The organism is Alistipes sp., from assembly GCF_048465635.1.
In the GTDB taxonomy this organism is placed as follows: domain Bacteria; phylum Bacteroidota; class Bacteroidia; order Bacteroidales; family Rikenellaceae; genus Alistipes.
The window spans coordinates 1-41,153 of the sequence record NZ_DBFWLF010000027.1 but is presented as its reverse complement, the minus strand read 5'-3'; the positions used below and the strand labels follow the sequence as shown (position 1 = coordinate 41,153).

Genomic DNA, 41,153 nt, shown 5'->3' with positions numbered 1-41,153 from the left:
ACGCTGTCGACGAAGCTGATGCTGGCTTTCGACGACACCCACATCGAAAACATCTTCACGCTGCCGCGGCTGAAGAGTTTTCTGCAAAAGTCACCGTACGGCATCCGGTTCGACATCGCGCCGCAGGAGTTGGAGATACACATGGAGCGCGTGCGCAAAGCGGGCGAGATCATTGAAAACTACTGCGGACTGCGGCTGGAACTCTACAAGGAGTTGAGCGAACGGTAGACCCCCGACGAATGCGAAGCGGGCTTGGGATCGATTCCGGTCCGAAGCCCGCTTACCTATTAACTGCCGGGCAACCTGTTTGCCGGAAACAGTGTCGAGCACCCTGCCTAAAAGCGAAAAACAAGGGATTCGAAGTGCGAAGCACTCGCGGGGCGACCGCTGAAATCAATATCTTCCCGCCCCGCAACCCCTGTTTGCGAGAATGGCTCACGACCGACGAAAGGAACGGCAAAGCGTAGCTTTTTTGTGCACAGGCTGCGCCGGAAAACTCGTTTGCCGGAAGCAGCGGGCACAAAAAACGACAAAACGAAACCGTTTTGTCGCCGCTCCTTTGAACGCTTGCGGAAAGTGAGGGATTCGAACCCCCGGAACCTTGCGGTTCAACGGTTTTCAAGACCGCCGCGATCGACCACTCCGCCAACTTTCCGGGAACAAAAGTAGCACGGATTTTCCATTCCGCCAAATCTTCGTTCCGATTTATCCCGGCAGGCGGAATCGCCGTCCGAAACAGTCCGCGAATTTTTGACTTTCCCGAAAAAAGGCTAACTTTGTCCGTAAGTTAGGTATCAAGGGGACCTCTTCACACCCCACGTAAGGCGATGAACAAAGCACAGTTGGTCGAGGCGATCGCCCTCGACGCGAACATGACGAAGGTCGAGGCCCGCAAGGCGGTCGACGCGATGATCCGTACGACCGTGCAGGCGCTCCGCCAGGGCGACCGGCTGACGCTCACGGGGCTGGGCACGTTCTGCGTCCAGCAGAAAGCCGCGCGCACGGGCCGCAACCCGCGCACGGGCGCCGCCGTGAAGATTCCTCCCCGCAAAACAGTCAAATTCCGCCCGGCGGTCGAGATCGAATGACCGCGGGCCATAACGCACCGCCATGCCCGAAATCTCCCTGCGCGCCGAGCAGATGCCGGCGTCTCCGATACGCAAACTCGTACCCCTGGCCGAAGCGGCCCGTGCGCGCGGCACGAAGATCTACCACCTGAACATCGGCCAGCCCGACCTGCCCTCGCCGCAGGTGGGGCTCGACGCGCTGAAAAAGATCGACCGCAAGGTGCTCGAATACAGCCCCAGCGACGGTTACCGCTCGCTGCGCGAGAAGCTGGTGGAGTACTACGCCCAGTACCAGATCAAACTCACCCCCGAGGAGATCATCATCACCACGGGCGGCTCGGAGGCCGTGTTGTTCGCCTTCATGTCGTGCCTCAATCCGGGCGACGAGATCATCGTGCCCGAGCCGGCCTACGCCAATTACATGGCTTTCGCCATCTCGGCCGGGGCGGTCATCCGACCCGTGGTCTCCTCCATCGAGCAGGGGTTCGCGCTGCCCGACGTGGCGGAGTTCGAAAAGCTGATCAACGAGCGCACGCGCGGCATCCTGATCTGCAACCCCAACAACCCGACCGGCTACCTCTACACGCGGCGCGAGATGGACCGCATCCGCGACCTGGTCCGCAAGTACGACCTTTTCCTCTTCTCCGACGAGGTCTACCGCGAATTCATCTACACCGGGTCGCCCTACATTTCGGCCTGCCACCTCGAGGGCATCGAACAGAACGTCGTGCTGATCGACTCGGTGTCGAAACGCTACTCCGAGTGCGGCATCCGCATCGGGGCTTTGATTACCAAGAACCGCCGCCTGCGCGACGCGGTGATGAAGTTCTGCCAGGCGCGGCTGTCGCCCCCGCTGCTCGGTCAGATCGTCGCCGAGGCGTCGATCGACGCACCGCGGTCGTACGGGGCGGAGGTCTACGAGGAGTATATCGAGCGGCGCAAATGCCTGATCGACGGGTTGAACCGCATTCCGGGCGTCTATTCGCCCATCCCGATGGGGGCATTCTACACCGTGGCGCGGCTGCCGGTCGACGACAGCGACGCATTCTGCGCATGGTGTCTCGAGGAGTTCAGCTACGAGGGCGAGACGGTGATGCTCGCTCCGGCGTCGGGCTTCTACTCCGATCCCGCGCGCGGCCGCAACGAAGTGCGCATCGCCTACGTCTTGAAAAAGGAGGATCTGGAGCGGGCGCTGGTCATTCTCTCCAAGGCGCTCGAAGCCTACAACGCCCGCAAATAGCGGTTGCTCCGAAGAGGCAGACCGTCGCTTTGTCGGTAAGACCGGAAGCGACGCGGACATCCTTTCCGCAGGCTTTCGCGGGACCGGATAATCCGGCCAAACTTATGCCATTCAGTACACTTTTCGGGAATTTTCGGCCAAAAAGTTTGGGCAGAGGGGATAGTTTTTCTAACTTTGCCCCGATTTTGCACACCCAACGGTGCGCGCAGTATTAACCAAACCAATCACTTATGAAAAAAATTCTCCTGTTGCTGGCTGCCGCAGCCGTCGCCACGGGCGCATTTGCCGAAGGCTACCAGGTAAACAATATGTCGGCCAAGCAGACCGGTATGGGACACGTCGGAACGGCCATGAAGCTCAACTCGGAGTCGATCTTCTTCAACCCCGCGGCCACGGCCTATCAGTCCTCGAAATTCGACATCTCGGCCGGGTTCACGGGCATCCTTTCGAACGTCCACTACCGCTCGCTGCCGACGATGGCCAACGGCTACGTCAGCGGTCCCGAGGAGAAGTCGGACAACAAGCTCTCGACCCCGATTCACGTCTATTTCAACTACAAACCCACCGAACGGCTGGCCGTCGGTCTGGGCTTCTACACCCCCTACGGCTCCGCGATGAACTGGGGCGACAACTGGTCGGGGTCGCACCTGGTGCAGCAGATCAACCTGAAAGCCTACACTTTCCAGCCTACCCTCTCATTCAAGATTTTCGACAACCTGTCGATCGGTGCGGGCCTGATGATCTCGTGGGGTAACTTCGACCTGTCGCGCTCGCTGCTTTCGGCCACGACGCGCCGCAATCTGATCGCCGACACGCTCGACCCCTCCATCGTCCAACTGACGGGAGCCATCAACAGCGGCATGCTCACGGGCGAGGCACTGGCGCAGGCGACCGCCAAACTCAAAACCCTCGAAGGCGCCAAAGGCTATCTCGAGGGCACGATGGACCGATCGTTGGTGTCGGCCAAGCTCGAAGGCGACGCCGATGTGGCCATCGGCGTGAACGCAGGGTTCCTGTGGGACATCACCGACAAATGGTCGTTCGCCATGACCTACCGTTCGCGGCTGAACATGAAGGTCGGCCGGGGCCACGCCACCATGAACATCGACCCCACGACCGCCGGCCTGATCGCCCAACTCGCCCAGCTCAAACCCGGTCTGGTCGACATCCCGGCACTCGATCAGGGTACGTTCAACGCTGAGCTGCCGCTTCCGACCGTCGTAACCTGGGGCGTGTCGTTCCGCCCGGTTCCCAAGTGGGAGCTTGCCGTCGACCTGCAATGGAGCGGCTGGTCGGCTTACAAGGCACTGAACGTCTCCTTCAACGAGGAGGACCTTCATATCAAGGATATCTATTCGGTAAAGAACTACTCCAACACGCTGGCGTTCCGCTTCGGCGCCCAGTACCGCGCCACCGACTTCCTGACGGCCCGCATGGGTATGTACGTCGACGAAAGCCCCGTGAGCAGCGACTACCTCAACCCCGAAACCCCGTCGATGACCAAGGTGGCCTACACGGCCGGTCTGAGCCTGCGCCCGACCAAGTGCCTGTCGATCGACCTGGCATACAGCTATATCTCGGCCGCCGATCCCGAGCGCACGGGTTCCTATCCGCTCTACAAATACACCACGGGCGAGTTGGAAGAGGTCTTCTCGGGCAACTACAAGCTGCACGCGAACGTATTTTCGATCGGTGTGGGTCTGAGCTTCTAAAATCGGAAAATTATTATTACTTTTGCGGTGCGCTTCCCCCGGGGGAAACGCACCGCAATCGTTTCGGCCTCATAGTTCAAGGGATAGAACGAGGGTTTCCTAAACCCTAAATTCGCGTTCGAGTCGCGGTGAGGCTACCAATCGGCCCGAGGTTCCGGCCGAAAAACTCCCCTCTTTCGGAACCGGGCGGACGCGCAGAAAGCCGTCTGTCGAAACGGCTCTAATTAACCGGATAGTCTTTCGGATAGATTACTCCCGTATGCGTACAGGTCATCCCGAATGCCGAGGCGACAGCGTTGAATGTCGAAAGGCGGTTCGGAGCGCCCGGTACTTTCTCGAAAAAGATGCCGCCGGCATCTCTGTTTACAGACATCGTGGTACGCGCTTTTACAACCCTCTCGCTAGGCGGCATGTCTAAATCTATCATGTAGGGACAATAACGTGTAAGAGGAATTTCAAAGCCGGGGGTTGTGCAGTAACCGTTTAACTGGGGGCAGCAACAACGTTCAATGTAGCTGGCGATTTCATTAGAGAAATAGCAGCTATACCCCCGATCGTACACACACAGCATCTTATCCGTTTTTCGGCGAAGCGCTACTACCAGATTGCTGTACGAGGTCGAATTGGCAGCGGGCCAGTTATTGATCCCGTAGGCGGCCCATTCGTCGTTGAGAAAGTAACCGTCCACCCGTGAGTCATAGGCCGTCAGGGCATCCGTGAACGTTTCGATTTGCGCAGCGGTCAGGTTGGAAAATCCCGCACCGGACTGATCCCCCTCGACCCAAAGCAGGACCTTGATGCCCTTCGCCTGCAACGGCTCGATGTATTGCTGCGGGTTGTCCAACACCTGTTTCAACTCTTTCGTAAACGAAAGGTACACCCGGTTCAAACGGTCGCCTCCGATGGTTGCGCCCCATAGCGCGATGTGGGTGAAGAACCGCGTACTGTCCGACAGCAGGTATTCGCCCGCATTGCGCGGATCGACGTTATTCGCCTCGACCGTCGCCATGCGGTAAAAATCGCCGAGAGAGGTGGCGCGCGTTTGCGGGACCGCCGCTCTTACGCCGCTCTGCGAAAACTCAGCCTTTTCGCAACCGGTCAGGCCGACAAGTGCGGCCAGCAGCAACCATAGGTAGATCTTTTTCATGGTAAAGTAATTTTAGGATCGGGTAAAGTTCGAGAAGTAAAACCCGCGCACCGCTTATGCGGTGCGCGGGGACACTCAAAGCGACGCTTTATACCTCACTTTTCAAAGGATTGGAAAGATTAATTTCCATAATCTTTCGAGTAGGTCTTGCCCGTGTGGGTGCAAGTCAGCCCGAATGCCTGCGCGGAACCGTTCAGTGCTGAAATCACGGAAGAGGGCGACATGGGCAGGTTGAAGAACGTAACACCGCCTGCATTCGCATTCTTCGCCAAATTCGTGCGAGCTTTCGCAACCGTTGCCGAAGGCGGGTAAGTCAGATCGCAGAAATAGGGGCAATACTTCGACACCGAAATCGGGAAACTCGGATTGGCGCTGTAGCCGTTCAGGCCGCTGTAGCTTGCAAAATCCACTACATTGGCAGCTGCCGAGCTGATATAGCTCGCATAGGAGTAATCGAATACCGAAATCTGTTTGCCGGCAGCAGCTTTTGCCCGCAAAGCGATGATCAGGTTGCTGAACGAGGTGGAGTTGACCCCAGGATACCCACGGGTTCCGTACTCGGCCCACTCGTCGTCAAAATCCCAACCGTCGAGCACGTTCTCGTAGGATACGAGATCGGCGACGTAGGTATTGATCTGAGCCGTGGTGAGGTTGGAGAAGCCGGCTCCCGTGTGGTCGCCCAGGTTGCCCATGATAACCCGGATGCCCTTGTCGCGCAGAGGCTGAATGTACTTGGCAGGATTACCGAGGATGGCGGCGTTGTTGGGGTTGTTGTAGTTGTGTACATTCCCGTTGGCGTCGCCGCGGATGTTGGACGCAAAGAGGATGACGTCCGTAAAGAAGGGGGTTCCGTCGGGGAGCAGGTACTCGCCGGCGTTCAGCGGATTCACGTCATTTACCTCGACGTAAACCACGCGGCGGAAGTTCGACCAGTCCGAAGCACGCGTTTCAGGCATAGTGCCCTGATCGGTCGGTTCGGTGATCATCGTTTCATCGGTGCGATCGCACGCGGTGAAAACAAATGCAGATGCAGCAATCAGCATGCAGGCTGCTTTGAAAAAATTCTTTTTCATTTTTTGTTTTGTTGGTTTAGGTTAATAAAAAAGTGAACTATAAAGGTGCTTGAGTGTTTTATTACTACCAATCCTTATCGAACGAATGATAAAATTGCATGTATTCACGGGTTATCTGTGTGTCGTAAAGCATACCGTCGTATTCCAGGTTTTCATCGGTCAACGCCTCGCATAGAATCTGGTTGAATGTGCCGCCCGGTCCTAATTCCGTGCCCTGCATGGTCGACGGAATGTCGTAGAAAGCAAAGATATTCGCTGCTTCCTGATGGTTCCTGTAAAGGTCGATGATGGCCGGCTTCAAAAACTCCTTGTTTTTATACATCTGCGTGTCGTTGTATATTTTCAGCAGCACGCTTCCCCACTTCGACGTTTCCAGGCCCGCAACAGGTTTCAGTTCGGCTCCCTCCTCGTACGGATTGACGACCTTGTCGAAAACTCCCGACCAGGCCATGTCGATATACTGTCCGACCTCGATTCCGTCCTGTGCCGCCGCCAGGAAATCGGTACTTTCCGCATCGCAGGCCACGGTCACGAGACGCTCGCTCCCCAAAGCCTCTTTGGTGGCTTTGATCAGCTTGACATAGGAGGCGGGGATTGCCTCGGGCATACCGTCCTTGCCGTACAAGGCGTCGATGTCGAAGAAGTTGACCCCGTCGAGTTGGTAGTTATCGCAAACATACTTGATCTGGTAAACGAAGTCGGTAATTTGCTCGTCGGAGAGGTTGCAGAATCCCAGACCCGTATTGCCGCCCTGGATGCACATCAGGACCTTGCGACTGCTTTTGCGAAGGGGCAGGAGGTAAGTGTCCCGGTTGTCGAGCACATACTGCAAATCCGCTCCCAGTTCGAGGATGGCACGGCCGTTGGTCTCGTGCTGCTTGATCGCCGCCTTTCGCAGGATTTCGACATCGATCCACGTCTTCGTCGCTTCAACATCGTTGAGCATGTCGTAGCACCATACCGAGAACTGCATTCCCACCAGCGGGTTCATCTCTTCGGTGTTGACATAGCAGATGATTTTGAACCCGAGATCGTCCAGCTCGCTCTCTTCGATATGCTCGGCGACGACCAACCGGTAGTAGAGAATCTGTTTTTCGGCAGCGGCGTCCACCCCCGCCCCGGCGACGCTTGCGCGCAGCGGCAACAGATACATGCCTTTCTCCACGCCGTCGCGGCTGAACGAAAGCGAGAGCTTGTCCGAAACCTTCGCGCCCTGGGCGATGGTGAAGGTCTTGCCGTCGGGGAAGGCAACCTTCTCCACCGGGAACAGCTTCAGTTTCGCCTCTTCCGTCTTACCCTTGTTGTATTCATCCACGAGGGACTCGTCCACATCGACCGCGACGGTGATCGGCTGAGCCGCGGGCTGCGACACCCGATAGAGGATCGCATCCACGGTAGGCTGGCCCTCGTCGATCTTCAGAAGAGAGGTTTGCTCGGGGGTTTTCTCCCGGCGCAGGACACCGCCGACGGCGGTAATGTCCTCCTTGTCCGGCATCTTCCCGGCCTTGCGGGTGAAGTCATCGGCTTCGCAGGCCGCCAATGCGGCGATCGTGAGGCAGAAGACCGCAAGCCGCATCAGCGCACAACTGTTTCTTTTATTTTTCATAATCCAGTTCGTTTACGTTATTCTTGCTTGTTGAGCTGCGGAATTTCGATCGAAGTGTCCCACTTGAGATCGGTGTGCGAGACGGCATCGTTGCCATACATGGACAGGTCCTTGATGACGTTGCCTTTGCCCTCGTTGAATTTCCAGTAGCCGCGCAGTTCGGGTTTCTCCGACGGATTTTCCACGTCGTACATGTCGCGCCAGATCTCCTCCCGCGTTCGGGCCACCGACCATACGCGCACCTCGGCGACATTGCCGCAGAGCTGACGGAAATTGTCGTAGCTGTATCCGATAAAGAACTGCCGGGCATCCGACTCCTCGGGGTTCTCGGCCAGCGCGCGAAGCCCGAGGTTGATCGCTTTCACGGTCGGGGCTACCGTCGTGCGGCTCTGAAGCTGCCCGTTGACGTAGATGTACGCTTCGCCCGTGGCGAGATCGTAGGTGAAAGCGATGTGATACCACTCTTCCAGCGAGAGGAGCTTCCCGCTGTTCTTCTCCGGGAACTTACCCAGGCTCACGCCCGAGCCGTCGACCTGAATTTGCTCGGCATTAAAATTCGTGTCGCCGATACGCAGCAGCAGATGCTGCTCGACGCCCATGATCGTAGAGAGTTTCTCTTCGATGTAGGTCGACGTGGGTCCGGCATAGTGGAAGTCGTGGACACGAACGATCGCCTCGTAGGTTACCGCCGTCAGTCCGTTCACGCAATCGGCGCTTCCGGGCTTGTCGTAGCCGGGAATTTCGATCCAGTTGTCGGTGAGGATCGCCGCGGTGGTGATTGCCGAAGAGCGGCGCACGAGGTAGTAAACCGTCTTGGAACCGTTCAGGAGCGACACCCCGTCCGCCGATACGATCGTCACGGGAAAGAGGTACGTCTGGTCGATTTCGAGCTGATCCAGCCCTTTGAAATGAATCGTCAGCGGCAGCGACACCGACTTCCCGGCCTCGATGAGGGCCGTACGCACGGGGAAATCGTAGTATTTCTCCTCGAGCATCGTATACCTGGTCTCGTGGCGGGCGTTGTACCCCTCGACGAGCGAAGCGTCGGGGGCGAACTCCACCTCTGTATCGACCGTTGCCGGACAAATCAGCACGGCCGACAATTCCCGGTCGAGTTCGCTGACGGTCTTCTTGAACGTTACATTGCTGTCGCTGGTCGTTTCGGCAACGTCGATGTAGGCCGCGTTATCGAAAGGATAGCTGTCTGCGTGGTCCGATTCGCAGCCGGAAAGCAAAAAGGCAAAGGCGGCTGCGGCGATAAATATCTTTCTCTGTTTCATGGGATATATTATTTAGCGGCGGGGTTCAACAGTCCGATTGCCTGCTTGGTTTGCCGGTAGTTGATATACGCATCGAAATAATCCTCACCGACGTGGTAGACGCCCAGTCCTGCCAGCGGTCCCATCGTGATGACGCTTTTGGCCGTCTCCAAGACCGAGGGCTGGAACTGAAGCGCATCGTCGGTAAGTCGTCCGGTAGGATCGGCCGAGACGATGAGTTTGGCCATCGGCACGCCGGCGAAGTTGACCGCATAGTCGATCTGACTCCGAAGGTTGAACGTGTTACCGATTTCGAGCGTGTTCAGGATGCAATAAGCGAACTTGTCGTGGTCCGCCTTGGGAATGAAGAGCGGATTCCCCTCCCAGACGAGCAGCAGCGACCGACCGGCGAATTTTCCGACCACGGCCGCGGCGGCGTCCTTCGCATCGGCGGTCATGGGACCGTCGTACGTTACGGTAATTCCGTCGAAACCGTAAGCGGCCACCTTCTCCGCCACCTGATCGAGGTATTTGCCGAACGCAGCGGCGTCCATCGTTGCGGAGCGGGCATTGTAGTCGATCGCATAGAGGATTTTGGTCCCTTTGCGCTGCGCCTGCGGAATGTCCTCGATGTCGTATGCAGAGAGGTTGTCGGCATTGGCCAGGGTCACGATGTCGAGCGAGTCGGGCAGCGAACGCAGGAAGACCTTTTCCGATCCCGGCACTTGCGGAGCGTTGTCGAGCGAGGCCAAAACGACGTAGTGCTCGCTCGATTTGTAATCCCTGAGCGCCTTGCAGTAGGCCTCGTACTGTTCCGGATCCTGCTCATCGGGGGTGAGAATAGCTTGGTCGATCGCCTCAATATCCGTGTCGCAGGCGGTGAAGCAGCATGCGACGGGGAGAAAGAGGGCGAGAATCAGGTATTTTAAACTGTATTTCATATCGTGCCTTAATTTAAGGGTTTGCAATCCCACCAGACGCGGGTTCCGCCTTCGTCGGGACCGCCGAGCATGGAGACGGCGGCCTGGACGTTGGTCCGGTTCTCGGAGTACTCTTCCGACGGATAGGGCAAGCGGCGCATGCCGTATTTCGAGTTGACCGTGCCGCCCGATTTATTGTCCACCACGGGCATCAGCTTCGGATAACCCGTGCGTCGGTATTCTGCCCACGCCTCGTTGCCGAGCGGGTAGATGGCGATCCACTTCTGGGTGATGATGCGTTCGAGGTTCGTTTCGAAATCCGCCTCTTCGTCCCACTTGATCGTGATGCGGCTCTGCGGCAATGCGGTGTTGTTTTCGGTCACGCCCAGCGGATCGGTGTACGCTTCCGGAATGTTGGCTTCGTCGGCTATGTACTCCGTCGGATCGCCTGCGCCCCACTGCTCGAACGAGAGGGTGATCCCCTGCTCGTAGTAGGTCTGTGCCGAAGCGGCGCTGCCGAAGCGGAATTCGTATTCGGCCCGCAGGAAAGCGGTCTCCGCCGCCGTGAACCAAAGGATCGGATCGGTCTGCTCGATCGCCATACGCGAGCAGGCTGCAACGGCCTTGTCCTTGTTCGAGGGCGTCGTGCCGATTCGCAGACCGTAGTAGCCTTTGACGGCCGCTTCGCCCTCTCCGACCGTACCCTGCGTGAACATCTTGGGCATCCGCGGGTCCTTGTATCCCCTCATGTAGCAAAGAATATCGGCCCCCACGGCGTGGTCCTTCCAGCTGTTCCACGGCAGCGTCATGTGGTTGAGTTCGGTCTGGAGCCTGGCATTGTCGTCGTTGGTTTCGATCAGCCCGCCGTTGATGGCCTCCAGCGCCAGGGTCTTGGCGGTCCCCTCATCGATGTACGCCAGGCGCATGGCCATACGCAACTTGAGCGAGTTGGTGTACTTGATCCATTTCTTCAGATCGCCGCCATATACCAGGTCGTATTCGCCGAACGCCTCCGTACTCAGCTCGCGGTTACGCTCCAACGATTCGAGCGCGAGGTCGAGTTCCTTGAACATCTGCTCGTAGACGGCCTGCTGCGAGTCGTAGGGAACCGTCAGCCGCTCCTTCTTGTCCTCGACGATTTTCGAGTAGGGAATCGGTCCGTACGCATCCGTCAGGCGGTGCATGATGGCGACGCGCAGGATGTCGGCCAACGCCAGGGCGACTTCATTGTCCGACTTGTTGATGATCCCGCGGTAGGACGGGTACGTTTGCGTGATGACGTCCACGAAAGGCGCTTTGAGCCAGTCGGCGGTAGGATTGAAGGTCGAGAATTTGGTCTCCCAACTGTCGACGGTCGCTTCGGCGTATCCGCCGTAGCTCTGGCCCGCAAGCAGTTCGGCGAATTGGTAAAGGTGTTCCTCGGTGGGGATAACCATGCTTTCCAACTTGGTTATCTTAGCTCCTACCAGATAGTTGTCCCCCTCCAACTCTTTGTCGGTCGCCTCGCTTTGATTGCGGTTGTAGTCCTCGAAGTTATCCAGACAACTTTGTAAGCAGCCTACGACCGCGACAAGAACAGCAACACGAAAAATCATAAGAATCTTGTTCATAGTCGTCAGAATTTAAGGTTTATATTGAAGCCCATATTGCGCGTGGAAGGCATCATGAAGTAGTCGATGCCCTGATAGAAGTTATTGGTCGACGCAACGGCTTCGGGATCGAACGGGGCCTTGCAGTACATCATCCACAGGTTGCGGCCCACGAATGAAACGGTCAGCGAGCAGACATTTCGGAACCATTTGCGCGGGAACGTATAGGCCAGCGAAAGTTCCGACAGACGGACGTTGGTAGCCGAGTAGGTATAGTACTGCGGAATGCCGCTCTGCGCGCCGATGGTCGTGTACCACGTCTCGGGATTGACCATCGAGCGGCCGTTGACCAGCACGCCTCCGGCATCCCGCGCCGCGGCCGATGCCTCCGAAACGCCGAAAAGGTCCATGTTGGCCTGCGTGGCCGAGTAGACGATACCGCCGATGCGGGCCGAGATCAGGAAACTCAGGTTGAGGTTCTTCCAGGAGACGTTGTTTCGCCATCCGAGGTTATAATCAGGGAATACCGAACCGAGCTTCATGTCGGGCAGGTTGTCTTCGATCACCACATTTCCGGCCTCGTCGATTTCGATGTTGCCCTTGTCGTCGCGCCGCAGGTCCGTTGTCGAGTAGAGGTCGCCCATCGAGCCGCCCTCCTTAAGGATGAACTTGGCACGTCCCATTTTGTTGATTTCAAGCCGATCGAGGCTGATCGTCTCGTCCGCAAGCGGGTTATACCACGCTTTACACAACTCGATGATTTTGTTCTTGTTCCACGAGAAGGTGAACTGCGAATTTAAAGCCCAATCTTTCCAGCTATGGTCATAGGCCAGGCTCGCCTCGACACCCGTGTTGCGCACATGACCGGTCTGGATGTAGATATCCTCATAGCCCGACGAGGCGGATAACTTGGGATTGAAAGTCTGGTTGTAGGTGTCGCCGCGATACCACGACGCCGTCAGGGTAAATCCATGCAGGAATTTGGCATCGAAACCGAATTCCCACGTCTTCGTCCGCTCGGGATAGAGCTGCCCGACGGGATAGTTGGAGAGTTCCGACCAGCCCGGAAGTGAAGTGTCGTAAGGGTGCGTAGCGATGGTCAGCTCCCGCGGGAAGGGGTTGGCTACCGACGACCACGATGCCCTCAGTTTCAGATAGGGGAACAGATCGGGGAAATCGAACGTGCTGCTCGGGAGCCACGACACGCCTACCGAGGGATAGAAGAACGACTTCTGCGGTGAGCGCGCCACCTGCGATGCCCAGTCGTTACGGCCGGTAGTCGTAACGAACAGCTGCGATTTCCACCCCAGTTCCAGCGAGTAGAAAATAGACTGCGTCTGCTCGTGCCAGACCGTCTTAGGGGTCTGCTTCTGGCTGCGGTCGAGATTCACGACGTTGAAGATATTGGGTGCACCTGCGATCGGTCCCAATACGGACAGCTCATCGAACCGGTTATCCTTCAAAGAAGCTCCGATATGGGCATCGATCGAGAACGCCTCCTTGAAGGTCTTGCTGATGTTGAGCATCGCATCGGCATAGGTCTGCCGCTCTTCGCCGCGCGTCTCGGTGTACTTGCCCTTGCGGCTGTCTTCGAGCAGCGTGGGATTCGAGGTGGCGTAGAGTTTTTCGGTGAACAGGCTGTTGGTATTATCCACGCGGATGCGCCCAGCGACGTTCAGCCAGTCGGTGATCTTGTAGGTCGCGCCGCCGGTGAACATATAACGCTTGCGCTTGTTCTCGCGCGGATTCCGGTAGGCGATCCAGTAGGGGTTCTGCATACGCAGGTCGCCGCCCTCGCCCTGCGGCCAATACTGCTCGTAGATGTTGCGTGCGGGATTCCAACGTTCGAACGCTTTGACCAGCGAGAAATCGTCCCCGCGCGGGAACAGGTAGGCGGAGACCAGCGGATTGGAATAGACGCCCTGGTTGGTCATGTTGCGGTCCTGCTGGATGATGTAGCTGCCGCTCACGTCCAGCTGGAGTCGGTCGTGGAACAGGCTGGAGGTGTTGCGGAACGTGAAGTTGTAGCGGTTGTACTTGTTGTTGGGGATCAACCCTTTCGAATTCACGGCTGCGGCGGAGAAATACATCTGGTTTTTGTCCGAACCTCCCGAAAGCGTCACCGAATTGGTGTAGACGTGACCGGTCTGCATGAAATCTTCGGGGGAATAGTTATAGCGGGAAGCATCGTTCAACCGAGGTCCCCAACTGTGGATGGTCGATCCGGACGCCTTGCCCTTGCGCCCCGTACCGTAGCGGTTCTGGAAGTCGGGCAGGTGGAAAGGAAGCATGAATTCCGTGTTGCTCGACACTTGAACCTGCGTGGCTCCGGACTTGCCTCTCTTGGTCGTGACCAGCATCGCGCCGTTCGCTGCATCCGAACCGTAAAGGGCCGCTGCCGCGGCGCCGGTCATCACCGAGATCGATTCGATATCGTCCGGGTTCAGGTCGGCGATGGACTCCGTCGAACCGCGCGAGCCGAATTCCATGCTGCCATCGCTGGTAAAATTATGGATGGGAATACCGTCGATCACATAGAGTACGTTCGAAGTCTGCATGATCGACTTCATACCGCGCATGATGACCTTGGCCGAACCGCCGACACCCGAGGAGCTGGTGTTGATGACCGCACCGGCCACCTTGCCCGCAAGGCTGTTGACGAAGTTGGCCGATTTCACGGTCGTGACCGCCTCGGAATTGACCTGTGCCACCGTATAGGCCAGAGCTTTTTCCGAACGCTTGATACCCAGGGCCGTAACCACGACGGATTCCATCTCGACGCTGGATTCGCGCATGCTCACCTCGATGTCGGTACGCTGCCCCACCTTAACGGTGACCGGATCGTAGCCGATGAAGTTGACCAGCAGCTCCGGATCGTCCACCGAGGCCGGAATGTTCAGCGCGAACGTGCCATCGATTCCCGTGCTGGTCCCGAGTGTCGTGCCCTCGATCACCACAGAAGCACCTACAACGGGCGATCCCTGTGCATCGCGCACGACGCCGCGGACCTCCATGGGTTTCTCGGGAGCCGCCTTATGCCCGGCTAAGGATAAGAAGATGTTTTGCTGACTGATTTTGTAGTCGATGCCCGTGCCTGCGAGCATTTTCTCCAAGGCGGAGTTTACGGTTGCGTCGGTAACGTCGATGCTGACGGTTCGTTGGATGTCGACGCCTTTGTTTGCTACAAAAAAGAGATTGGTTTGCCGTTCGATGTCATTCATGACTTGTTCCATCGGGACATTGCGCTTGTGCAACGTGACCTTGGCGCTCTGCGCGAAGGCTTCCCAGGGAGTAACGCAGGAACAGGCTATGAATAAAAAAGCAAACAGGCATTTAATTTGCTGAATAAACTTTTTATTCATAAATTTGTTGATTAGTGGTTTATGGATCGGTCTGAATTCGTTAACCGCTCGGCCTGCAGGTGCTGCAACACTTGCAGGCCTTTGTATGCGGTAATGAACATGATCCTGGCTAACTGCTGTCCATCCGGTGTTTTTTCATGTCGGTTTGTGTTTTAGCGTGAATCGGTCCTTGGGTTTATCGGATATGGATCGTATTTTTTTCATCCCGTACGTAGTGGAACGGAGTGATCTGCTGAAGCGAGCGGAGTACGTAATCAAGTCCCATGGACACCGGTATCTTACCGCGCACGACATCCAATTCCGGCGCTTCCTTCCGGTCGATTACGATAGAGACGCCATACAGGTCTTCCAGCTTCGAAATGGTTTCGATAAAGGAGTGGCCGACCAGGTTCAGAATCCCCTCCGGCCATAGATAGTCGTCCTGGTTGGCTATGGTCTGAAGCACGAGCTGATTGCCGGCCAAACATACCATGTCCGACGGAGCCATCAGAATCGGATCGTCCTCGGAGAGCTTGTTGGTCACCTTGAGCCGGCCGCGCAGCAGTGCCGCGGAGAATGTGCCGTCCGCCTCGTTGGCGTCGACGTTGAATTTGGTTCCCAACACCTCCACCTCGCAGGCGAAGGTCTCGACGACGAACGGATGCTCCGCATCATGTTCCACCTCGAACATCGCTTCGCCGGTCAGTCTTACGCGGCGGTTCTGTCCGAAGGTCATGGGATATTCGAGCCGCGCTCCGGAATTGAGGCAGACGCTCGTACCGTCCTGAAGGGTGATATTCATGCGCTGGCCGACGGGAGCCGTCAGCGACATGAACTGCCGCGACTGCCGGGCAACGGTCAGGGTGTGGGAAAAATACCAGCTGCCCGCACACAGTACGAGCACGGCGGCAGCCTGCGAGAGATAACGTAAAAGGGGCCTACGCGTGCGTTTCGGGCGCAGTATCCGTTGGGGGGGGGTATTTGCCGCAAGCGTATCCTGGAGCTGCCAGAGATCGTTGAGCCGGCGCTGGTTGCCCGGGTCTTCATCCAGCCAGTCCATGATAATCCGCTCTTCCTCTTCGGTCGTTTTCCCGCTTACGTATTTGTCTAAAAGCTCTTCGATCATGGTTGAATTTGAAATTTTATTTCCGTTTACATGAATAAGGTGCGTGAGCAAGCGATGTTTACATGAAAAAAGCGCTTCTCCATGCAAATAAATATTTTAAGGAAATATGTGAGAAAATTTAAATACTCTTATCTGTTGAATGCCAACAAGATAAGAATAATCATCAGATAGTCCTTGAGCGCCACCCGCATCAAGGCCAGCGCGCGCTGGATATAGGCGGTTACCGTGCGCAGGCGGATGCCCGTTTCCCGGGAAATTTCCTGATAGGTTTTGCCTTCGAAACGGTTGGCGACGAAGATGCTTCGCATGGGTTCAGGCATCCTGTCGATCGCATCCTCGATGATGGCGGAGACCTCCGTCACATAGGAGCCTTTCGGCTCGTTGCTTTCGATGACCCGGATTTTAGCCTGCAGACTGCGATATTCGGTCGTGTGAATGAGCTGCTGGATTTTCAGCCGTGTCTTTTCCCTGCGCAGCCACTCCAGGCAGCCATGCTTCACCGATGCCAAAATATAGGAGGGAACGGAGGTGTTGATCGTCAGTTTGTCCCTGTTTTCCCAGAAATAGACGAAAGAGTCGGTCACGATGTCTTCCGCCACCATTTCATTGCGGATGTAGGCGCAGGCAATCTGGAGAAATCGGGGTTTGTAGAGCCTGTACAACCCTTCGAATTCCGTCGAGGTAATATCTCCGTTCCGCGCTGCCATCTGCATAATAATTGATCAAAGATAGATTATTTTATCAGATATGTAAAATTTATAACGAAGATGCACTTTTGCATCCGTTATCGATCCGATCTCACCATCGATGCTATTTATTCGAACCAGATTTGCGACCGATTGCAGCATTGGGCCAAGATATACCCCGGCTCCCGTCGTCCGATCAGGCGCCCTGCGGCAGGACGGCCGGGACGTAGGCTTCTGACGCAAGTTTGGCAAGGCGGGAACGAAAAGGGCGCTCCCCGAAAGGAGCGCCCCGTCGTTTTCCGGTTGAACGCTTTAATTGCGTTTGATGGTCACTTCGCGCACCAGGCAGCCCGGCACGATCTTGTTCGCCCCGCTGAGCACCTTGAAGGTGGTCGCCGTAAGCGTCACGTTGCCCAGCGGCTCGTCGCCGGAGGCATCCTTGCCCTTCTTCTTCGAGGCGCTCTTGGGATCGGCCGCCTGCGCCCGGGCCTCTTCGTCGGCGCCGAAGCGGTTGTCCCAGATGCGGCCCTCGACAGGCTGGATGCGGCCCACCTTCTCATAGAGCGTACGGCCGTTCTCGTCCTGCACGGCCATCAGCACGTCGAACTGCGACTTAGCGTTGATGCCCTCCTTGAGTCCGATCTGCACGTCGACGGTCTTGTCGTCATTGATGCGGTAGATCGGCACGTTGACCTTGAACTCGTCGAAGTCGCGCTGCAGCTGCACGATCGACTTGTCGATGGCGCGCGTGCAGACCTTCAGCATCTGCTCCTCCTTGGATTTGGAGAAACTCTTCGAAGCGAGGTTGCCCGCCGAGGTCATCGTCTTGCCGACGTAGGCGACCTTGAAAAGGCTCGTCGTGTCGAAAGCCGCGCGGCGGGCCGGGTCGGCACACGTGCCGTCCATCCAGTAGTAGGTATAGAAATTGGCGGCTACCTCGTCGTTCCACACCAGCCGATAGAGGTAGGAGGTGATGTTAACCGAGAAACCGTCGATCTCGTTGACCAGATTGGCGGCCGTGTCGGTGACCGAACTCAGATCGGTTCCGGTGGCCGCTCCGGCGATCGCCCCCAGCATACGCAGCCAGCCGCCCGCTTTGGCCGTCTTCTCGCCCTTGTCCACGAAGGTGATGTCGTTGACCAACAGGAACGTCTTGCCGATCAGCTCCTCCCCGGCATCGGCCAGCGTGGCGCGGCCCAGCGCGCTCTGGTCGGCCAGCCGGATGTCCAACTGCGAAGCATCGTAGTTGCCGCGCTGCTGGATGAGGCTCATGTCGAAAGCCCCCGTCCGGGGATCGCGGACGAACCACTTGGCGATCAGTCCGGAGGGAATCGCATTCTCCGTGATGAACTCCTCGATGACGCCCAGGTTGTAGTCGTCGCGCACCTTGCCCTTGCGCTGCCGGGGTGCATCGGCCGCATCGAACGACTTGATGTCCAGGTCGTGGTTGTTGAACTTGTCGGGCGTGGGGATCGAGAGGAACGCCGAGTCGATCGACTGTCCGTACTTGGCCTCCGGGTGGCGGATCAGTACGGAGTAGAGCGAACTGCGGCGGTACTTGGCCAGCCGGCCGTCCTCCGCAAGGGCGGGATTCTCCGCAGCGGAACTCTCTACGGCGGCGGACGCCTCGGTATCTTCGGGCGTCCCGGTCGTGACGGCAGCCGTACCGAGGGTGTCGGCGGGCTGCTGCGCCCCGACCGCCAGAGCGAACAGTCCGGCTGCGAGGCTTAACATGATTTTCTTCATAGGGTTCGGGGTAATTCGGGGTTTCCTGTGCGGCCGGCAGCCCGCCGGCCCGCCTGCGACGGTCCGGCGGACGATCGGCCCGCAAGGTCAGCGCACGATCCAGGCGGGGCTGTATGTGATGGGTTTCTGGTTGTTGCCGTAAGCCACCCCGATGTCGCGCCACCCCTTGATGAGGTCCTGTTTGTTCTGCTGCTCCCATTCGAGCTGCTTGCGGTCGAAGTCGATGTCGTCCTTCACGCGGGCCTTGATCTCCTTGATCAGTTCGAGCGCCTGCGGGTGGCACTTGGCATCGTAGGGTATCTGCGCAAGGTACTCGGCCGCTTCGGCTGCGGCGTCGCGGTCCATCCCGGCGCTCCAAACGGCACGTGCCTTGGCCAGCATCGCCTGCGCTTCGTACTCGCGGTATTCGAGTACGAGCCGCTCCGCCTCGGCGAGAATCTTCCCATAGCATGCGCACTGCTCGGGCACGAGCGACAGCTGGAAGAACGCCGCCGGATAGGCGCGCGCGCCGGCCAGCGTCCGGGCCTTTTGGATGATGTTGTCGCACTGCTCCTCGTAGTAGGCGATAATCCGCGCATTGGAGTCGGTAATGAGCTTTTTGAGCGCCGGCTGCGAGGGCGCAATCTGCCGCAGGGCAGCCATCAGCGACTTGGTTTCGCTCTCGCCCACGCCGCGCGCGCTCACGTCGGCCGAACCGAACACTTTCTCGTTCAGTGCGTCGGCCACGTAAAACGTCACGTCGACCTGCTGGGCGATCTTGACGGGAGCGCCGCCGACCACCTGTTTGTCCTGCACCGTGACCACGCACGTGAGGAAGAATTGACCGTTGTCTCCCGAGGCGGACATGCCGTTGAGATTCACGATCTGGTTCATCTTGTTGGCCAGCGCCGCACGCGCGGCCTGCGGCACGTACTCGGCCTGTTCGGGCACGGCTATGGTCAGCGGCACGCTCTTGGGCGCCCCGGTTGCGGCGGTGACGGCCGCCAGGGCTGCCGCGAGGATCATCAGCTTTTTCATGGCATCGGTTATTTATCGCCCAAGACCAGCGTCACGCGGCCCAGGCCCTGGTTCATCTGTTTGATCTGAGGGATATTGCAGGGAGCGCCCTTCAGGTAACGGGTCAGCTCGCGGGCGAAGCGGTTGGCATCCATCGCCCGTTCGCGCTCGTCGTACATCGGGATGCGCACCTGCTCGAAACGCATGTAGTTCTCCGTGGCGTCCTCCAGCGAGTAGCGGCCGTTGACCGTATGGTCGGCCATCCAGTCGTCGATATACTCCGACAGTTCGCGGCCGTCGATCTCCGATTCGAGGTCCACGGGCGACGTGTCGAAGACGTTGACCAGAATCGAGATTTCACGCCCGTTGGCGAACATGTCGTCGAAGTGGGCCTGCAAGCGGTCGGCGAAGTTGTCGATATGGGTGTTGACGGCCTGCTCGAGCAGCAGCGGCAGCTCGGCCGTGAACGATGGCGCGCCCGTACCCGTATCGCCCGCCACCTGCTTGTTGGTGTAGCTGTCGACGCCCTGCAAGGTGTAGGTGACCGACTTCTTGGGACCTGTCTGGTTGACGTTCCACGTCAAAAAGATGATGATGTCGGCCTTCGCCTGCTGACGCAGCCGGTCGATGGGGCTCTGGTTGACGCTGCCTCCCGAACGGCTCTGGAGCATCGACATTTCGGCATCGGTGCGGTTGAGGTCCTTGACCTCCGATTCGAGGTTCTTGAGCGGGAAGCCGCGGTCGGCCATCAGGTCGTTGATTTTGGCGATCACGGGCAGCAGGTTGACGTCGGTCTGCAACGCACGCTGGTAGTCGGGAACGCTGACCGTCACGCCCTGGTTGTCGTAGGTGGTCATATAGCCGTTGGTGTTGCACCACAAGTCGCTGGGCATCACCATGATGGTCGGTTTCTTCGCCTGGGCCGACGCGGCGAGAGCGGCGGCGCACAGCAGGCAGGTTATGAGGAGTCTTTTCATGGCATAAGGAATTTGGGATGAATAGTCGGGGGAGGGCGTCAGAAGCCCGATGCGAGCGAGCGGATGATGCCCTCGCTCTCGAGGTATTTGCGCAGCTGATCTTTCGACACGGTGACCACCACGCCCACTTTATACTGTTTGCCGACCTTCACGACCTCCTGCGAACCGTCGGTCACGGCCGAAACGAACTGCCGGTAGGGACCGCCGTCGGAGAAGAAATCCTCGAAGAATTCGGCCTTATCGCGCTGCACGGAGGGGTCCTTGACCAGCGGCCGCTGCGAGGCGGTCGTGCCGTCGCCCGTCGAATAGCTTTTGAAGATGATGCCGTGCACGGCGTTCTTGCGGCACTGTTCGGCGGCGATGCGCGACTTTTTCGAGTAGCTCCACACCTTGACCTGGCATACGCCGTCGCCCGACGGACGCGCGTATTCGATGTCGTAACGGAACTTGTCCGTCTCGGCGTCGGCCTTTTTCTGTTTGTTGGCCGAACCCAACTGCGTCACGCCAAGAGCGAGGACGAGCAAAAGGAACTTTTTCATAGGAAGTGATTTTCTGATAAGGCTATTTTTTACAAATATAGTAAAAAAGGCCGGATATAAGCTCCGCAGGCGCAAAAAATAGCACTATCTTTACCCCCGCAAACGAATGAATATGGAATCGCTCAAAGAACTATACAAGGTCGGCAACGGCCCGTCGAGCAGCCACACGATGGGGCCCAAGAAGGCCGCGGAGCGTTTCGCGGAGCGCTGCCCCTCGGCCGACGCCTACCGCGTGACGCTCTACGGCTCGCTGGCGGCGACCGGACGCGGTCACCTCACCGACGTGGCGATCCGCTCGGTGCTGGAACCCATAGCCCCGACCGAAATCGTCTGGAAGCCCGACGTGGTGCTCCCGTTCCACCCCAACGGCATGCTCTACGAGGGGCTGAAAAAGGGGAAAACCGTCGACAGCTGGAAGATATACAGCATCGGCGGCGGCGCACTGGCCAACGAGACCTCGCGGCTCGAAGTGCCCAGCAGCATCTACCCCCTGAGCACCGTCACTCAGATCAAGCAGTGGTGTTACCGCGAGGGCAAGACCTACTGGGAATATGTGCAGGAGTGCGAAGGGGCTGACATCTGGGACTACCTCGACCATATCTGGACCGTCATGTGCGAAACCATCCAGCGGGGCCTCAACAACGACGGCGTACTGCCCGGCGGGCTGAAAGTCGCCCGCAAGGCGAGCACCTACTGGGTCAAGTCGAAGAGCTATACTGACTCGCTGGCGTCCCGTGCCAAAATTTATGCTTATGCGCTGGCCACCTCCGAGGAGAATGCCTCGGGCGGCGTGGTCGTGACGGCCCCCACGTGCGGGTCGAGCGGCGTCGTGCCGGCGGTGCTCTACCACCTCTCCACCTCGCGCGACTTTCTGCGCGTGCGCATCCTGCGGGCGCTGGCGACGGCCGGACTTTTCGGCAACGTCGCCAAGACCAACTCCTCCATCTCGGGAGCCGAGGTGGGGTGTCAGGGCGAGGTCGGCGTCGCCTGCGCAATGGCCGCGGCGGCGGCTTGCCAGCTCTTCGGGGGCACGCCGGCGCAGATCGAGTACGCGGCGGAGATGGCGCTCGAACACCACCTGGGACTCACCTGCGACCCCGTATGCGGACTGGTGCAGGTCCCCTGCATCGAACGCAACGCCGTGGCGGCGGCACGCGCCTTCGACGCCAACGCCTACGCCACGCTCTCCGACGGTTCGCATCTGGTGAGCTACGACAAGGTCGTCGAGGTGATGAACGAGACGGGGCATCACCTGCCCAGCCTCTACCGCGAGACCTCCGAGGGCGGCCTGGCCAAACGCTACGGAAAGAAATAGCCGCGGTTTTCGGTACGAACGCCCCGCAATCGCGCAGGCAGCCGAACGCATCGCTTTCGCCACCGACGTTTCCACGGTCAGCGCCGGCCGAACCTCCCTCCCTCCGGACCGGTTGTTAATGTCCATACGGCTGCGCAGGCCGAACCTCCGGAACCGCCGCCACAAAGGCCCAACCCGACGGAACCATTGCAATTGCTACATATGATCGTACAGAATCCCTCTTCGGAGGCGCGCGGGCCGCTTGTTCCTGTTTCGACCTTCAAGTCGGCGAGGCCGAGATTCACGTTGTTCTGTTTTCGACCGAAAGGTCGGCGGGCCGAATATGGTTTGTCTTGTTGCGGTTCGAAGAACCGGCGGGCCGCAGCCTCCCGGCGCGGAGGTCCGAAAGGATAGTCGCACCGAATGATCTCGGGTCGTATCAACTTAAGCATGCTCTCAACCGCCGAACCTAGCGGCGGCAAGTCGCGTCTGCAATTCTGCCCCCCCCCGACCCCGCCCTCGGGAGGGACGAAGAACCTCAGGTATGAAGTTCAGCCCTTTCATGTCCGTTTTGTGTCTTGAGCCGTGGCCGCAATCGGTTTATATTGTTTCCGACCGTCAGGTCGGCGGGCCGCAGCCTCCGGGCGCGGAGGCCCGCGTACCGCGTATCCTCCGCAGGCTGCGTCCCAAAATAAAGGTCCATCCGATTGAAGGAGGCCCGCTCGACACGTCCTCCGCTGAGTGCATCCGATCTTGCCGACACGCCCCTCCCGCAGACAAAAAGCGCCGCACCCGATGGGTGCGGCGCTTTCCTATCGAATCATAGGTGGGTTACTGCGCCTGCTGGAGCGCATCCAGCTCGGCCGTCGAACCGACGACGAGGTTGTCGTACTCCCGCAGACCCGTACCTCCGGGGATCAGGTGACCGCAGATCACGTTCTCCTTCAGGTTCTCCAGCGGGTCGACCTTCGCCTGGATGGCCGCCTCGTTGAGGACCTTGGTGGTCTCCTGGAACGATGCCGCCGAAATGAAGCTCGAGGTCTGCAGCGCGGCGCGCGTGATACCCTGCAGCACCTGCGTCGAGGTGGCGGGGATGATGTCACGCACCTGCACGGGGCGCAGGTCGCGGCGCTTGAGGCTCGAATTTTCGTCGCGCAGCTTGCGCAGCGAAACGATCTGTCCGGGCTGCAGCGAGGTCGAGTCGCCGGCGTCGGTGACCACCACCTTGTCGTACAACTCGTCGTTCACGTCCATGAACTCCCACTTGTCGACCACCTGGTCCTCGAAGAAACGGGTGTCTCCCGGGTCCTCGATCTTGACCTTGTTCATCATCTGGCGGACGATGACCTCGAAGTGCTTGTCGTTGATCTTCACGCCCTGCATGCGGTAGACCTCCTGCACCTCGTTGACGATGTACTCCTGCACACGCGTCGGGCCGAGGATGTTGAGGATGTCCGACGGGGTGATCGCACCGTCCGAAAGCGGACTGCCGGCCTTCACGTAGTCGTTCTCCTGCACGACGATCTGCCGCGACAGGGGCACGAGGTAACGCTTCTGGTCGCCCTGCTTCGAAGTGATGACGATCTCGCGGTTACCGCGCTTGATCTTGCCGAACGAAACCTCGCCGTCGATCTCCGACACGATGGCCGGATTGGACGGGTTGCGGGCCTCGAAAAGCTCGGTCACACGCGGCAGACCGCCCGTGATGTCGCCGCCCGACTTGCCGACGGCGCGCGGGATCTTGATCAGGATGTCGCCGGCCTTGATGCGGGCGTTGTCCTTGACGACCACGTGCGCACCCACGGGCAGGTTGTACTGCTTGACCTCCTCGCCCTCCTTGTTGACGATGCGGATGACGGGGTTCTTGGTCTTGTCCTTCGACTCGATGACCACCTTCTCCGAAAGACCCGTCTGCTCGTCGCGCTCGTCGCGGTAGGTGACGCCCTCGATCACGCTGTCGTAAACGGCACGTCCCTCGTACTCCGAGATAATCACGGCGTTGTAGGGGTCCCACTCGCAGATTAGGTCGCCCTTTTTGACCTCGGCGCCGTCCGCCATGAAGAGCGTCGAGCCGTAAGGCAGGTTATGCGTATAGAGTACGATGTCGGTCTTGGGATCGACGATGCGGAACTCCGACTGACGCGAAATGACGATGTTGATCGCCTCGCCCGCGGCGTTCTTACCCTTGACCGTACGCAGCTCGTCGATCTCCAGACGCCCCTCGTACTTCGAAACGACGTTGGTCTCGACAACCGTGCCGCCGGCCACGCCGCCGACGTGGAACGTACGCAGGGTCAGCTGCGTACCCGGCTCGCCGATGGACTGGGCGGCGATCACGCCGACCACCTCGCCCTTCTGCACCATGCGGGCCGTAGCCAGGTTGCGGCCGTAGCACTTGGCGCAAACGCCGCGCCTCGCCTCGCAGGTGAGCACCGAACGGATCTCCACCGACTCGAGCGGCGACTTCTCGATCGCCTCGGCAATCGGCTCGGTGATCTCCTCGCCCGCCTTGCAGAGCACTTCGCCCGTGAGCGGGTGGATCACGTCGTTGAGCGCCGTGCGGCCCAGAATACGGTCGTAGAGGGTCTGCACCACGTCGTCGTTGCGCTTGATGGCCGTAGCCGTCAGGCCGCGCAGCGTGCCGCAGTCCTCCTCGTTGATAATCACGTCCTGCGCCACGTCGACCAGACGGCGCGTCAGGTAACCGGCGTCGGCCGTCTTCAGGGCGGTGTCGGCCAGACCCTTACGCGCACCGTGGGTCGAGATGAAGTACTCGAGCACCGACAGTCCCTCCTTGAAGTTGGAGAGAATCGGGTTCTCGATGACCTGCTGGCCGCCCTCGACGCCCGATTTCTGCGGCTTGGCCATCAGACCGCGCATACCGCTCAGCTGGCGGATCTGCTCCTTCGAACCGCGGGCTCCCGAGTCGAGCATCATGTAGACCGGGTTGAAACCGTCGTTGTCCTTGACCAGCGTGTCGATCACCGCCTTCGTCAGCTTGGTGTTGATGTTGGTCCAGACGTCGATGATCTGGTTGTATCGCTCGTTGTTGGTGATCAGACCCATGTTGTAGTCCTCCATGATGGAGTCCGAACGTTCGTAGCCCTCCTGCACCAGCTTCTCCTTCTCTTCGGGGATGATGACGGCATCGAGGTTGAATGACAGACCGCCCCGGAAGGCCATGCGGTAGCCCATGTCCTTGATGTCGTCCAGGAACGCGGCCACCTTGTCCGCACCGGCCTTCTTCATCACCACGGCGATGATGTCGCGCAGCGAACGCTTCGTGAGCACCTCGTTGATGTAGCCCACCTCGCGGGGAACCACCTGGTTGAAGAGGATGCGGCCGATGGTCGTCTCTTTCAGCACGCGCACGGGATTGCCCGCCTCGTCCAGGTCGTCGACCATGCACTTGACGATGGCGTGCAGGTCGGCCTGCTTCTCGTTGTAGGCGATGATCGCCTCCTCCGCGCCGTAGAAGACGCGGCCTTCGCCCTTGACGCCCTTGCGGGGTTTGGTAATGTAGTACAGACCGAGGACCATGTCCTGCGAGGGGACGGTGATCGGCGCGCCGTTGGCGGGGTTGAGGACGTTATGCGATCCGAGCATCAGCAGCTGGGCCTCCAGGATGGCGGCATTGCCCAGCGGCAGGTGCACGGCCATCTGGTCGCCGTCGAAGTCGGCGTTGAAAGCCGTACAGGCCAGCGGGTGGAGCTGCATGGCCTTGCCCTCGATCAGCTTGGGCTGGAACGCCTGAATACCGAGGCGGTGCAGCGTCGGGGCGCGGTTCATCAGCACGGGGTGACCCTTGATGACGTTCTCCAGAATACCCCAGATCACCGGGTCCTTCCGGTCGATGATCTTCTTGGCCGACTTGACCGTCTTGACGATGCCGCGCTCGATAAGCTTGCGGATCACGAACGGCTTGTACAGCTCGGCGGCCATGTCCTTCGGAATACCCATCTCGTGCATCTTCAGCTCGGGACCCACGACGATGACCGAACGGGCCGAGTAGTCGACACGCTTACCCAACAGGTTCTGACGGAAACGGCCCTGCTTGCCCTTGAGCGAGTCGGAGAGCGACTTCAAGGGGCGGTTCGACTCGTTCTTCACGGCGTTCGATTTGCGCGAGTTGTCGAACAGCGAATCGACGGCCTCCTGCAGCATGCGCTTCTCGTTGCGCAGAATCACCTCGGGAGCCTTGATCTCGATCAGGCGCTTGAGGCGGTTGTTGCGGATGATCACGCGGCGGTAGAGGTCGTTCAGGTCCGACGTGGCGAATCGGCCGCCGTCGAGCGGAACCAGCGGGCGCAGCTCGGGCGGAATGACCGGAATGACGTTCAGCACCATCCACTCGGGCTTGTTCTTGCCGTTCGAAGCGCGGAACGACTCGATGACGTTCAGGCACTTCAGGGCCTCCGACTTGCGCTGCTGCGAAGTCTCGGTCGACGCCTTGTGGCGCAGCGCGTAGGACATCGAGTCGAGGTCCACGTCCTTCAGAAGGGTGTAGATCGCCTCGGCTCCCATCTGCGCCACGAACTTGTCGGGATCGCTGTCGTCGAGCGATTGGTTGCCCTTCGGCAGGGCGGCCAGCACGTCGAGATACTCCTTCTCGGAGAGCGTCGCCAGCCGCTCGATGCCCTGCTCGGAAGCGGCGCCGGCGTTGATCACGACGTACCGCTCGTAGTAGATGATCGCCTCGAGCTTCTTGGACGGAATGCCCAGCAGGTAGCCGATCTTCGAGGGCAGCGAGCGGAAGTACCAGATATGCACCACCGGGACCACCAGCGAAATATGGCCCATCCTTTCGCGGCGCACCTTCTTCTCGGTCACCTCCACGCCGCAGCGGTCGCAGACGATGCCCTTGTAGCGGATGCGCTTGTACTTGCCGCAGTGGCACTCGTAGTCCTTCACGGGGCCGAAGATGCGCTCGCAGAACAGGCCGTCGCGTTCGGGCTTGTAGGTGCGGTAGTTGATGGTCTCCGGCTTGAGCACTTCGCCGCTCGACTGGGCCAGGATCTCCTCGGGGGAGGCCAGGCCGATCGAGATGGTGTTGTAACCGGTGTTGGTCTTATTGTCTTTGGAAATTGACATATTCTCTCGTTTTTTCTTTTCCTCTAAATACGCCTTACTCGAGTTTGACCGAAAGGGCCAGACCGCGCAGCTCGTGCAGCAGTACGTTCATCGCCTCGGGGATGCCCGGCTTGGGCAGGTTCTCGCCCTTGACGATGGCCTCGTACGCCTTGGCGCGGCCCATCACGTCGTCGGACTTGATCGTGAGGATCTCCTGGAGGATGTTGGCCGCACCGAAGCCTTCGAGCGCCCAAACCTCCATCTCACCGAAACGCTGACCGCCGAACTGCGCCTTACCGCCCAGCGGCTGCTGAGTGATGAGCGAGTAGGGACCGATCGAACGGGCGTGCATCTTGTCGTCGATCATATGGCCCAGCTTGAGCATGTAGATCACGCCCACCGTGGCCGGCTGGTCGAACTTCTCGCCCGTACCGCCGTCGTAGAGGTACGTACGGCCGCTGTGGGGAATGCCCGCCTTGGCCGTGTACTCGTTGATCTGGTCGAGCGACGCACCGTCGAAGATCGGCGTGGAGAATCTCAGGCCCAGTTCGCGGCCGGCCCATCCGAGCACGGTCTCGTAAATCTGGCCGAGGTTCATACGCGAAGGCACACCCAGCGGGTTCAGACAGATGTCGACGATCGTACCGTCCTCGAGGAAAGGCATGTCCTCGTCGCGCACGATGCGCGCCACGATACCCTTGTTGCCGTGACGGCCGGCCATCTTGTCGCCCACCTTCAGCTTGCGCTTCTTGGCGATATAGACCTTGGCCATCTGGATGACGCCCGTCTGCGGAAGTTCGTCGCCGTTGGTCAGGTTGTACTTCTCGCGCTTGATCGCCGCGTCGGCCTTCTTCCACTCGATCGTGTAGTTGTTGATGGCCGCTTCGATCAGCGCGTCGATATGCGCATCGCCCGTCCACTTGCACGTGCCGAGGTTCAGGTAGCCCATCGCAACGCCCGACTTCTCGTCGGTCGACTTGCGGGAGAGCTCTTCGAGCATCTTCTGCGTGAACTTGGTCCCGGCGGGATAGATCTCCGTGCCGAAGTAGTCCGTCACGCCCACCGTGGTCTTGCCCTGGAGCAGCGTCCAGAGCTTCGACACGAGGCGCTTGGTCAGATCGGCGATCTGCCCGGCGAACTTCTCATCGAGCTTCTCCAGCTGGACCTTCTCGGCGTTCTTGCCCTTCTTGCCCTCCTTGTTGGCGCGGCTGTAAAGGGTCGTTCCGATGACCACGCCGTGCAGCGACGGCTGCGCCTTCAGGGAAGCGTCCTTCACGTCGCCGGCCTTGTCGCCGAAGATCGCGCGCAGCAGCTTCTCCTCGGGCGAGGGGTCGCTCTCGCCCTTCGGGGTGATCTTGCCGATCAGAATGTCGCCCGGGTGGACGTTGGCGCCGATGCGGATGATACCGTTGGCGTCCAGGTCGCGCGTGGCGTCCTCCGAGACGTTGGGAATGTCGGAGGTAAGCTCCTCGACACCGCGCTTGGTGTCGCGGACCTCCATGATGTACTCGTCGACGTGCACCGAGGTGAAGATGTCCTCGCGCTGGATGCGCTCCGAGATCACGATGGCGTCCTCGAAGTTGTACCCCTTCCAGGGCATGAAGGCCACCTTGAGGTTGCGGCCCAGCGCCAGCTCGCCGTTCTGCGTCGAGTAGCCCTCGGTGAGGATCTGGCCCTTGACCACCCGGTCGCCCGTCAGTACAGTAGGTTTCAGCGTCACCGACGTATTCTGGTTGGTGCGGCGGTAGCGCGGCAGTTCGTAGGTGGTGATATCCGGGGCGAACGAGACGAGCACCTCGTCCTCGGTCCGCTCGTAGCGCACCTCGATCTTCGTGGCGTCTGCGAAGACGACCTCGCCGTCGCCCTCGGCCACGATCTGGATGCGGCTGTCGGAGATCATGTCCCGCTCGATGCCCGTGCCGACGATCGGGGCTTCCGAAGTCACCAGGGGCACGGCCTGGCGCATCATGTTCGAGCCCATCAGCGCACGGTTGGCGTCGTCGTGCTCGAGGAACGGGATGAGGCTCGCGGCGATCGAGGCGATCTGGTTCGGAGCCACGTCCATCAGGTTGACCTCATCGGCCGTTACGACCGGGAAGTCCGCGCCCTGACGCGCCTTGATGCGGTCGGGCTGGAGGAAGTTGCCCTTCTCGTCGATGGGCATGTTCGACTGGGCGACGATCTCGCCCTCCTCCTCTTCGGCCGAGTAGTAGCGGATGTGCGAGTTGTCCAGGTCGATGCGGCCGTTCTCCACCTTGCGGTAGGGGGTTTCGATGAAGCCCATCGGCGAAATCTTCGCATAGACGCACAGCGACGAGATCAGACCGATGTTCGGGCCTTCGGGCGACTCGATCGGGCAGAGGCGGCCGTAGTGCGTGTAGTGCACGTCGCGCACCTCGAAACCGGCGCGGTCACGCGACAGACCGCCGGGGCCGAGGGCCGACAGACGACGCTTGTGCGTGATCTCGGCCAGCGGGTTGATCTGGTCCATGAACTGCGAGAGCTGCGACGTGCCGAAGAACGAGTTGATGACCGACGAGAGCGTTTTGGCGTTGATCAGGTCCACCGGGGTGAACACCTCGTTGTCGCGCACGTTCATGCGCTCGCGGATCGTGCGCGCCATGCGCACGAAACCCACCGAGAACTGGTTCGACAGCTGCTCGCCCACCGTGCGGACGCGGCGGTTCGACAGGTGGTCGATGTCGTCCACGTCGGCCTTCGAGTTGATCAGCCGGATCAGGTATTTGATGATGGCGATGATATCCTCGCGCGTCAGCGTACGGATAGCCGGGTCGATGTCCAGGTCCAGCTTCTTGTTGATGCGGTAGCGGCCCACGTCGCCCAGGTCGTAGCGCTTGTCCGAGAAGAAGAGCTTCTCGATCACGTCGCGCGCCGTGGCCTCATCGGGCGGCTCCGAAGCGCGCAGTTGCCGGTAGATGTAGACGACGGCCTCCTTTTCGGAGTTGCAGGGGTCCTTCTGCAGGGTATTGTAGATGATCGAGAAGTCGATGCCCGAGAGGTTCTCCTTGTGCAGGAGGATGGTCTTCGCGCCCGACTCGATGATCTGGTCGATATGCTCCTCTTCGAGGACCGTTTCGCGGTCGACGATGACGTTGTTGCGCTCGATGGAAACCACCTCGCCCGTGTCCTCGTCCACGAAGTCCTCGACCCAGGTCGAGAGCACGCGGGCGGCCAGTTTGCGGCCCACGGCTTTCTTGAGGTTGGCCTTGGTGACCTTCACCTCGTCCGCCAGGTCGAAAATCTCGAGAATCTGCTGGTCGGCCTCGTAACCGATGGCGCGCAGCAGCGTGGTGACGGGCAGCTTCTTCTTGCGGTCGATGTAGGCGTACATCACGTTGTTGATGTCCGTGGCGAACTCGATCCACGACCCCTTGAAGGGGATGATGCGCGCCGAATAGAGCTTCGTACCGTTGGTGTGCATGCTCTGTCCGAAGAACACGCCCGGCGAACGGTGCAACTGGGATACGATGACACGCTCAGCACCGTTGATGACGAACGTTCCGCGTTCGGTCATATAGGGAATCGTCCCGAAATACACGTCCTGAACGACGACGCCGAAATCCTCGTGTTCGTCGTCCGTGCAATAGAGCTTCAGCTTGGCTTTGAGCGGGACGCTGTACGTCAGGCCGCGCTCCAGACACTCCTCGATCGAGTAGCGCGGCGGGTCGATGTAGTAGTCGATAAACTCCAGAACGAAGTTGTTCCGGGTATCCGTGATGGGGAAATTTTCCTGGAAGACCCGATAGAGGCCCTCGTTCTTACGGTTTTCGGCCGTGGTGTCCATCTGGAAAAAGTCCCGGAATGATTTGAGCTGTACCTCCAGCAGATCCGGGTAGGGAACCCGGTTCCTGACTGTCGAGAAGCTGATTCTTTGTTGTGTTTTTGGTGTGGACATCGTAAAATCCAAATTTTGATGAAGAGTGATTCGGGCGCTTTACGCTCCTTATATGCAGGTCCTTCCTATCCCGCCGATGCCCCCGTTGAAAGGCGCATACGGCCCCGGGAGCATCATTTTCCAAAGACTGGACACAGCTCCTGCTCGGCACTTCCAGTCTTTAGACCAAGAAAAGGCATAGAGCTAACACGCCGGTTAGCCCTATACCTGTTCCGCTTATTGCGGCGCAAGCAGCAATGCTACTTGAGCTCGACTTCAGCACCTGCCTCCTCGAGCTGGCCCTTGATCTGCTCGGCCTCCTCCTTGGAGATACCCTCCTTGACAGCCTTCGGAGCGCCGTCGACGAGTGCTTTGGCATCGCCCAGCGAAAGGCCGGCGATCTCCTTCACGACCTTGATGACCTGGAGCTTGGCCTGACCGGCGGCCTTCAGGATCACGTCGAACGACGTCTTCTCGGCAGCAGCGGCTTCGCCTGCACCGGCAGCGGGGGCTGCAACGGCAACAGCGGCAGCAGCCGGCTCAATACCATACTCCTCCTTGAGGATCTGAGCGAGTTCGTTTACCTCGGTAACCTTCAGGTTAACCAGTTCTTCAGCAAGTTTCTTTACGTCTGCCATAGTTGTAAGCTTATTAATTTGTTTTTAATTCTTGATGTGATTAGTTGTTTCTCGTCTCGAGCGTCTTCACGAGGCCCGCGATCTTTTGCCCTGCATTGGCCTGCAGTGCGGAAATAACGTTCTTAGCAGGCGACTGCAACAGCGCGATGATATCGGCGATGAGTTCCTCCTTAGACTTGATGTTGCAGAGAGCGTCCAGCTTGTCGTCGCCCACATAGACGCATCCCTCGGCGAAAGCGGCCTTCAGGACGGGCTTGTCCGACTTCTTGCGGAAATCCCTGATCAGGACCGCCGGAGTCTTCGCAACGTGGGTGAACAGAACGGAGGTAGGACCCTCCAGTACTTTTACCAGATCGGCGTCGGCCTTCTCCACCTTCTCGAGCGCCTTCGAAAGCAGGGTGTTCTTGACGACCACCAGCTTCACGTCGCTCTCGAAGCACTTGCGGCGCAGGGCAGCGGTCTGCTCGGCGTTAAGCGCCTCGATGTCGGCGAAATAGAAGTGAGGATAAGTCCGGAGCTGCTCGGCAAGGCTGTCGATAACAACCATCTTTTCTTCCTTAGTCATCTCTTTTTTCCTCCTTCTTATTTGGTTTCAACGGATTTGGAATCAATCTGCAAGCCGGGACTCATCGTGGTCGAGAGATAGACACTCTTCACATAAGAACCTTTGGCAGCAGCCGGTTTGAGTTTGAGGATCATGTTCAGCACCTCGCGGGCGTTGTCCACGATCTGTTCGGGCGAGAACGACACCTTGCCCACGGTGGTGTGCACGATACCGAACTTGTCGACCTTGAAGTCGATCTTACCGGCCTTCACCTCCTGAACGGCCTTGCCGACCTCCATCGTCACCGTGCCGGTCTTGGGGTTCGGCATCAGGCCGCGGGGACCCAGAATACGGCCCAGCGCACCGACCTTACCCATGACGTTGGGCGTACAGATGATCACGTCCACGTCGGTCCAGCCCGACTTGATCTTGTCGACATACTCGTCCAGACCAACGTAGTCGGCCCCTGCGGCCTGGGCCTCGGCCTCCTTCTCGGGCGTACAGAGCACCAGCACGCGGACGGTCTTACCCGTACCGTGGGGAAGGGTGACCACGCCTCGGACCATCTGATTGGCCTTGCGCGGGTCGACGCCCAGACGCACGTCGATATCCACCGAAGCGTCGAATTTCGTAAACGTAATGTCCTTCAGAAGAGCTGCGGCCTCCGGGAGCTTGTAAGCCTTACCGGCTTCCACCTTTGCGTAGGCGATCTTTTGATTTTTTGTCAACTTACTCATCTTCGTAATTACATGTTAGGAAATTCCCCGACGACACTGATACCCATACTGCGAGCAGTACCGGCAACCATGCGCATAGCCGATTCCAGCGTGAAGCAGTTCATGTCAGGCATCTTGTCCTGAGCGATCTGGCGCACCTGCTCCCACGTCACCTGGCCGACCTTGTCGCGGTTAGGCTGTGCGGAACCTTTCTGCACTTTTGCTGCTTCCTTCAACTGGATGGCTACGGGCGGCTGTTTTACAACGAAGTCGAAGGACTTGTCGCTGTAAACGGTGATGATGACCGGAAGAACCTTGCCTGCCTTGTCCTGGGTGCGCGCATTGAACTGCTTGCAGAAGTCCATGATGTTGACTCCCTTGGAACCCAATGCAGGACCAACCGGGGGCGAGGGATTGGCGGCTCCACCTTTGATCTGCAATTTAATAAATGCAGCAACCTCTTTTGCCATAGTTTTCCTTGGTTAATTATTCTTTTTCTACTTGTGTGAAACTCAACTCCATAGGAGTTTTGCGCCCGAATATCTTCACCGATACCGTGAGTTTCTTGCGCTCGTTATCGACGGCCTCGATGGTTCCCTGGAAGCTTGAGAAAGGACCATCGGTGACCTTGACGGTCTCGCCGACGAAGAACGGAACTTCGTTTTCCTCCTCCATGGCATTCATCTCGTCGACGCGGCCGAGGATGCGCGCCACCTCCTGTGGACGAAGAGGTGTGGCATTCATCTTGCGACTGTCTTCCTTGGTATCGCCGAGGAAACCCAGCACATTGGGAGTATTACGAATAAGGATCGGAATCTGTCCCACGAAAGCGGCCTCGACCAAGACGTAGCCCGGGTAGGAGACCTTCTCTTTGGAGACTTTCTTTCCGTTGCGGATAGTATATACCTTTTCGGTGGGGATGAGTACCTGGGAGATGTACTCCTCGAGGTGGTTGTGGCGAATCTCCGCCTCGATGTACTCCTTGACCTTGTTCTCCTTACCCCCGATGGCGCGGACGACGTACCACTGTTTCTTGATCTCGCTCATCGTCTGCCCGAAATTAACGGCCCAGGTTGCCCAGGGTCTTGTAAATGAAGGCCATCATGTTCTCGAAGGTCAGGTCCATCGCCAGCACGACGACCGCGAAGATGACCGAAGCCACCATCACGACGATCGTGGAGTTTTGGAGCTGCGGGAACGTGGGCCACGTCACCTTGTTTACAAGCTCGTTATAGGATTCTTTGAAGTAGTTCAACATATACCTGGTTTCTTTTGCTTGGCAGGAGCAGAGAGATTCGAACTCCCATCAACGGTTTTGGAGACCGCTATTCTACCCTTGAACTATGCTCCTAAAAAGGGAGGCGGTGCGGACGACCGCCTCCCGGGATTTATGACGGTGAATTACTTCACGATCTTTAGGATCTGACCTGCACCCACCGTACGGCCGCCCTCGCGGATGGCGAAACGCAGACCCTCGTTCAGGGCTACGGGGTAGATCAGCTTCACGTTGATGGTCACGTGGTCGCCCGGCATAACCATGTCGACGCCTGCGGGCAGGTGAACCTCACCCGTTACGTCCATCGTACGCAGGTAGAACTGGGGACGATAGTTGTTGTGGAACGGCGTGTGACGGCCACCCTCCTCTTTCTTGAGGATGTAGACCTCGGCCTCGAACTCGGTGTGCGGGGTGATCGAACCCGGCTTGGCGACTACCATACCGCGCTTAACCTCCTTCTTATCGATACCGCGGAGCAGCAGACCCACGTTGTCGCCGGCCTCGCCCTCATCGAGCAGCTTGCGGAACATCTCCACGCCCGTGCAGGTCGAGGTGAGCGTCTTCTCCTCCAGACCGATGATCTCGACGGGATCGCCCACGTGGATGATACCGGTCTCGATACGGCCCGTAACGACGGTTCCGCGGCCGGTGATCGAGAACACGTCCTCGACAGGCATCAGGAACGGCTTCTCGTTCTCACGCTGCGGGATGGGAATATACTCGTCGACAGCAGCCATCAGCTCCATGATCTTGTCCTCCCACTTGGCCTCGCCGTTCAGGCCGCCCAGTGCGGAACCGCGGATGATGGGGGCGTTGTCGCCGTCGTACTCATACTTCGAGAGCAGGTCGCGGACCTCCATCTCGACCAGGTCGAGCATCTCGGGGTCGTCCACCATGTCGCACTTGTTCAGGAAAACGACGATACGCGGTACGTTCACCTGACGGGCGAGCAGAACGTGCTCGTTGGTCTGGGGCATCGGGCCGTCCGTTGCAGCGACCACCAGGATCGCGCCGTCCATCTGGGCAGCACCGGTAACCATGTTCTTCACGTAGTCGGCGTGGCCCGGGCAGTCCACGTGCGCATAGTGACGGTTGGCCGTCTGGTACTCGACGTGCGACGTGTTGATCGTGATACCGCGCTCTTTCTCCTCGGGTGCGTTGTCGATCGAGTCGAACGAACGAAGCTCCGACAGACCTTTCTTAGCCAGAACGGTCGTGATAGCGGCGGTAAGGGTGGTCTTACCGTGGTCGACGTGACCGATAGTACCGATGTTTACGTGCGGTTTCGAACGGTCGAATTTTTCTTTTGCCATAGTATTAAGTATTTAAAGTATTGTTAAAAATTGCCCAAAGTTTTAAAGTTCTCTTCTCTTCGCAGCACAAGCGGCGACGCGAACGCTCCGGTGCTCTTCGGAAAAGTTCGCATCACGCGCCGCTGCGTCGTGGAGCGGAAGACGAGGCTCAAACTCGCGACCCTCAGCTTGGAAGGCTGATGCTCTATCAACTGAGCTACTTCCGCAAAAATATACCGTATCAGAGTCTGCCTTCCCCACCCGCCCGGTTTACGGGACGGCCCGGGATATTGCAACTCCAACCGGCACTCTTCTTTTGAGTGGGAAGTGATGGATTCGAACCACCGAAGGCGTAAGCCAGCAGATTTACAGTCTGCCCCATTTGGCCACTCTGGTAACTTCCCTTATTGTCCTGCCGCCCTTTCCGGCGGGATCGACGTTCGCGCCGCTTCGTCTGCGCCGCCGTCTTTCCCCCACGGGGAGGCTTTCTCGCTGCCGCTGCTCCGGTCGGTCAAAAAGCCGCTTCGTCTCTTCGAAACTCCCGCAGTTGAAAATTTCATCGGCATCGGGCGTCCCGCACCGTCGTTTTTCATCTGCGCCGCCGGAGCGGACGTCTTTTTGCGCTCTCCTCGCATCGGCTTTCCGAGCCGATGGAGGGATTCGAACCCCCGACCAGCTGATTACAAATCAGCTGCTCTGGCCAACTGAGCTACATCGGCAATATCAACCGTTTTGGATTGCAAAAGTAGGCATAAAAATTTTACCGGCCAAATATATTCCGATAAATTTTTACTTTTTCTCACTCTTCAAAGAACCCGATTTACACCGCCTTGCATCGGAGATGAAATCGGGTGCAAAGATAAGAAAAGTTTTGAACACCGCAACAGCCGACCAAAAAAATATTGCGCCCGTGCCGGCGCTTGCCATACCCCGCCCTCGAAGCGACCGCCGCGAGCGGACACTACCTATTATTATATAGGAAAATTGTGCTATCTTTGCCTGTAGATGAAATTCGGCTCAGACAGGATGCGCCCGGCATAATGAGCTGCAGCTTGATGCTGCGCCCGGCTTGTGCCATCTTTGCTTTCGGTCCGACATATTGATCCATATGAAAACGAAACCCCTGCTGAAAGGTTATTCGCTCCGTCCGCTGCACACGGAGGACGCGCCAGCGATTTTCCGCTCGATCGACACGCAGCGCGCCTACCTGGGCCGCTGGCTGCCGTTCGTCGCAACGACGCTCCGGGTAGAGCAGACCCGCCAAGTGGTCGCCGGAATGCTCGCCGACCGGGCAAATCCGGTCTTTTCGATCCGGTCCGGAGAGGCTTTCGCGGGACTTATCGGATTCAAGTCGGCCGATGCGCAGACGGGAGTCATCGAGATCGGCTACTGGCTGCGGGAGGAGCACCAGCATAAAGGGGTCATGACGGCGGCCGTCGGGGCGCTCTGCGGCATCGCTTTCGGCGAATTGGACATGCGGCGGGTCGTGATTCGCTGCGGGGTGGGCAATCTGCCGAGCAACCGCATCCCGCAACGGCTCGGATTCCGCCGCGACCGGGTGGAGGTGCGCGCCGAACAACTCTCCGACGGGGAGTGGATCGACCTGAACGTTTACGTGCTCGACCGATAATTCGCACGACCGGGAATCCGGCGGAAATCGGTTGATGGCTTCGCGTCCCTGTTTGGTGCGCAGGAAGCGGCGTGGCGGCAGCCTGCGGAGTGTACACGGCAAGCGGGCCTCCTTAAATCATAATTACCCTTTGTTCTCGGGCGGCAGCCTGCGGAGTGTACGCGAAAAGCGGGCCTCCGCGCCCGTAGGCTGCAGCCCGCCGACCTAAAGGTCGAAACAGAACGAATCGAATGATGGCCGCACGGGTCGCAAGGAAGCAACAGTCGGGAGCATGCAAACATTGCGGAAAACCAAAAACTTTTCGATTCGAAAGTCCTTCCCGGCCGATTTGCAACCCGCACGGTTTCGACACTCCCGCCCCCCCCACAAAACGCAACAGGCGGTGCATCCGCACCGCCCGAAACTAAGCCGTAAAAGATATCACCCCTCCTTGATCGAAGCGATCAGCTGCGCGGGCGTCGCCTGAAGGTAGTTTTTACAGAAGCGGCTGAACTGCGTATAGTGGCGGAAACCGTACTTGTTCATCAAAGCCTTGGTGCTGTCCTCGCCGTCGCGGATATCGGCGAAGATCTTGAGCGCCTTCTGGCGCATCATCCAGTGGTAGACGCTGTCGTTGAAGTGCTCGGCGAAGCGGCGCTTGAAGACCGAAAGGCTCATGCCGGCCAGCGACGCCAGCTCGGCCACCCCCTGTGCCTTGTCGTAGTTGTTGCAGACGAAGACGCGGAAATTGTCCTGCGGCTGGATCATCGACTGGAAGAAATAGGCGTGCTCGGTAGGCGTGTACAGCACCTTGATCATCATGAACAGTTCGGTCGCCTTCATCTTGTGGTAACGCGAACAGTCGTTCAGCTCGCGGACGGCGAACAGCTCCGCCAGGAGCCGGTCGACGGCCGGGTGCATCGAGAGCGTCGGCACGGACTCGGTCGGGATGACCGTGTCGTAGGGCATCACCCGGTCGAAGATATCCTGCTCGCAAAACTCGATGCGATGGATGAGCGAGAGCACCACCATCCGGGTCTCGTCGCGGGCCGAAGCCACGAAACGCTCCCCGCGCGCGAGGCAGGCGCACTGCTTGGAGGTCACCAGCCGGGCGGCATCCCCCGCGTGCTCGAGCACGAGCGCCCCCGAGAGGATGAACAGGATGCGGACCATGCGGTCGCCGGGAAAGGTCAGGCCCTGCCCGGACTCTAAAGTGACTTGTGCGAATCGGCAATAGGTCGAATCGCCGATTCGGCGGAACGGCGCTGGAAAGGTAGGACAACTACTACAATCCGCAGGACAACTCTCCTTCAATGCCGACTCCACAAACTGCGGTTTGGGTTGATAATCCATAAATGAACGTTGCTTTAATCGGTCAAATTTACGAAAATTTTTCGTAAAAGCCATCCTCGGCGGGGAGCGGCAACAAAAAAAGTCCCCGCAAAAAAAGCGGGGACGAAGCCTTGAACCGGACCGCGCGGTTATTTGTAGCTGATGACCAGAATTTTCGACGACTCCCAGAAGCGCGCCGGATCGTCGATCACCAGTTTGGTCACCACCTTGTCGGCATCGGTGATGAGCTGGTACGAACCGGCCGGATGCGCCGTGACCACCGTCGCCTTGCGGTGGCCGACCGCAATCTCGTCGAGCAGCCGCGAATCGGCCTTGGTGAAACTCTCCAGGCTGCCGCTCCGGTTGACGGTCAGCGTGCGGCCGATGAAGCCCTGCTTGTTGACGATCTGCGCGTCGCGCAGCTCCTTCTCCGCGCCGACGATGTAGTAGACCGTATGCAGCTGGTTCTCCAGCTCAGTCTTCCTGCCGCTCAGCTCCTCGACCTGAGCGCTGCGCTGCGCGACCTCTTCGGTGAGGCTCTGCACCTCGACGCCCATCGTCGCCAGCTCTCCGCGCAGCTCCTCCACCTCGGCGCTCTTCTCGCCCAACTCCTTATTGAGCGTCGAGATCATCTTTTCCAGTCCGTCGATGCGCAGATTGGCCTTGCGCAGCTGCGCCGCCGCGGATTGCAGCGACCGAATTTTGGAACGGTTCTCCTGCAAGAGGCGGTCGATGGCCGCGATATCGTTGTTGATCTCCTCCACCGGACGGCGTCCGCCCTCCGCCCGTCCCGCCACGGAGATCAGATTCTCGCGCGACTTGATGAGCGCCAAATTTTCCGAGATGGCGTTGATGTCGGCGAAGGCCGCCGCGATGAGCGAATCCTTCTGGCTGACGACGACCGCAAGCGAGTCGCGCTGGTGTTCGGCCTCGACGGCGACCTGCTTCGAAACGCAAGACGTCAGAAGCGCTGCCGCCCCGAGCGCCGCAAGGAATAGGAATTTCATAACTGCACTGCTTTAAATATCTCTGCGGGAGCAAATATAGGTATAAATAGTGCAGGATGTGCAAAAAACTTGCGCCCCTCGACAAAAAAACAGGCCGCATCCGTAGATGGATGCGGCCCGATGCACTGTTGGAGAGGAAACCTCTACTTCGCAGCCTTCTTATCGTAGCGTTTTGCGTATCGGCTCATAAACTTATCGACGCGACCGGCGGTGTCCACCAACTTCATCTTGCCCGTATAGAACGGGTGCGAGGTGTTGGAGATTTCCATCTTATACACGGGATAGGTTTCGCCGTTCACTTCGATGGTCTCTTTGGTCGAAACGGCGGACCGACACAAAAACACGTGGTCGTTGGACATGTCCTTGAACGCCACCAAACGATAATTCTCCGGATGAATCCCCTTTTTCATTTCTCGTTTTTGTTTTTGAATGATTCTTTTAAGCGGGACAAAGGTACGAATAAATTTGCAACAAACAACACCTCGGGCCTTTTTTTGTTACGGACAGTGTCCCCGCAAACTTTTTTCGGCCCGCGGCGGCGCGGGGTTGCGGATTCTGAATAGTTTTTCTATCTTTGCAGCGCCGGTCCGAGTTCGGGCCGCGGCAAGGGACCCATAGCTCAGTCGGTCAGAGCAGCGGACTCATAATCCGAAGGTCGTGGGATCATGCCCCTCTGGGTCCACCTAAAAATCAACCACTTACAGCGATGAGAGTGGTTGATTCTTTTAACTCTGGTACACAATTTAGACACAACTTTGCCTATTTTGCCAAGGCCGATAGTGATTTTCTGTCTGGCTTCGCGCGAGCGTAAAAGGGCAAAAAAATCAAAAAAAATATTTGGATAAGCGACCGCATCGGACCTAAACCGATTACCCCCCCCTCCCCCTCTACAAGTCAAAACCCGTATCCTGTTTTCGTGCTTTATGCTACCCGCTATAAAAAAAGCGGCACTTTGCCGCTCTTTCTTTTATTTTTGTTCCGCAACTTGCTTTTCCATGTTTTCAACGATTTCATGGCGCTGATCGAGTAAAGCACTCATTTCTGCGATTCTTTCCGCTCGTTCTTCCGTCTTCCGCTCGGAATCGAGAAGCTGTAAAGCTGCGTTCAATCTTTGCTTCAGCTCTTTGTTTTGAGTATCGGCGATCTTTGTACGCTTAATTTCGGCTTCGATGGAACCGTAAAGGTTCTGCGCCGCGTGCAGGGTATTGAAAACCTGGCGCAGTATCCACAGATAGTCCACCGGATTGTAAGCGTCAGGCGTTGTAAATGCTTCCTTTATATCCTCCCAGTCCTCTGACAGTTCGGCCCTTTTAATGGCTCCGATCAAATCGGTATAGTGTAAATATTCGCTCTACCACATCTTTAAAATGTATTTTATGAATTTCGGGATAAACATTTGGAGATTTGAGGAAGAATTGTTACTTTCGGTATAGCAAATACGCTTAACAAGTATTTG

General features: G+C 58.5%; 31 protein-coding genes, 7 tRNA genes and 1 pseudogene. 8 read left to right on the top strand and 31 right to left on the bottom strand.

Going from position 1 to position 41,153, the window contains the following annotated elements; all coding sequences use genetic code 11:
* Positions 1-228, top strand: a pseudogene (locus ACMO9O_RS09640) (nucleotidyltransferase domain-containing protein); the annotation flags it as partial.
* Between the two features lie 342 nt (positions 229-570).
* On the opposite strand, the gene ACMO9O_RS09635 reads toward ACMO9O_RS09640, so the two are convergent.
* A tRNA-Ser gene (locus tag ACMO9O_RS09635) sits at positions 571-655 on the bottom strand.
* 172 nt (positions 656-827) lie between these two features.
* On the opposite strand from ACMO9O_RS09635, the gene ACMO9O_RS09630 reads away from it, so the two are divergent.
* The 4 genes from ACMO9O_RS09630 (at position 828) to ACMO9O_RS09615 (ending at position 4,159) form a co-directional block, all read left to right on the top strand.
* The gene (locus tag ACMO9O_RS09630) at positions 828-1,088 is read left to right on the top strand and encodes an HU family DNA-binding protein (RefSeq protein ID WP_418983651.1); all 261 of its coding nucleotides are present in this window, start codon (positions 828-830) and stop codon (positions 1,086-1,088) included.
* A 22-nt stretch (positions 1,089-1,110) separates the two neighbouring features.
* Positions 1,111-2,307, top strand: coding sequence for a pyridoxal phosphate-dependent aminotransferase (locus ACMO9O_RS09625; RefSeq protein WP_418983650.1), 1,197 nt, complete (start codon positions 1,111-1,113; stop codon positions 2,305-2,307).
* 230 nt (positions 2,308-2,537) lie between these two features.
* A complete protein-coding gene (locus ACMO9O_RS09620) occupies positions 2,538-4,019 on the top strand; it encodes an OmpP1/FadL family transporter (protein WP_418983649.1) in 1,482 nt (493 codons plus the stop codon).
* A 65-nt stretch (positions 4,020-4,084) separates the two neighbouring features.
* Positions 4,085-4,159 (top strand) — tRNA-Arg (locus tag ACMO9O_RS09615).
* 80 nt (positions 4,160-4,239) lie between these two features.
* Here ACMO9O_RS09615 and ACMO9O_RS09610 read toward each other — a convergent pair.
* The 13 genes from ACMO9O_RS09610 to ACMO9O_RS09550 all read right to left on the bottom strand — a co-directional run bounded on the left by ACMO9O_RS09610 (position 4,240) and on the right by ACMO9O_RS09550 (position 21,024).
* Positions 4,240-5,166: a glycosyl hydrolase family 18 gene (locus ACMO9O_RS09610; protein ID WP_418983648.1), complete on the bottom strand. Its 927-nt coding sequence runs from the start codon at positions 5,164-5,166 to the stop codon at positions 4,240-4,242.
* A 119-nt stretch (positions 5,167-5,285) separates the two neighbouring features.
* Positions 5,286-6,239 carry a glycosyl hydrolase family 18 gene (locus tag ACMO9O_RS09605; RefSeq protein WP_418983647.1) on the bottom strand — a complete coding sequence of 318 codons (954 nt, stop codon included), beginning with the start codon at positions 6,237-6,239 and terminating at the stop codon, positions 5,286-5,288.
* 64 nt (positions 6,240-6,303) lie between these two features.
* Positions 6,304-7,845: a BT_3987 domain-containing protein gene (locus ACMO9O_RS09600; RefSeq protein WP_418983646.1), complete on the bottom strand. Its 1,542-nt coding sequence runs from the start codon at positions 7,843-7,845 to the stop codon at positions 6,304-6,306.
* A gap of 17 nt (positions 7,846-7,862) precedes the next feature.
* Entirely contained in the window at positions 7,863-9,125 is a 1,263-nt protein-coding gene (locus ACMO9O_RS09595; protein ID WP_418983645.1) for a DUF1735 and LamG domain-containing protein, read from the bottom strand.
* A gap of 8 nt (positions 9,126-9,133) precedes the next feature.
* Positions 9,134-10,045 carry a glycoside hydrolase family 18 gene (locus tag ACMO9O_RS09590; protein WP_418983644.1) on the bottom strand — a complete coding sequence of 304 codons (912 nt, stop codon included), beginning with the start codon at positions 10,043-10,045 and terminating at the stop codon, positions 9,134-9,136.
* Positions 10,046-10,053: 8 nt separating this feature from the next.
* Positions 10,054-11,634, bottom strand: coding sequence for a RagB/SusD family nutrient uptake outer membrane protein (locus ACMO9O_RS09585; RefSeq protein WP_418983643.1), 1,581 nt, complete (start codon positions 11,632-11,634; stop codon positions 10,054-10,056).
* Positions 11,635-11,639: 5 nt separating this feature from the next.
* On the bottom strand, positions 11,640-14,975 hold the full coding sequence (locus ACMO9O_RS09580) for a SusC/RagA family TonB-linked outer membrane protein (protein WP_418983642.1): 3,336 nt from the start codon (positions 14,973-14,975) through the stop codon (positions 11,640-11,642).
* Positions 14,976-15,150: 175 nt separating this feature from the next.
* The gene (locus ACMO9O_RS09575; protein WP_418983641.1) at positions 15,151-16,080 is read right to left on the bottom strand and encodes a FecR family protein; all 930 of its coding nucleotides are present in this window, start codon (positions 16,078-16,080) and stop codon (positions 15,151-15,153) included.
* A 128-nt stretch (positions 16,081-16,208) separates the two neighbouring features.
* Positions 16,209-16,787, bottom strand: a complete 579-nt coding sequence (locus tag ACMO9O_RS09570) for an RNA polymerase sigma-70 factor (protein WP_418983640.1) — start codon at positions 16,785-16,787, stop codon at positions 16,209-16,211.
* A gap of 291 nt (positions 16,788-17,078) precedes the next feature.
* Complete coding sequence (locus ACMO9O_RS09565; RefSeq protein WP_418983639.1) at positions 17,079-18,512, bottom strand: hypothetical protein; 1,434 nt, start codon at positions 18,510-18,512, stop codon at positions 17,079-17,081.
* Positions 18,513-18,599: 87 nt separating this feature from the next.
* Positions 18,600-19,529 (bottom strand): hypothetical protein, encoded by a 930-nt coding sequence (locus tag ACMO9O_RS09560; RefSeq protein ID WP_418983638.1) that lies wholly within the window; start codon positions 19,527-19,529, stop codon positions 18,600-18,602.
* A gap of 8 nt (positions 19,530-19,537) precedes the next feature.
* Positions 19,538-20,485 (bottom strand): DUF6175 family protein, encoded by a 948-nt coding sequence (locus ACMO9O_RS09555; protein WP_418983637.1) that lies wholly within the window; start codon positions 20,483-20,485, stop codon positions 19,538-19,540.
* Positions 20,486-20,523: 38 nt separating this feature from the next.
* Positions 20,524-21,024, bottom strand: a complete 501-nt coding sequence (locus ACMO9O_RS09550) for a hypothetical protein (RefSeq protein ID WP_418983636.1) — start codon at positions 21,022-21,024, stop codon at positions 20,524-20,526.
* 112 nt (positions 21,025-21,136) lie between these two features.
* Here ACMO9O_RS09550 and ACMO9O_RS09545 point away from each other — a divergent pair, with 112 nt between their 5' ends.
* Complete coding sequence (locus ACMO9O_RS09545) at positions 21,137-22,339, top strand: L-serine ammonia-lyase, iron-sulfur-dependent, subunit alpha (protein WP_418983635.1); 1,203 nt, start codon at positions 21,137-21,139, stop codon at positions 22,337-22,339.
* An 810-nt stretch (positions 22,340-23,149) separates the two neighbouring features.
* On the opposite strand, the gene rpoC is transcribed toward ACMO9O_RS09545, so the two are convergent.
* From rpoC to ACMO9O_RS09480, 13 genes are all read right to left on the bottom strand, one after another.
* A complete protein-coding gene (gene rpoC / locus ACMO9O_RS09540) occupies positions 23,150-27,409 on the bottom strand; it encodes a DNA-directed RNA polymerase subunit beta' (RefSeq protein ID WP_418983634.1) in 4,260 nt (1,419 codons plus the stop codon).
* Between the two features lie 34 nt (positions 27,410-27,443).
* Entirely contained in the window at positions 27,444-31,304 is a 3,861-nt protein-coding gene (gene rpoB, locus ACMO9O_RS09535) for a DNA-directed RNA polymerase subunit beta (RefSeq protein WP_418983633.1), read from the bottom strand.
* 239 nt (positions 31,305-31,543) lie between these two features.
* Entirely contained in the window at positions 31,544-31,921 is a 378-nt protein-coding gene (gene rplL, locus ACMO9O_RS09530) for a 50S ribosomal protein L7/L12 (protein WP_418983632.1), read from the bottom strand.
* Between the two features lie 40 nt (positions 31,922-31,961).
* A complete protein-coding gene (gene rplJ, locus ACMO9O_RS09525) occupies positions 31,962-32,486 on the bottom strand; it encodes a 50S ribosomal protein L10 (protein WP_418983631.1) in 525 nt (174 codons plus the stop codon).
* Between the two features lie 17 nt (positions 32,487-32,503).
* A complete protein-coding gene (gene rplA / locus ACMO9O_RS09520; RefSeq protein ID WP_418983630.1) occupies positions 32,504-33,202 on the bottom strand; it encodes a 50S ribosomal protein L1 in 699 nt (232 codons plus the stop codon).
* An 8-nt stretch (positions 33,203-33,210) separates the two neighbouring features.
* The gene (gene rplK / locus ACMO9O_RS09515) at positions 33,211-33,651 is read right to left on the bottom strand and encodes a 50S ribosomal protein L11 (protein ID WP_418983629.1); all 441 of its coding nucleotides are present in this window, start codon (positions 33,649-33,651) and stop codon (positions 33,211-33,213) included.
* A gap of 16 nt (positions 33,652-33,667) precedes the next feature.
* Positions 33,668-34,228 (bottom strand): transcription termination/antitermination protein NusG, encoded by a 561-nt coding sequence (gene nusG / locus ACMO9O_RS09510; RefSeq protein ID WP_418983628.1) that lies wholly within the window; start codon positions 34,226-34,228, stop codon positions 33,668-33,670.
* 13 nt (positions 34,229-34,241) lie between these two features.
* Entirely contained in the window at positions 34,242-34,439 is a 198-nt protein-coding gene (gene secE / locus ACMO9O_RS09505) for a preprotein translocase subunit SecE (protein ID WP_418983627.1), read from the bottom strand.
* Between the two features lie 19 nt (positions 34,440-34,458).
* Positions 34,459-34,532 (bottom strand) — tRNA-Trp (locus ACMO9O_RS09500).
* A 50-nt stretch (positions 34,533-34,582) separates the two neighbouring features.
* On the bottom strand, positions 34,583-35,770 hold the full coding sequence (gene tuf / locus ACMO9O_RS09495; protein ID WP_418983626.1) for an elongation factor Tu: 1,188 nt from the start codon (positions 35,768-35,770) through the stop codon (positions 34,583-34,585).
* A 130-nt stretch (positions 35,771-35,900) separates the two neighbouring features.
* Positions 35,901-35,976 (bottom strand) — tRNA-Gly (locus ACMO9O_RS09490).
* Positions 35,977-36,070: 94 nt separating this feature from the next.
* Positions 36,071-36,153 (bottom strand) — tRNA-Tyr (locus tag ACMO9O_RS09485).
* Between the two features lie 241 nt (positions 36,154-36,394).
* Positions 36,395-36,468, bottom strand: a tRNA-Thr gene (locus tag ACMO9O_RS09480).
* 389 nt (positions 36,469-36,857) lie between these two features.
* On the opposite strand from ACMO9O_RS09480, the gene ACMO9O_RS09475 reads away from it, so the two are divergent.
* Positions 36,858-37,379: a GNAT family N-acetyltransferase gene (locus tag ACMO9O_RS09475; protein WP_418983625.1), complete on the top strand. Its 522-nt coding sequence runs from the start codon at positions 36,858-36,860 to the stop codon at positions 37,377-37,379.
* A gap of 420 nt (positions 37,380-37,799) precedes the next feature.
* On the opposite strand, the gene ACMO9O_RS09470 is transcribed toward ACMO9O_RS09475, so the two are convergent.
* The 3 genes from ACMO9O_RS09470 to ACMO9O_RS09460 form a co-directional block, all read right to left on the bottom strand.
* The gene (locus ACMO9O_RS09470) at positions 37,800-38,531 is read right to left on the bottom strand and encodes a helix-turn-helix domain-containing protein (protein ID WP_418983624.1); all 732 of its coding nucleotides are present in this window, start codon (positions 38,529-38,531) and stop codon (positions 37,800-37,802) included.
* Between the two features lie 308 nt (positions 38,532-38,839).
* Positions 38,840-39,697 carry a hypothetical protein gene (locus tag ACMO9O_RS09465; protein WP_418983623.1) on the bottom strand — a complete coding sequence of 286 codons (858 nt, stop codon included), beginning with the start codon at positions 39,695-39,697 and terminating at the stop codon, positions 38,840-38,842.
* Between the two features lie 143 nt (positions 39,698-39,840).
* Positions 39,841-40,107, bottom strand: a complete 267-nt coding sequence (locus ACMO9O_RS09460) for a type B 50S ribosomal protein L31 (protein ID WP_004330071.1) — start codon at positions 40,105-40,107, stop codon at positions 39,841-39,843.
* 198 nt (positions 40,108-40,305) lie between these two features.
* On the opposite strand from ACMO9O_RS09460, the gene ACMO9O_RS09455 reads away from it, so the two are divergent.
* Positions 40,306-40,379 (top strand) — tRNA-Ile (locus ACMO9O_RS09455).
* A gap of 285 nt (positions 40,380-40,664) precedes the next feature.
* Here the strand turns inward: ACMO9O_RS09455 and ACMO9O_RS09450 are convergent.
* Positions 40,665-41,024, bottom strand: a complete 360-nt coding sequence (locus ACMO9O_RS09450; RefSeq protein ID WP_418983622.1) for a hypothetical protein — start codon at positions 41,022-41,024, stop codon at positions 40,665-40,667.
* Positions 41,025-41,153: the final 129 nt, after the last annotated feature.

Bases quoted from the DNA above. Each gene is read 5' to 3' on its own strand.
- nusG (WP_418983628.1), bottom strand. From the start codon at position 34,228: ATGAGCGAGATCAAGAAACAGTGGTACGTCGTCCGCGCCATCGGGGGT.
- ACMO9O_RS09470 (WP_418983624.1), bottom strand. From the start codon at position 38,531: ATGGTCCGCATCCTGTTCATCCTCTCGGGGGCGCTCGTGCTCGAGCAC.
- ACMO9O_RS09550 (WP_418983636.1), bottom strand. From the start codon at position 21,024: ATGAAAAAGTTCCTTTTGCTCGTCCTCGCTCTTGGCGTGACGCAGTTG.
- ACMO9O_RS09585 (WP_418983643.1), bottom strand. From the start codon at position 11,634: ATGAACAAGATTCTTATGATTTTTCGTGTTGCTGTTCTTGTCGCGGTC.
- ACMO9O_RS09625 (WP_418983650.1), top strand. From the start codon at position 1,111: ATGCCCGAAATCTCCCTGCGCGCCGAGCAGATGCCGGCGTCTCCGATA.
- ACMO9O_RS09555 (WP_418983637.1), bottom strand. From the start codon at position 20,485: ATGAAAAGACTCCTCATAACCTGCCTGCTGTGCGCCGCCGCTCTCGCC.
- ACMO9O_RS09590 (WP_418983644.1), bottom strand. From the start codon at position 10,045: ATGAAATACAGTTTAAAATACCTGATTCTCGCCCTCTTTCTCCCCGTC.
- rplA (WP_418983630.1), bottom strand. From the start codon at position 33,202: ATGAGTAAGTTGACAAAAAATCAAAAGATCGCCTACGCAAAGGTGGAA.
- tuf (WP_418983626.1), bottom strand. From the start codon at position 35,770: ATGGCAAAAGAAAAATTCGACCGTTCGAAACCGCACGTAAACATCGGT.
- rpoC (WP_418983634.1), bottom strand. From the start codon at position 27,409: ATGTCAATTTCCAAAGACAATAAGACCAACACCGGTTACAACACCATC.
- secE (WP_418983627.1), bottom strand. From the start codon at position 34,439: ATGTTGAACTACTTCAAAGAATCCTATAACGAGCTTGTAAACAAGGTG.
- rplK (WP_418983629.1), bottom strand. From the start codon at position 33,651: ATGGCAAAAGAGGTTGCTGCATTTATTAAATTGCAGATCAAAGGTGGA.
- ACMO9O_RS09610 (WP_418983648.1), bottom strand. From the start codon at position 5,166: ATGAAAAAGATCTACCTATGGTTGCTGCTGGCCGCACTTGTCGGCCTG.
- ACMO9O_RS09465 (WP_418983623.1), bottom strand. From the start codon at position 39,697: ATGAAATTCCTATTCCTTGCGGCGCTCGGGGCGGCAGCGCTTCTGACG.
- ACMO9O_RS09545 (WP_418983635.1), top strand. From the start codon at position 21,137: ATGGAATCGCTCAAAGAACTATACAAGGTCGGCAACGGCCCGTCGAGC.
- rplJ (WP_418983631.1), bottom strand. From the start codon at position 32,486: ATGACTAAGGAAGAAAAGATGGTTGTTATCGACAGCCTTGCCGAGCAG.
- ACMO9O_RS09575 (WP_418983641.1), bottom strand. From the start codon at position 16,080: ATGATCGAAGAGCTTTTAGACAAATACGTAAGCGGGAAAACGACCGAA.
- ACMO9O_RS09580 (WP_418983642.1), bottom strand. From the start codon at position 14,975: ATGAATAAAAAGTTTATTCAGCAAATTAAATGCCTGTTTGCTTTTTTA.
- ACMO9O_RS09595 (WP_418983645.1), bottom strand. From the start codon at position 9,125: ATGAAACAGAGAAAGATATTTATCGCCGCAGCCGCCTTTGCCTTTTTG.
- ACMO9O_RS09620 (WP_418983649.1), top strand. From the start codon at position 2,538: ATGAAAAAAATTCTCCTGTTGCTGGCTGCCGCAGCCGTCGCCACGGGC.
- ACMO9O_RS09475 (WP_418983625.1), top strand. From the start codon at position 36,858: ATGAAAACGAAACCCCTGCTGAAAGGTTATTCGCTCCGTCCGCTGCAC.
- ACMO9O_RS09605 (WP_418983647.1), bottom strand. From the start codon at position 6,239: ATGAAAAAGAATTTTTTCAAAGCAGCCTGCATGCTGATTGCTGCATCT.
- ACMO9O_RS09630 (WP_418983651.1), top strand. From the start codon at position 828: ATGAACAAAGCACAGTTGGTCGAGGCGATCGCCCTCGACGCGAACATG.
- ACMO9O_RS09460 (WP_004330071.1), bottom strand. From the start codon at position 40,107: ATGAAAAAGGGGATTCATCCGGAGAATTATCGTTTGGTGGCGTTCAAG.
- ACMO9O_RS09560 (WP_418983638.1), bottom strand. From the start codon at position 19,529: ATGAAAAAGCTGATGATCCTCGCGGCAGCCCTGGCGGCCGTCACCGCC.
- rpoB (WP_418983633.1), bottom strand. From the start codon at position 31,304: ATGTCCACACCAAAAACACAACAAAGAATCAGCTTCTCGACAGTCAGG.
- ACMO9O_RS09565 (WP_418983639.1), bottom strand. From the start codon at position 18,512: ATGAAGAAAATCATGTTAAGCCTCGCAGCCGGACTGTTCGCTCTGGCG.
- rplL (WP_418983632.1), bottom strand. From the start codon at position 31,921: ATGGCAGACGTAAAGAAACTTGCTGAAGAACTGGTTAACCTGAAGGTT.
- ACMO9O_RS09600 (WP_418983646.1), bottom strand. From the start codon at position 7,845: ATGAAAAATAAAAGAAACAGTTGTGCGCTGATGCGGCTTGCGGTCTTC.
- ACMO9O_RS09570 (WP_418983640.1), bottom strand. From the start codon at position 16,787: ATGGCAGCGCGGAACGGAGATATTACCTCGACGGAATTCGAAGGGTTG.